We start from the raw sequence: 51,777 nt of genomic DNA on the forward strand, positions 1-51,777 counted from the left end.
TAGGTAACGTTCCTCTGTCTCATCTTGTCGTATTCCCGTCTTCGTCTGTCCTCGCTACTTTTAACCAAAATGAGGAAAGTAACTGATAACCAGCAAACTTTCCTCATTCTTCTCTCAAACACTTTTTATATGTACTTTCATTGTCTAAAACCCTGTGCGCAATCATGCGCACGGACTATTAACCAACAAATTTTAGAATTATGACAGAAAAAAGACTCACAGAGGCGAGAAGACTCGCAAAGGAAATTCTCCCTAAGGTTCAGAAGATGCAGCGTGATATGTATTTTAACAATCATGTAAACGTGTGCATTGAGTTTTACGCCTCCGGCTACAGCTTTAATGCAAATGTTTGCAGCACGAGCGACAAGAAGGGCGAGAGCAGGGATTTCCGCGTCGCGTCTTTCAGATTTTACGATTTTTACGAGGCGGAGGAGAACGACGAAACGTTCGAGCGTCTTGCGGAGTACGTAAAGAAGGAGTCCGCAGCCTAAAAATCCCCACGATTGTGGGGTCTATTAACCAACCAAATCACAGAATTATGAACACAGAGAAAAATTTTGTAGTGCTTGAGTTTTACCCGAGTTTCACACCGAAAGTCGTGCGAGAGTTTGCAACCCGTGAGGACGCAGTGAAGTTTGCCGAGCTTATGAAGAAAAGCGAGACAGGCAGACATACCTACGCTGTATTTTCACGCATCGAGCCGTAGAGCCTAAAATCGGGCGGTACGATAATTCGTGCCGTCTGCCATTAACCAAACAGAATTATTATGAGTAGAAAAAACAAGACCATGTGCATACTTGCCATGTTGCACAACGAGGTGTATACAGGAGAGCAAATTTTGAACGACAGCGTATTTACGATACAATGCGGAGAAATCAAGAAAAAGGAATTGTACCTCGTTTCATTCAAGAAATTGTCGCAATGCTTTATCAACCATACGCTAAAGCAATTTGCGGAGGATAAGGGATTTTCCTTGGAGCCTGACGTGACTGCGAAAAATCCCTACGGCGACGATGTTTTTCTGTATGAATTGTAGCCTAAACAAGCGGAGTTATTTCTCCGCTGCCATTAACCAATTAAATCATTGAATTATGCTAAGAGACAGAAATTGCGACAAGAATTTTGAACGTTCGTTGATGTATCAGATAAACAAGGCAAAGATTGCAGCTCGCAAGATGCACAACGCACGTATGACCGACTACAATGATCCGAAATCTGAGAATGATTTTCACGACGCTATGGTTGAGATTGTAGCCATTGCTTATCACGATTGAGCCTAAACAACCCGTTACGTTTTGTCACGGGTTCATTTTATCAACCATTTAAAATTTTAGGATTATGAAAAAGAACCCACGAGATTACGAAGTGAACGGCAAAATGTACGCTTACATCCTTGACTCCATCTCTTCCGACGAAGTAGACGTAGAGTCCATGTCAGACAAGGAGCGCATTGAGTTCGCTCTTGACACGTTCTACACAGAGAAATTTAAAGATGACAGACGCAGAATGTCCGCTCTTGATTTGCTGACAGAATGGATTGGCGGTCTTTGCTCTACCGTGAACGTAGCCTTTACGAACTACGACATTGCCAAGGTTGGCACGGAGTGGGGTTATTGCAGAACAGACGCAAGAACCTCGCAGTTTGTACGTACATGGTTTGAGCGCATCGCCAATGGTATTCTGCGCCTTACAAAGATTTACGGCGTGGATATGAGCCGTTTCCGTCGCTAATGCCTTAAAATCCTGCGTGACGATTGCACGCAGGAACAATTACAAACCAACAAAAATAAGATTATGAAGAAAAGAACTTACAAGACGCTCGCCGGCTTACTTAGAGCTGCCGATGCAGGACAATTCACGATGAACGACTTTTTAAGCGGACAAATCTACGACAACAAGCATTATAAGCGGCGTCCGTTCGAGCTTACCGACAGCGCTCTGCGTGAGCTGTCTGACGGCTTCTGTCAAGCACTGGGCTGTCAGAAAAGAAAGTACGACGAGGTATTCCACAACATGAAGTACGGCAGAATACAGAACTGCGGAATACTCAGTCGTCTGTGGGTTGAGCTGCGTGGCAACAAGCCGAGCTTTACCTATTGCGTAGGACAGGACGGAGGTTACGAATATCCGCTTGTCAAGAGAATCCTGTATCGTGGTTATTGAGCCTCAACAAATCTGTGCAGCCTATCTGCACAGAACAACGTTTAACCAAATTAATTTCTGAATTATGGCAACAGCAAAAAGAGCATCCGAAAGGAGAAGCAGAACGCTTGCGCAGCAGGCTAAGTCCTACGAGGTGGCAGGCGAGTACGAAATGATGCAGATAATGCACGAGTCGTGGATAAACGGCAATTTCTCCGACTTCAAGCATTATTACAGAGTCTTGAGAATGGAGGACAGACGCAAGTTTGTACACTATCTCTACAACAGCACCGACGAGTACACATTCTACAGAATGATTGACTCGCTCATGTTCGGTTAGCCTAAATCAATCCTCACTATCACGGGTGGGGATTTCTATTAACCAACATTTAGAATTATGACGAGAGAAGAATTTATCGAAAAGTGCAACCATATTGTTCGCAACTACAGGAATGTAGAGGAGTTCAACAAGTGTATCAACCAAATACTTGACTCTGGCAGCATTGACTTGGATAAAGTTCCGCAGGATTACACTCCAGCCTTTTGGGTTGTAGGTGCGTTGTTTCAGCGGTCAGCCGACCAGTGCGTCAACGGAAGCGTTTTCGAAGAAAAGCGCAGAAAAGACCGCAGGGAATCGAAAAATATTGCGAAGTTCATTCCGTGGTGGTTTTTATAAGCCTAAAAACTCTCCCTCGCGGAGAGTGCAAGTATAACCTAAAAACAAAGAATTATGGAAAAGAATATTGTAGAAGTTGTTATGAACAACAAAGGCGAGGTTGTCGAGAAGGTAGCCGACTACATCGGTGTCGAGAATTTTGCCAAAGCGATAGAGGCTCTTTATCGTGAGTGTTTGGAAGACTACGAGAACTCTGAGGACATAGAGGAATACCTTGTCGATTTCGAGGGTTTCAATATTCAATCTCTCGCTTGGGATTTTACTATGAAAGCGAACAGAGAGATGAAGGAATATCTCCACATGCAAAATCATCGCATGGACGGCAATTTCGCCAACATCGAGGAAGACTATCCCGCTCACATCACGGGCACATATTGGAGTTCGGAGTATGCCGGCGACGACTACTTCCGTCTGTTCCCTCAAATGGTTGCACGTTTGGATGCAGCGGAAGACAGCAAGCAGGCTGACGAGGACAGGGCGTGTCTCATGGATTGGTATTTTGACGCCTTCGGAACGTTCGGCATCAAGTACGATTTCCAGGGCTTTCTTTCGGATATTGCCTATAGGCTCGAAGGGCAGCGCGTTACCGCCTAAACCGCCTCCCTTCGGGGAGGTGCAACTAACTAACAGATTACAGAATTATGGGAAAGTCAATCAGAACAAAATTGGAGATGTGGACTTCATGGGGTTATTGTATGACTCCGCAGATATTCAGTTCGAGAAGCGAGGCGTTGCAGTACGCACGTGAAATGCGTGACAACGGCTATATTTTCGGTTTCAGAGCGTCTCCTGTCTAAAAAGTCCGCAGAAATGCGGATGCAATTAACCAACAAACAGAAGAATTATGGCATTACAATGGAAATGGACTGACAAGATGGGCAAGGCAATCATCCGTCAGGACGAGAGAAAGTACGAGATTGGCATCTACGGCGGCAACGCTCTTGCGATATTCATCAGTGAGGACAAGGACTCATACCGGCTCTACAATTTCATTACGGACGAAAGACACCTCGGCATTATTAAAGAGAATGAGTTTAAGATGTTCTACGATGAGGTGGTGAGCATCGAGCTGAACGTATGCAACAAGAACGCGCTGAAGATACTCCCTCTCCTCGCAAAGGAGGCGGGCGAAGTGCGCTGCTACTACAAGGAGTCAGAGTAACATGGCTTATCCGTTGGGGAAAGAAACCACAATCGGAGCGACACCGGCAACGGAACAATATTAACCCTATAAAAGAATTGAATATGAGTGAAGACATTATCAAAACAGAAGAAATTGGTGATTACAGAATCAATATTCGTCGCGACAAATATCCTCCGTGTCCGTGCAAGGACTGGGATATGTTAGGCGTACATCTTTTCGATTACAGCGACAGGAATAGATTGTCGGAAGCCTCAAACTACGAGGAGCTGTTCTACTCAAACGACTATTCGCTTGCCGACGCAGTATGCGAGCTTGCTTGCAAGTATGTACCGCAGAAGAAATTCATCAAGTACATCAACGAGTACCTTAGCGACTCTCTACGCTTTCGTTACGACCGTTCGGACCACATGTGGTATCTTGAGCATTATTTCGGATACGGAAACGAGGAAAGACAATGGCATGAGATGCAGAGCTTTACACCCGACGAGGTGCAGGACGGCATCCGTAGCTGGCTCTCCGAAGCTCTTGACGAGAAGGATTTTATCTATCTTCTCTCAAATTGTCAGACAGAGATTGCGGTACACGAATGGTCGTCACGCGGCTACTGCCAGGGCGATTACGTTGAAGGCTTCTCCTATTGCACAAAGGAGCGTTTCATTAAACGTTACGGCGGCACAACGAAGGACTGGCAGAAACGTGCGGTTTCCGCTATGGAAAGCGAAGCAGCGTGTATCGGCAAATGGATGTGGGGCGACGTGATAGGCTTTGTTCTTGAGAAGAAGGTGCGTTACACGAAGGTCTACGAGGACAGCGAGAGAGCGGACGAGGACGATTACGACTGGGAGGAGGTTGACTCCTGCTGGGGATATTATTGTGACGAGGACGAGCTGATAAAGGAGGTAATCGAAGAACACCAATTACAGCCGAGCGTTGCAGCCTAAAATCGAGGGAGGCATATCTCCCTCACAAAAACCAAATTATTGTGATTATGAAGGACAACAAGTATTTCTGCTACACCATCGACAATAGCGGTGAGCGTGGCTTTCAGAGAATTGACAAGGAGTATGCAATCCAGCTGAACAATATGGGTCGGTGGTTTTACAAACTTCCCTTTAAGGTTGTGAACTCCCTCACGAAAGCGTTGAGATGGAAACATCATCTTCGGGATTAGCCTAAACGGACAGCTTGCGAGCTGTCACAATAACCAAAACCAAACGATTATGAGAAAGAATTGCAAATGTTACCTGTTTTATGTAAACTTCGGCGCCACAACGTTCTATCACGAGCTAACTCCCGAAGAAGCACGCCAAAAGATGCACGAGTATGCAAGGGAATACCGTCAGGTGTCCGTTCATGTTTTAAAGAATCCATCCGCACGTCTTGTTGGAGTCGAAGCAGAAGATAGGGTGTCGCTCGACATCATTTAGCCTAAACGCCTGCGTCATGCAGGCTCTACGAACCAAAATACAAACAATTATGAAGAAAATAGATTTAGGAACACGCACAGCTAATTTGCGTGCAGCTTACAGCGACTTGAAAGATGGATATACAATCATTGTTGGCGAGCTAAAGATGTGGATATACACTTGCGAGAGATGGGGCAGTCCTTCATACGGCAAGGATTATATCTGCTACTGTAGTTACGGACGCAGTGCATCAACAGTCAATTTTAAGAGTTTTGCAGACGCTATGCGTAGAGCCGGCGATGGCAAGCTCGCCTATAGCAGAGAGTGGTAGTCTGAAAACGGAGGGAGCAATCCCTCTGACATTATTAACCAAATTTCAAGAATTATGAAGAGATATTATGTATCAGTCACAGAGATTTTAAACAAGGTAGTGAGTGTTGATGCTGAGAGTGAGGAAGAGGCTGTACAGAAGGTGCAGGATGCCTATAATAATAGTGAAATCATTCTCGATAGTGACAATTTCTGCGGAGAAATAGTAGAGGCAGAAGATAATCAGGGATTCTATGTCAATGAAGAGAAAAACTATGGAGCTTATCAACACATCGAATAGCCAAACGGGGAGAGCAATCTCCCTACCAATAACCAAAACATTATAGATATGAAGATTTTAAGAGACAATGACTACAACAGGCGTCCGATTAAGAATATGACAGCCTCCCGATTAAAGAATAGAGCAAATAGGGAATATGTGCTTCATTTTCGCTGCAAGGAGCTTGGTACATCGTACACTATTGGGATAAACGCAGACCTACTTGTGTGGGCGTACCAATACAGAAATGGCATTCTTATTCGTTCTTTCAAGGAAGAGAACATTCCAACTTTTGAAGAAGCGTATCAATTCTTTGTTAATTCTTGCAACCACTGTCTGTTAGAGCAGAGACTTGTAGAAATGGCGAAAACTTTTTAGCCCAAAAAGCGCAGCTAAGAACTGCGCACATTAACCAAAACATAAGAATTATGAACAACGTAAGATTTATTCCAGGACAATATGAATGGCATCTCGTTGATGAGAAAGACAACGTGCTTCTCAACATTCCTGATGATTTCATTTACGATTGCGAGACAAAGGCTGATTTGGATTTCGTTATAGGAGACATTCCAAGACAGGCATTGCAAGCAGTCGAAGAAGGAGAAGAACTCTATGGATGTGACGTAAACAAATACGTCAGCGACATAGATGATGAATGCGTAACCAAGCTAATGATAGATACCCTATCAGAATACCTCGGGTTTACAGCCTAAAAGCCGTCTGAAGACGGCACTATAAACCAAAACTTTTAGAATTATGTATGTATCAGAACTATCGAGAGAACAACTTGTAGAGTTAAAGTCCACCATGCTCGAAGCCATACTCGGCTACGAGCCGTCATACGGAGAGCTTGCCATTGCTGACGAGCTTGTGTCTGACGAGCAGGTGGAAGAGGAGTACGGAGGCGTGTGTTTCACGCCCGACGACTTCTTTTGCTCCATGAGCTAACCTACGGCAGCGCAGCCTAAAAAGGCGTGCCGGAAGACCATATTTATTTCAACAGTAGTGACAGATCACAAGTCTCCCACTGACGCGAGTGGACTCGTGATCTCCACGACTGTTTCAAATCAGCATCGTACAGATATGCGCCAAGGTCTTCGGCACGCCACACATTTATTAACCAAAATCATTAAGAGTATGACATGCAACGAGATTATCAATGAAGTTGAGAATGGTGCGAAGTTCACTATCAACTTCCAAAACAGAACATGTAGAGTGAACGGAGAGGTTGTTGTTAGCGAGGAAATCGCAGCAAGAGACTGGAAACAACATGGTAGTTTGCCTTTGTCTGTTGCGTTGAACGGAATAGAAAAGGCATACAGGAATTATAAGCACTCCGTTCCTTCTGAGCGTTCCGAGTCACACAGACGTTGCTACTTTAAGGCTTTGTCTGAGAAAGAGCTCTCAGACGAAGATATGATGTATGGTGAGCAACGTGAGGTGGCGAGATGCAAGTTAGAACTCAGATTGCTTACATACATCATCCAAGGCCACATTACTTGGCAGAAGGAGTGGGGCAGCTGGTTCTACCAATCTCCCAACGACAAGGACTTGATTATCCTGCGCTCATGGGTTGAACCAAGCAAATCGTAGCATTTGATAGCAGATGATAGCATTTGCTATAAACCGCCTAAATCAGAGTGGGATGCAAATCTCACTCACATTTTTAACCATTTTATTAACAATTTAAAAACAAAAGAATTATGAAAAGAAATGTAATGATTTCAGGTGAGTTCACTATCAACGAGGTAGCAAACGCTAACGGCGCAGGTCAGCAGAAACCCAGCAAGAAGTCGGCACAGGCACGTATCGAAGCTCTCAAGGCTGCGGGCGTGGATGTTTCCAACTACTTCCCTATGGGCGAAGAGATGATTGTCCGTGTCAAGGACGGCGTTCCGACACAGGTGCTTGACGACGACCCTGTTTTCTCTCGCATCATGGAAGGATGCTACATCGCACACGGCAAGCTCTATCGCCGTTGGGTTATGGCGCAGATGTTCCACATGCTCCGAGAGATGAACGAGGGCAAGTGGGATTCTCCCAACTTCACGGAGGTCTTGCAGAACCGCGGATACGAGTATTCGTGGAAGATGGTCGAGCAGGAGTTGCTCGCGCAGTATAAGATGTTCAAGCACGGCGACACAGAGTCGTTTGGCGAGCGCAACCGCTGGTTCGACAAGGACGTTGCGACTGAAATGGCAGAGGACTACCTCGACCACCTCCGCAAGGTTGTTGGGGAAATCAAGGAGCGTAAATGCCGCGGTCGCCTCTACAAGCGCATCTTCGGCAAGAACGTGTTCTCTGACGAGATTGAGAACGTTGTGTTCGCTCCGATTGCATGGGCTATCAGAGCAATCGGCGACTCCAAGTCTGCATATCAGCTCTACAAGGCTGTCGCAGCGTTCAACCGTGACCGTCACAATCTCCGTTGGCAGACCAAGCAGTCAAAGGCGTTCACCGACGCCTACAAGGGTTCTGGTGCGTATTTCACGATGAAGAACCTCATCCTGTTCCACGGCGCACGCTTCAACGGCTGCACCACGGAAAAGCAGTCGCTCGCACGCATGGAGAATCTCGCCTCGAACCTCGAAGGTTGGGAACTCCTCGGTGCCATGAAGCAGCTTATCAAGGACTCTGGCATCTCTGTCGAAAAGAAGATTGCCGAGTGGAAGAAACAGCCTGCATCTAAGAAGTAGTACGCAGCCAAGAAGGAATTGCCGTTCCGTCTGCGGTGGCTCGGCATCATTTATGAAAGCTTCGCAGAAGAAGGTGCCTTACCCGCCTATCGGTCAGGCAAGGAACCTTCCTTGCAAGCTTTGAAATCACACGCTTACAGACAGGCACCCGTCCGTGAGCCGCAGACAAGCCTAAACCACAAGTGGTTACACATCGTAACCGCTTGACTTATTTACAAACCATTAAATAACAATAGAATTATGAAAGAAGATAAGATTTTAGAGATGTTTTTCGCCCCCGAACGCTGGCAGTACGCAATCGCCAAAGGTGTTGTCAAGGACATATCCAAAGGCGTGCTCTACAAGCTCACCAAACCCGAGGCGCGCGCACTCATGTATCAGCGTATCCGTGACGGCAAGTACAAGATAATGCCGCCACATACAGCGCAGATACCGAAGGACAACGGCGAGTTCCGTACCGTGTATGTGAACGAGCCTGCCGACCGAGTGTTGCTCTCCATAGCTAACGACCTTCTCTTCGAGCTTATGCCCGAGATGGTTCATCCGAGCTGTCGCTCGTATCAGAAAGGTATCGGCTGCGGTAAGGTGGTACAGGAGGTTTCACGCTGTATGTGTGCGTTGCAGACCTCCGATGTGCTCGGCTTCAAGTCCGATCTGTCGAAGTATTTTGACAGTGTTCCGTTGGAGTTCGTTGATGCAGCCTTCAACAAGGTGGAGGAAAAGTACGGACACTCGGCTCTGATAGATGTCCTTCGCGACTACTATCATTCCGACCTGTACTTCACTCCCGAAGGTGAGCTGCACGAGAAGTACCAGTCGTTGAAGCAGGGTTGCTCCGTAGCCTCGTGGCTCGCAGACGTAATCCTGTATCATATCGACGAGAAACTATCGCAGCTCGAAGGCTATTACGCCCGCTACTCCGACGATATGCTTTATGTCGGTAGTGACTACGTTAAGGCGATGCACATTCTTACGGAGGAGCTTGGCAATATGCAGATGAAGCTCAACCCGAAGAAGGTGGAGTATCTTGACGCAAACCATTGGTTCAAGTTTCTCGGCTATTCAATCAAGGGCGGCAGCATATCGCTTTCCTCTACACGCATCAAGACGTTTCAGAAGGAGATAGAGTCGCGTTCGTGCTGTAGACGGGGTGCAACGCTCACGACATCGGTAAACATGATTAACCGATACCTCTACAAGGGTTATGACGGTCACTCATGGGCAACGCAGGTTCTCCCGATAATCAACGTAAAGGAGGACATCGACACGCTGTCTACGTTCATTCTTGACGCTCTGCGGGCTACCGCAACCGGCAAGCGACGCATCGGAGGTCTTGGCTTTGCCAAGGAGCAGAAGGTGGGATGTATCTCACGAGGGCGAGGAAAGAATGTCACAACGAACAGAGCTAAGACACCCGAGCGTATTGACGGCTTCATGTCACTCGGTCTCATGCGCAACGCATTACTGACCTCGCGAGCTGCATACGACACGCTTGTAGCCAATCTCTGACAAACGCCTGAAAACGGATGCAGTCCAAACGCTGCGTCCACAACCAAACCAATATGAATTTCCGAGAACACGGAACTGCGCAGAGCAGGACGCCACATTTATATACCCGCCTCAAAGATACGGGATTTCCTCTGGACAATCCAGAGTGTATCCCGTATCCTAAGGCTGGTACAATCAAAACCTTACAGAAATGTTCCACGGCGTAATGCCTGTGCAAGGCGGCGCACACCGCCCTCGGCTTGAAGAATGGCATCCGTTTAGCGCTCAGGTTGCTAACGATGACGACGTCGATACGAACCTATCGACGTCGTCATCGAGAAACCTGACCTACATCACTCGTTTATATCCATGTGCCACAGCCATCGTTCAAGCCCACTCACGTCAGCGCAGACGTTCGTCTTCCCCGAAGGAGTACATTTGCTACACCAAGCTTACACGCGGCGCTTGGATGTTCATACATCCCGCTCGCCGCGTGCTTCGCTTGAGTTCGACCAAACCCTTACAGCCATGCGCCACACTCCTTGTGGAAGACAAGCCATTGCAAGCCTAAATCGGGCACGATGGGGAGACAACGTTTATATCCCAGTACATAAGGGCTGGGTTAGTGCCGGTTGCAACAACCGGCGCACCCAGCCCCACTACTGGGTTAAATCAAACACCTACAGCAATGCACCCGTCTCCAATCGTGCCCACAATACAACCAACGGAATTTTGCGGTTCCTTATGACGTGCCGTGCAGCCGACTTTAGTGATACCGGCTTCGTATCATAAGCCGTCCACCAGGTTGACACCTGGCTCCCTGCCGATTTCTCAGCCGGTACATATCAAATCCTTACAGTCACGCAACACGGCTACAGGCACGTCATTACTTTAAAAAGTGCTGCATTTGTTCGTGAAATAGCGATAAAATCACTACCTTTGCATTATAAACCAATCGCAAACCAATCGCAAACCAATCAGCAATGTTTGCCTTAACGACCTCGTATTGTAGAGGTCGCTATTAACCAATAAAATAGATTAAATTATGGCAGTAACAAAATTTGTAAGAGCGCAGGACATTCTCAAGGAGAAAGGGTTCAAAGCGCCACCGTTCGATACGGCGGGATTTCAGAACGCAGTCGTGGAGTTCTTTCGGAGCAATGATGTCAGTGCGAAACTAACTCTTTTTTCCGTAAGATTTGTCGATTATGAAGAAACTCCTGCGTGTGGATTTTCCGATTGCACCCATTTAACTCCATACCCGTCGATTTGGCCCGAAGGATTAACACTTTACCATTACGAACTTCCGAGTTATGTAAATTGTCGCATAGGACATCATGCTACAGATGCGTTTGCTTTTCCGTTCTTTGTCGTAGACGAGCCGTACCTGACCAATGCGGTAGCTTTACTTAAAATGGCAGGATTTATTGTAGGTAGAAAACACGCATGGAAAGGCACTTCATACTATGAAGTCACTCTCGTCTAACCCTAAACAGGTCTCTTTGGAGGCTACAACCAAGCCCTACGCATCACGGTCAAGCGATACAAAATGCCTAACAACAAAAAACAGGAGGATGTGGATGGCATCCGTAAGGACTTCGCAAAGCGGGTCTACGACCTCTATATCAATGCCGCCAACGGAAAGATTGATACCTACGACAAGTTTCTGACTCGTTTGGAGTGGCTCGAAATAGACTACTCCGACGCATTGTCCCCGTACGGAATATACGAAGACCTGTGTCCTGACGACTTCGATCTGGTGAAAATGGCGATAGAGGAGGGCACACCCCTCAAGGACTTCGCCTATCAATGGTTGAACATATACAATATCATTGAGTTCGCCAAAGTAGACACGAGTTTGCTCATACCTCCAACATCCGACGATTAATCAAAACGGCAGGGTTGAACCTGCCACCAAGTAAACCATATTATAAACAAAAAAAACAGAATTATGAAAAAGAGATTTTCTATGCTTCCAGTCTTTGCGTTTGCAGCATCCATGTTTATGCTGTCCGCGTGTGGTGATGACGACGATAGCGGTAGTACCATTCCTCAAACCCCGTCTTATAAAATAAAAGATGGTAATATCGTAGGAGTGTGGAGAAATGGCAGTGATTGTTTCGTGTCATTCTCAGCAAATGGATATAACTCTGCACTATTGTCTAATACGTTTATTGATGATGGCGACTATACAATCAATGGCGACACAATCCTTGTACACAACACTTATTTCGCAAATACAACAAAATATGTTGTAAACGATATAACAAATGACGCTCTAACTGTTACCATTACATACAAAGACCGTTGGACGGAAGAGAAAACTGTTAAGGCTAAATTTAATAAGGCCATTGACACTCCGTGCGTCAAGACTCACGCTTTGGCAGGAAAATCCTATTTGGCGCAATATGCGTTTAAATATGGTGGTCAAATGTGGAGAAAAGACTTTTTTAGCTACAATACGGCATCTTGCACAAGACAGGATCTGGCTCAATCAACCCCATCTACCTTTTATTATGTTTATTTAGCCCCCAAAATCTATTTTTATGTTATCCAGTATAGTATGTTTTATTACGATACGGTAAGATATGGTACGGTTGTTCTTGACGCGAATAATCAAATAGAAAGTATGGGGTCTCTTTACGGAGAAGCGATGTATCCACAATCGTTATATTAACCTCGTAAAGGCACACCTTAACACAAAGGTGTGCCTTTATATCGCCTAAAACAGGCCCTCATTAAAGGGTCGCAATTTAACCATTTAATTCATTAATTATTGTAAAACCACTGCGCCCATACCGAAGTAATATTATAAATAATATTAACTTTGCGTTGCAGGCGCACTAAATTTCAAGAATTATGACACAGCTACTTAGCACAAGACGCTGGATGGACCTGCTCACTCCCGAGCAGCAGAAAACCTACTCCAGCGCAATCCGAAAAGGTTACTTTGCGACTTATGACGGCTATCGTTGGCGTCACGAGTTCTATGGAGCTTTCATCTGGAAACACCCTGGACGCGTGAAGATCATTGATAAATTCAAGCAGGTTATCGGTCGCGCACCATTGTGGGAGGACATCACGGACGACAACCTGCGAGACGTGAAGGAAGAGCTGGACGCTTCCTATGCGCCGAACTCCGTGCGCACAATATGCGCAGAGATTAACGCAATCATCCGTGAGAACGCAGAGTCGAAAGACATTCCTTCCATGTCCTATGCCCGTGTGCTGCGTGCAAAGAAGGTGGTGGTACAGTCCGTGTTTCTCACCGACGAGGAGATACGCAAGATACACGAGTATCGCCCTAAGACTGTGCGCAGACGGCATGCAAAGCGCATCTTCATGCTTGAATGCCTTTGCGGAGCACGTTTCTCCGACTGTCTGCGCCTCTCGCCCGTAAACCTCTCTTCTGATGGTCGCACCCTGACTTATGTATCAAAGAAGACCAACCATGAGGTGACGGTTCCCGTACACCCGTGGCTAAGGGAGTATCTCGTTCCGTCTTCACCTATCGAACCGCAGTCACTTGCAGTTCCTTCCTACAACGACGCGATACGTTTCTTCTGCCAATCATGCGGTATCGACCAGCAGGTCAAGGTATATCAGGCAGGTCGCGAGCAGACAGGCCCGAAGTGGAAGTTTGTATCAACACATACGGGTAGACGCTCGTTCGCAACCAACCTGTCGTTGAAGAACGTGCCGTTGGAGCAGATAGCGTTGATGATGGGTCACTTCACGGGCAACGCCCCGGATGTTTCCATGACGCAGCGATACATCGTGACGCGACTCCAGCTGTCGCCCGCAGCGTTCCAAGCGTTTATGATTCCTGGTGCCGAAAGAGCGGCGGCAGAGAACGAGGCTTACAACAACCCGACAAACGATTTTGACGACTTCGACGACTTCGATATTCCCGAGGACGAACAGCTCGTTATACCCGAGAGACCGCAGACCGAAGCATCGTAAACTATTAACACAACCTCAGCCCTACCGCAACACGGACAAGCGGAAAATTATGAAAAAATGTATTTTACGAGCAAGAAGAGTTTTCTTGTTGAACAGAACCCAGACGGAACGTTGCTCATTACCAAGACCTCAACAATGAAGCCTTTGGAAAACGCAGGCTCGTTCATCGTCTCGCAAGGAGGCATCGAAACAATCCTCTCGAAGTGCAAGGAAGTCACCGACGAGGAGTTTCTTGAAGACCGCAAGCAGCTCCTTATGCGCAACGAGCAGGCAAAACTGCGCTCCCAGGAACTCGCCCTTGCCAACCGCAAGCGTCACGAAGAGGACTACAAGGCTGTATTCAACGACAGCACAGTTGAGACGACAGCGGAGAATATACGCATACTTCTATGCTACCTCAACGACATCAACTGGGGAGTATGGCAGCTTCCGTCGATGACTATCGGCTACACATGCAATCAGTACGACTGCGACGGCAAGACCGCAACGACCATCACGCTCGACACTCCTATAGAATATCGTGGCGAGCAGGTATCGCAGTTCCAGCACGGAGCACCAAGCGGACACCTCCGACACTATCATAGACTCTAATAGTTAAACCGCAATGAGCAAGGAAAGATTTGTACTCCAGCCGTCCAAGGAGATGCAGGACGGCTGGGTAGCCACCGACACGGAGAACGGCATCGTGCTGCGCTTCGAGAACCACAAACTTGAACAAACACTGCGCTGCACGCCGCTCCTCACAGACGGACGCGAGCCGACCGCAATCGAGCTTGCAACCGCAATCAGAGAGCTGCTTGACTGGCTGCGAGAAGAACATAAGGATAAGGTATTCTGATACCATTTTATGCGGTCGCATAACACGCATTTTATATTGCCTGAATAAACATGAAATCCCGTTTGTACAGCGATGTGCAGGCGGGATTTTTTGTGCTCCAAAAACCACCGAAAATATGCCAAATTATGCGATCGCATAAGTCGCATAAAACATGGTATTTTATATATAATTTTTATCGTCGTAAACGCTTGGTTATCAATGTGTTCAACCAACTTTATGCGACCGCATGCAATCGCATCTATTATATATTATATATATAGTATATATTCATACTAACGTATTCATATATCCTATACACATAATATATAATTTTTCTCTTTCAAAGAGAGAGCGATTTTTCGTGTTGGAATTGGGTGTTGGAATTGGGTGTTGAGAGGCTACGCCTTGTCGCTGTTGACGTAATCAATAATCTTGCGAACGGCATCGTCAATTCGTTTCGTTCCGTAGGCGATGTAGTGGTCGGTCACGTCCGCCCAGGAGTGCCCCAAGCAGAGGGCAATAGTCTCACGAGGAATCTCAAGTTCTGCACCAATAGAAGCGAATGTGTAACGAGCGGTGTACACCGTCATGCCTTCCGCAATCGGATGCCAGACTACCTTGCGCAGCCTGCCCACCTTGTCGGGAACAATCTCCTTGCGCCCGATTTTCTTTAGCGCGTCGTTCCAGTGATGGCAGAAGTCGCGGTAGTTCGTATAAACGTCAAGAGGACACAGAAGCCAACCCTTGCCCTTGTAGCGTCTGATTATTTCCATCGCCTCGGGAGGTATTGGAATGTCGTACAAGTGTCCTGTCTTCGCCCTCTTGTACCTGATACGTCCGTTGTGTACGTTGGACGGCTTGAGCGTAAGCAGGTCTATTGGGTTGATGCCGCAAAGGTAGAACGTCAACATGAACAAGTCGCGGTATATGCGCTGCCAGTCCTCAACCTCGCAATCCCTTATCTCCCTCAGCTGCTCGACGCTGATGTTGTTGATAGCTACCTTCTCCTGCTTTATCTTGTACCGCCTGAATGGGTAGTTTGTGGTCAGCTCGTTGTCTATCGCCCAGTTGAACACCGTGCGTATGTTGCGGAGCATGATAGCCTTGTAGTTCACGCTCGCTTCGCCCATGTATCGCTCGAAGCCGTCGAGCCATGCCTTGTCTACGCTGCCGAACACCGCTCTGCCGTCATACTCGCGCACCTTCCGTGCCGACATTCGGTAGAGGTCTGCCGTGCCTTTGCGGCTCTTTGTGTCGGCGAACCTTTCGATGTAGTCCGCAAGAAACGTCGCTTTCTCCTCATGCGCCTCGCCCGATACCAGGGTTGTCAGCTCTCTCTTCATCTTCGCGGTGTCGGCGCCGGCATTATTCAGCAGACACGCCTCCACATCGTCGATGATGCTCGTCAATCTTCTGAGCTTCGCCCTGTAGTTCGTTTCTTTTGGCGACATCGAAAGACCCGAGAACGCAGTCAACACGTAGATACCTGTTGACACAACGAACTCCTTACCGTCATTGCGGAACAAAATCTTCACTGCAATTCGTCCGTCCTTACCCCTCTTGCTCTCTTTAGCTGCGATATAATACTTCATAGTTTTGGTATTTTTTTGTTTCGGTTTTTGCAAATATACCCATAAAACCCGAGAAAAACAACAAGATTTTCGGTTGAAATGGGCCTGTTTGTGGGACTCTATAATTCCCAAGTCTGTAAAGCACTAATCTCCAACGACTTGCGGTGCTGCAAGAAAGTTTCCCAAGCCAGAGGTCACGGGTTCGAACCCCGCTTGCCGCTCTTGACAGCATGTTTTTTTAAGAAAAGATTTCAACTTTAATACAAAAGCGACTCTAATTAGAGCCGCTTTTTCTTTTTTATGCTGTTTATTTTTGAAGTTTGTATTTATATAATTGTGGTTTCTTGATTATTATTCGTAATTTTGTACCGATTAAACTTTCGTAAGAAACAATTGCTTTTATTAAAAATATGAATGAATTTGAACTTATTGCCAAAACCTTCATGGGCTTAGAGCCGGTATTGGCAAAAGAGCTTACCCAATTGGGTGCAAACAATGTACAGATAGGTCGTCGTATGGTGTCATTTACCGGTGATAAGGAAATGATGTATCGTGCAAACTTCCAACTCCACACAGCAATTCGTATCTTGAAGCCTATTGCTAAATTCAAGGCGCGCTCGGCTGATGAGGTTTATGAAGAGGTTAAGAAGATCGATTGGAGCAAGTATATCGAAAAGGGAAAGACTTTCTCTGTTGATTCTGTTGTGTACTCAGAAGAATTCCGTAACTCACGTTTCGTAACATATAAGGTAAAGGATGCTATCGTTGACCAATTCCGCGAGAACACTGGTACTCGTCCTAATATTTCTGTCAGCAACCCTGACATCCGTCTGAACATCCACATCGCAGAGGCTGACGCTACGCTGTCGCTCGACTCAAGTGGTGAGTCGCTCCATCGTCGCGGCTATCGCCAGGAGTCGGTAGAGGCTCCGCTTAACGAGGTGCTTGCTGCAGGTATGATTCTTATGACAGGCTGGCGTGGCGAGACCGACTTTATAGATCCGATGTGTGGTTCGGGCACTTTGCTTGTAGAGGCTGCACTTATCGCCCATAATATGAGTCCTGGTATCTTCCGCAAGGAGTTCGCTTTCGAGAAGTGGCCTGACTTTGATGCAGAATTGTTTGACACAATCTACAACGATGATTCGCAGGAACGCGAGTTCACTCACCATATCTATGGTTACGATATCGATATGAAGGCTGTAAACACAGCACGTCTAAACGTGCGTGCAGCTGGTCTTTCTAAAGATATTACGATTGAAAACGCCGACTTCAAGGACTTCACTCAGCCAAAGGAGAAGAGTCTGCTTGTTGTTAACCCGCCTTATGGTGAGCGTATCTCTACTCCGAACTTGCTCAACACTTACAAGATGATTGGCGAGCGTCTGAAGCATGCTTTCATGGGTAACGAGGCTTGGGTGCTCAGCTACCGCGAGGAGTGCTTTGAGGCAATCGGCTTGAAGCCGTCTATAAAGATTCCGGTTTATAACGGATCTTTGGAGTGTGAATTCCGCAAGTACGCTATCTTTGATGGCACTATGAAGGACTTCCGTCAGGAGGGTGGCATCGTTAAGACTGAGGATGAGAAGCGACAGATGGCAGAGAAACATCGCTTCAAGAAGAACCGCGAGTTCAAGAAGCGTCTCGACGAGGAAGAGGAAAATGCAGAGTCGGACATCCGCTCTTTCAAGTTCCACTCTATAGAGCGTCGCAAGCAGAACGACGATCGCCGTGGTGGAAACGAAAGAAAGAGCCGCGACCGCTTCGATCGTGACGATAAAGATTTCAAAGGCAAGGGCTTTAAGGGTAAAGGCTTCGGCGACAAGGGCGGCAAGTCTTTCGGCAAAGGCTCACGTTATGGCAAGAGTGACAGAAAACGTTCTAACAGAGATTTTGACAATGAAGATTAAGTTTTTTACAGTTATGCTGGGGTTATTTACCTCGCTTAACATGAATGCTCAGGAGTTGAAGTCTTTCACGCTTGAAGACCTCAACTTCGGTGGCAAGAACTATCGCAACTTCGTTCCACAGAATCGCAACTGTGTGTGGTGGGGCGACCAGCTTGTGCGTGTTGAATCTGATGCTTGCTATCTTGTGAACAAGCAGAACGGCAAGGAGACACAGCTCTTCACGGTAAGTCAGGTTAACCAATGGGCAGGTCCGACAAAAGATATTAAGGTGCGCTCTTTGCGTGGCGCATCTTTCCCTTATGCCGACAAGCCGCTCGTTGTGATTAATAGCGGCGAGCGCATCTATACTATCGACTTCAAGAGTGGCTCATTGAAGAAATGCAACGAGTTCGTTGACGACGAGTATGTACTTGAGATGAACGCAAAGAGCGATGCTATCGCTTATCTTAAGGATAATAATCTTTATGTCACACGAGGCGACCAAAAGTGGCAGTTGTCTACAGACGGTTCACGTGAGATTGTATACGGACAGAGCGTTCATCGTGATGAGTTCGGAATCCGTAAGGGCACATTCTTCAGCAACAGCGGCGAGAAACTTGCTTTCTATCGCATGGACCAGAGCATGGTGACTGACTATCCACTTGTTAACATACCGGAAGTTAGCTTCCAGCCGGAGGATGGCAAGTCGCGCATAGCAACTCTTGCTCCTGAGAAGTACCCGATGGCTGGCGAGACAAGCCACAAGGTTACTGTCGGTGTGTTTGATACAAACACCGGCAAGACTGTATACCTTAAGGCTGGCGACCCAACAGACCGTTACTTTACAAACATCTCTTGGTCTCCCGACGACAAGACCATCTATATGTTCGAGCTTAATCGCGATCAGAACGATTGCCGTCTCATTAGTTATGACGCATCAACTGGCGAAAAGACTGGCGAACTCTACCGCGAGACAGACGCAAAGTATGTAGAGCCGCTTCATCCTATCGTTTTCTTGCCTTGGGACAACAGTTCATTCCTTATGCAGAGCAGAAAAGATGGCTACAACCATCTGTATCTTTGCTCAATCGGCAAGTCGGGAAGCCGCATGGCAGGCAATACCATGTCGCTCGATGTGAAGCAGATAACCAAAGGCAATTGGGAAGTTCTTGATTTCCTTGGCTTTAATGCAAAGCGTAAGGGCGTTATCATCTCTTCTAACGAGATTAGTCCGATTCAATGCAACATTTTCTTTGTTGACTTGAAAACAGGCAAGCGCACTCGTATGGACGAAGGTGGAAAGGGTTGGCACTCGGCATCTTTGAGCAAGAGCGGACGGTATATCTACGACAACTATTCGGAGCCAAATGTTCCGCGCAATATTGCTATTGTGAATGTTGCAAACGGCAAAAGTTTCTCTTACTTCAAGGCTGATGATCCTTGGAAGGGATATAAGGTTCCTGAATACACCTGTGGTACTGTGAAGGCTGCCGACGGCACAACCGACCTTTACTGGCGTATGGTGAAGCCGGTAGACTTCGATCCGAACAAGAAATATCCTACTGTAGTGTATGTTTACGGTGGTCCTCACGCACATAACGTTGACGCACGCTGGCACTATAGCAGCCGCAGCTGGGAGACATACATGGCTCAGAAGGGTTATGTTCTCTTCATTCTCGACAACCGAGGCTCTGAGCATCGTGGCAAGGAGTTTGAGCAGGTTACATTCCGCCAGCTTGGTCAGGAAGAAATGAAGGATCAGTTGAAGGGTGTTGAATACCTCAAGTCGCTTCCTTACGTAGATGCCGACCGCATCGGCGTTCATGGTTGGAGCTATGGTGGGTTCATGACCATTTCGCTTATGACAAACTATCCTGACGTGTTCAAGGTTGGTGTAGCTGGTGGCCCAGTTATCGACTGGAAGTGGTATGAGGTGATGTATGGCGAGCGCTATATGGACACACCGCAGCAGAACCCGGAGGGCTATGCAAAGGCATCTTTGCTCAATACTGCAAAAAACTTGAAGGGTAAGCTCCAGATTATCCAGGGTTATAACGACCCGACTTGCGTGCCGCAGCATTGCCTTACTTTCCTCAAGGCATGTATCGGCGCAGGCACACAGCCTGATTTCTTCTTGTATCCAGGCGAGCCTCATAATATGCGCGGTCATCAGAGTGTACATTTGCACGAGCGCATCACACAGTATTTCGAGGATTACTTGAAATAATATCTATATAAACAGGAGGGCGTAACGGCCGGTAAAAATCTTAAACTATTTGCCGTTACACCCTCCTGCAATTTCAACAAAACACGAATCATTAATCATTAAACATTATTATATAATGAAAGTTCTATTGTTAGGAAGCGGTGGCCGTGAGCACGCATTGGCCTGGAAAATCGCTCAAAGCGCAAAGGTGGAGAAACTCTTTATCGCTCCAGGTAACGCAGGCACACAGAATGTCGGTGAGAATGTAGATATTAAAGCCGATGACTTTGAGGCTTTGAAGAACTTCGTTGTGGAGAATGGTGTAGACATGGTAATTGTCGGACCGGAAGATCCATTGGTGAAGGGCGTTTATGATGACTTCAAGAACGACGAGCGCACAAAGAACGTTCCGGTTATCGGTCCGTCAAAGGCAGGTGCTGTTCTGGAAGGTAGCAAGGACTTTGCAAAGCAGTTCATGAAGCGCCACAACATTCCGACAGCAAAATACGAGACATTCGACGGCACAACAGTAGAGGAAGGCTTAAAGTTCCTTGAGACTCTTAAGGCTCCTTATGTACTTAAGGCCGATGGTCTGTGCGCAGGCAAGGGCGTTCTTATCCTCCCCACACTTGAAGAGGCAAAGAAGGAGTTTAAGGAGATGCTCGGTGGTATGTTCGGTAATGCTTCAGCCCGCGTAGTTATCGAGGAATTCCTTAGCGGCATCGAGTGCTCTGTGTTCGTTTTGACCGACGGCAAGAACTACAAGATTCTGCCCGAGGCAAAGGACTACAAGCGCATCGGAGAGCACGATACGGGTCTTAATACCGGCGGTATGGGTAGCGTTTCGCCAGTTCCGTTCGCTACAAAGGAATGGATGCAGAAGGTTGAAGACCGCATTATCCGTCCCACAGTAGAAGGACTTGCCGAGGAGAATATCGATTATAAGGGTTTTATCTTCTTCGGACTAATCAACGTAGAGGGCGAGCCTATGGTTATCGAGTACAACTGCCGTATGGGCGACCCTGAGACTGAGACTGTAATGCTGCGCCTTAAGAGCGACATTGTCGACTTGTTCGAAGGCGTTGCAGAAGGCAATCTCGACAAGCGTGCAATTGAGTTCGACGAACGTGCAGCTGTCTGCGTAATGCTCGTTAGCGGTGGTTATCCGCAGGCTTATGCAAAGGGCTACGAGATAACCGGTCTTGATAAGGTTGAAGATTCTGTTGTCTTCCATGCCGGCACAAAGATGCAGGACAGCAAGGTCGTTACCAGTGGCGGACGCGTCATTGCTGTCAGCTCTTATGGCAAGGACAAGTCAGAAGCTTTACAGAACTCGTTCACACAAGCACAGAAGATTGAGTTTACAGACAAGTATTTCCGTAGAGACATCGGTCAGGACTTATAATTATCAGTAGAATTGAACGTAAAAAGATTTCAGAATAAGGTTGCAGAGAGTCGCATTGCGCTCCCTGCAACCGCTGTTTATACACTAATCGTATGCGCATTGTCGGGAATGTTCGGCAACGGCATGTGGTTGCAGGTGGTCTTGCTCGCTTTTGCAGGCTACCTGATGTTCCAGTTGAACAACGTAAACGCCCTGATACGCATCTTCAGCCGAATGATTTCGTGCTCGTATCTTGTATTGATGACGATGGCGTTCTTCCTTTTCGACGATATCGCTAACAGCATCATTTCCGTACTTGCGATAGCCTTCTATATGTTCTTCTTCAGTATCTATCAAGACGGTACAGCCGTAGGCCGTATCTTCTATGCCTTTGCTGTACTGGGCATAATGAGCGTCGTTTTTGTGCAAAGTCTCTACTTTTTGCCGATAATATGGGTATTGCTGTTTACGAATATCATGGCTGGCAATGCGCGTATGATAATAGCTTCGCTCATGGGCTTGACCCTTCCTTATTGGTTCATCGGAGCCTACGGACTTATGTCGGGTGACGTTATGCTGCTGATGCCCCATTTCGAGAGTCTTGCAGAGTTTGCGCCTATTGCCGACTGGCAGAACGTTAGTTGGGCTGAGATAATAACCTTTGGCTTTGTGGCTTTGCTCTCAATAACCGGCATGATTCATTTCCGCTTGAACAACTATAAGGATAAGATTCGAACACGCATGATGTTCGAGATATTCTCGGTTATGAACCTTTGTCTGTTGCTGTTCATTGCACTTCAGCCGAATCATATTGACGCTCTGCTGACGTTGCTGATAGTGAATACGACACCGATGATAGCGCATTACATAGCACTTACGAACACAAAGATAACCAACTTATCGTTCTACATAATTCTGTTAATAACCCTTGGACTCACGATAGGCAACGTATGGACACTCTTTTAAGTTTTCTTGTTGATTGGGGCTATTGGGGTATGCTGTTCGCCTCGTTCCTGGCAGGCAGTTTCTTCCCGTTCAGCAGCGAAGCCGTAATGCTCGCCCTGCAAGCAGCAGGTCTTGAACCGCTTCCGCTCGTGATATATGCAACTATCGGCAATACGTTAGGATCTTACTTCAATTATGGAGTAGGCAGAATGGGCAAGCTCGAATGGATTGAGAAATATCTGCATGTTAGTCAGGAGAGTCTGCAGAAAGCCGAGCGCTTTATGGGAGGCAGAGGAGCGTTGATGGGCATCTTCGCATTCCTTCCGATATTGGGCAGCGCTATCACAATTCTTCTTGGACTGATGAAAGCGAACATACCTATCGCCTTTACGACAATAGCCGTCGGAAAACTCCTGCGATATGTTATTCTTGCCTTCGGCGGAACCTTCTTATTCTAAAATGTGGAGCTATGAATTCATAGCTCCACATTTCGGACATATACCTTTCTTATTCATTTTCGCTCCGCAATTTCCGCAAACATACTTGTAGAAGTTGTTGCGCACGTATGTTCTTATTGCGTAATACACGTACGCTATAAGGATAACATAACCTATATAATATAAGGTGGTGATGCTGAATATAATATAGTTGGCGGCGCATACTGCAGCCAGCCGGCATAAGTAGAGTGTGGCTGCGGTTGGCGACAGTTTATGATACACATCGTCGATTGTAGCAATGAGTATAATCATCATCATCCATACCGATATCAGGAAGATAGCAAGAATCGGCGGCAATGCAAACGGGTTGAGCGTCGGATGGAAGTAGAAGCAACGCCACGTGTCGGGTGCAAACAGCTGAATACTCGAATAGAACGTAGCTGCCGACGCCACAGTTATCGCCAGAAGCGTCGGATAGAACGAGTCGATGTCGTCGAAATGTACAACCTTAACCTTGCGACGTTGCAGACGATACACTACGTATCCACCTGCTATCAGACTGATTATGATGAGGAAGATAAGCAGATGCACATCGGAGAACATAAGGATGAATTGCGATATAGGGTCGTCGGGCACAACCGAATTGAGCAGTTGGCTCTCATGAATCCATCCGAACTCATACTTATCGCTCGCCACCTCAATCCATACGGAGTCTACCGGGTCATCCTTCAGTATCTTTATGTCAGCCACCACGATATGCGAGTTCTTCTTTACAGCGAACGAGTCGATAGCCATATTGCTCAGCATCTCCTCCGGTTGCTGTTTAAGCAAATGGATGGAGTCTTTCTTCACAACGAAGTTATAGTTCTGCGCATAGTGGTGAGTCTTGTAAAATTCGTAGTTGAAGTTCAGAATCTCGCTGGTACTGTCTACGTTATATCCAGTAACATCGCGAGTTCCCGCAGGGGTATGGACAGACGAAGGCTGAGCCTTACCATTCGGATTAGAATGGTAACACCCAACCATAGCCATGCTGACTATCAGTAATGATATGAATTTTACGAATCTGTGCATTTACTTACGATGTTTCAATTAAGATAGTTACTATTCAGCGTAAACTTCCATTTGGCATTTCGCGCAATTGAACGCCAAACGCACACGCATGCCGTTCTTTGCTTCAAGATAAAGCGGCTCATGCCATGTGGGGCGCTTGCCGCCGTTCTTCACACAATAGCCCAAAGCATAGCGCAGACAATAGCGGCAGGTCATAAGCGGCGGAACAGCAGATGCATCCGTAGCGCTGCCTGCCTTGTAGTTAGGGTTCAACTCGAACGCCTTTGGAGCGTTCTTTACGCCATGTGCTGCGTAGTATGCTTGCGCAATAGGGTTGGCAACGTTCGCTATATTGATTGCATCGGCATTTACTGTTGTTGTTCCTTTACTACTGCTTGCCGACTTGATGTTGCGGAGACTATCACCACCCTCTGTCGTAGGGATAGCTGTATTCTCCAAAGCCTCAATCATTTCTCTGCGCAGCGCTGCCAGTCTGCTTGACGGAATGAAGAACTCGTCGGCAGAGTTAAGAATTCTGACATCCTCTGCTTCCCAAGCCGTATTGCCGAGCTTTTCAAGCTGTTTTACGATATTGTCGTGTTGCGACTTCTGAGCCTTTTCTGGATTCTCGTTGAACACCACTTTTGTCTTGCGTCCGCATTCGTCCGTGGCTGTAAACGTCAGTTTGCTGTCTACAACGTCCACAACGAATCTCACCTGCAACTTGCGTGTAGATGTCTTGCCCTGCATGGCACGCTCAAACTCGATGTCGTTATTGCGATAGAGCGCCATGCCCGGCTCCAGATTCTTAGGCATAGTGAGAGGGAAGAGGCGGTTGTTCTCCACGCGGTTTACGCGGAAACCTTCCAGCTTCTTCTGTCTGTTGAAGAAGCACAGACCGTCGCCGTTGGCGAACATAGCCATGCCCGCCACGTTGAACGACCCACGACGAATCTCCTTTACATATCCCACATACTCGCCCATAGCCTTCGGCGTATTGAACGACGAGATATCTTTCTGTCGTCCGTTGAAGAAGTAGTGCGTGAATCCGCGGTTGAATGTCTTCTCAAGCGCCGGCGTGAACGTATAGCTACACTTTCCGAACGACGAACGGCAGAATTTGTCGCTATGCTTTGCGATGTAGGCATTGAGCGCCTCGCTATAAGTAGCCACCACGTTCTTCACGTAGTTAGCATCCTTCAGTCTGCCCTCAACCTTCAGCGAGCAGACACCCGCTTCGAGCAGATCGCCCAGTCGGTCGAGCTGGCACATATCCTTAAGCGAAAGCAGATAGCTGTCCTCGATGAGAGTCTCGCCGTCGCTATCCTTCAGGTCGAACGCCATGCGGCAGAACTGCGCGCACTCGCCTCTGTTGGCGCTACGGTTGAAGAAATACTGCGAAGCATAGCAAGCGCCCGAATAGCTCACGCACAATGCGCCATGCACGAACGCTTCAAGCTCCACATCGGGATGCGCCTTGTGTATGTTCGTTATCTCCTCCAGCGAGAGTTCGCGAGCCAATACCACGCGCTCGAATCCGTTCTCCTTTAGCCACTCCACCTTGTCGGCGCAGCGGTTGTCGGTCTGCGTAGAAGCGTGCAAAGCCGGCATGCGATAACCGCGCGCCACGTATTCAGCCTTCAACTTCTTGTAGATTTCGAGCACAGCCATGTCCTGCACCAATATGGCGTCAACGCTCATCTCTACGAGCTGTCGCAGCAGGTGCTCAAGCGCTTGGAGTTCCTTCTCGTAGACGATAGTGTTCACCGTGACGTACACCGCCGCACCGAACTGATGCGCATAGCGTGTCAGTTCGGCTATATCCTCCGTGCTGTTGCCGGCAGTCTGGCGAGCGCCGAATTGTGCTGCGCCTATATACACGGCGTCAGCGCCATGGTCGATGGCAGCGATGCCACATTCAAGGTTCTTGGCTGGCGCCAAGAGTTCTATCTTTCTTAATCCGTTATTCATAGCAAATAATAGTTTATCCAGTTGTTGAACAGCAGATTGGCGTGCGCACGCCAAGTCACGTTAGGCTTGTTCGCCGGATTGTCATTAATATAATAGTTCTGCGGCACATCCACGTCGTCGCGAATGTCCTTGTCGCGTCGATACTCTTTGTCGAGCGTGTACGGCTCATACTCCATGTGTCCAGTTATGAATATCTGTCTGCCATTATGTGCATATACAATGCTCGTTCCGCTCTCCGCCGACTCGGCTACGATGTCGAGATCAGAGTGAATGCGTATATCCTCCGGGCGCACCTCTGTATGGCGGCTGTGCGGCATGTTGAAAGTGTCGTCGAAACCGCGGAACAGAGGCAGAGTAGGGTTCATAACCTGCTGGCGGAAGATGCCGAACTTCTTTGTCGGCAACTGATGCTTCGGCACTCCGTAGTGATAGTAGAGTCCGGCTTGTGCAGCCCAGCAGATGTAGAGCGTGCTCTTTACGTTGGCGTCAGCCCAAGCGAATATCTCCGAAAGTTCCTTCCAGTAGCTCACGTCCTCAAACTCAAGATGTTCTATCGGCGCACCCGTCACAATGAATCCGTCGAACTTCTCGTCCTTCAGTTCGTCGAAATAGGTGTAGAAGCGCTCCATGTGCTCCGGCGAAGCGTGTTTCGGCGTGTGTGTTCTCAACTTCATGAGCGTCAGCTCTATGTCGAGCGGCGAGTAGGAGAGCACACGTGCGAAATCTTTCTCGGTGGTCTCCTTTATCGGCATGATGTTGAGAAGAGCTATCCTCAGTTTGCGTGTGCTCCTGTCCACAGTCTGAGCACCATTCTCTATAAATATGTTTTCTTCTTTCAGACTCTCTATAGCAGGAAGTCCTTCCGGCAATATTAATGACATATATACTGATTTGTTTATTCTATGCAAAATTACTGAAAATATTGTGCATTATAGCATCACAACCATGTTTTTTGCGCTATAAATGCTAAATACATGTCATCGTACAGCGTTCGCCGTCCGACCGGATCGCGTTCGGTGTCCGATCAGATTCCGTACGCCGCCCGATCAGATTGCGTTCGGTGTCCGATCGGGTTGCGTACGCAGAACGGTCGTAAACTCTATGGTGATGAACTGAAAAGCTTAGGAAGAACTACCCCAAACCTTAGGCAGAGCCATCAAAAACCTCGCGCTAATCTACAGAAAACTCCACGCTAAGAGCCGAGAATATCAATAATATTGTAAGATAATAGCCGCAGATGGAACATTTTTTTCAAACATTTAATTAAAATGCAATATACTTTGCTCGTAATATGCGCGATTTTACGTATCTTTGCAACTTAAAATAGAAAAATATAAAAACGGATATAAAATGTCGAACAAATTTGTTGAACACAAAGGTTTCAATCTCGTTGAAACAAACAAAGAGATTTTAGACAAGTGGATGAAGCTTGATGTCTTCCACAAGTCTATCGATGAACGCGAAGGCTGTCCACAATTCATCTTCTTCGAGGGTCCTCCTTCGGCGAACGGACACCCGGGCATCCACCACGTGCTTGCCCGTGCAATCAAGGACACCTTCAACCGCTATAAGACAATGAACGGTTTTCAGGTGCCGCGCAAGGCTGGCTGGGATACACATGGTCTCCCCGTTGAGCTTGGCGTAGAGAAAGAACTTGGTATTACAAAGAAGGATATTGACAACAAGGATTCGGAGAAGTATATCTCTACAGAGGAGTACAACCACAAGTGCCGCGAGAACGTAATGATGTTCACAGCCGAGTGGCGCAAGCTCACCGAGGAGATGGGCTACTTCGTCGACCTCGACAATCCTTACATCACATACGACAACAAGTATATCGAGACACTTTGGTGGCTTCTGAAGCAGCTCTACAACAAGGGTCTGCTCTTCAAAGGCTACACTATCCAGCCGTACTCTCCGGGTGCAGGTACCGGTCTTAGCTCTCACGAGCTCAATCAGCCGGGCTGCTACCGCGACGTTAAGGACCTGACCGTCACAGCTCAGTTCCTCATCAAGGACCCGAAGGCAGAGTGGACAAAGTGGGGCAAGCCTTACTTCGTAGCTTGGACTACAACTCCGTGGACATTGCCTTCAAACGTGGCTCTCTGCGTTGGTCCGAAGATCGACTACGTGGCTGTCGAGACATACAACCTCTACAGCGGCGAGCCTGCAACACTCGTTATGGCTGAGAACCTCGTTAAGTCGTACCTCAAGGCCGACCAGGAGTGCACAGAAGGCGAGTTACTGCCGTTCGACAAGGAGAAGAAACTCTGCCCGTGGCGCATCATCGACCGCATGAAGGGTACAGAGCTCGAGGGCTTGCACTACGCTCAGCTCATGCCGTGGGTTAAGCCGTGCGAGAAGGTTGACGACCAGGCTCCGGCTTTCGTTCTCGACTATGCTGCTGCACACGCCGAAAAGGTGTTCGCTTCAGAGGACGGTCGCGACAAGTTCGTCGAGATGGAGAGCGAGGCTTTCCGCGTAATCCTCGGCGACTATGTTACTACAGACGATGGTACGGGTATCGTGCATATCGCTCCGACATTCGGTGCCGACGACGCCAAGGTGGCTAAAGATGCAAACATCCCGGCGCTCTACCTTATTAATAAGAAGGGCGAGACACGCCCGATGGTAGACCTTCAGGGTAAGTTCTACGCTATCGAGGAACTCGACAACAATTTCCTGAACGCTTGCGTTAACAAGGATCTTTATGCTCATCATGCAGGCGACTATGTTAAGAACGCTTACGACCCGAAGTTCAACGCCGACGGCGTTTGGGACAAAGCAGCTTCCGACAAGGCTGAGGACCTCAACGTGGTACTCTGCATGGAGCTGAAGCAGGAGGGCAAGGCTTTCCGCACAGAGAAGCACGTACACAACTATCCGCATTGCTGGCGTACAGACAAGCCGATTCTCTACTATCCGCTCGACAGCTGGTTCATCAAGGACACAGCTTGCAAGGAGCGCATGGTTGAACTCAATAAGACTATCAATTGGCAGCCGGAATCAACCGGTTCGGGCCGCTTCGGCAACTGGCTCGAGAACCTCAACGACTGGAACCTTTCACGTTCACGCTTCTGGGGTACTCCGCTTCCTATCTGGCGCGACGACAAGCGTGGCGAGAAGTGCATCGGTTCGCTCGAAGAGCTTTATGCTGAAATAGAGAAGGCTGTGGCTGCCGGCGTTATGACGTCTAACCCGCTTAAGGACAAAGGCTTCGTACCGGGCGACTACTCTAAGGAGAACTACGACCGCGTAGACCTCCACCGTCCGTATGTAGACAATATCGTACTCGTTAACGACGAGGGTCAGCCTATGCACCGCGAGAGCGACCTCATCGACGTTTGGTTCGACTCTGGTTCTATGCCTTACGCACAGCTCCACTATCCGTTTGAGGGTGAGATGGCGCGCGGCACAGAGGAGGATCGCAAGGCTCTTGTTAACAGCAACTACGAAGGCGTGGCTATCCCGCCGAAGTTCTTCCCGGCTGACTTCATCAACGAGGGCGTTGACCAGACACGTGGCTGGTTCTTCACATTGCACGCTATAGCTACAATGGTGTTCGACTCAGTTGCGTTCAAGAACGTAATCTCGTCTGGTCTGGTGCTCGACGCAAAGGGCAACAAGATGTCTAAGCACTTGGGCAACGCTGTCAATCCGTTCGACCAGATTGAGGAGTACGGTGCTGACGCTGTTCGCTTCTACATGATGACCAACTCTGAGCCGTGGGACAACCTCAAGTACGACCCGAAGGGTGTTGACGAGGTGCGTCGCAAGTTCTTCGGCACATTATATAATACATACTCATTCTTCAGCGGCTATGCCAACGTAGACGAGTTCGACGCTAAGGCAGAGCTTGTTCCGGTGGCAGAGCGTCCGGAGATTGACCGTTGGGTGCTCTCTGTGCTCAACACTCTCGTGAAGAATGTAACAAAGGAGATGGAGGGCTACGACCCGACACGCGCCGGTCGTCTCATCATCGACTTCGTCAACAACGACCTCAGCAACTGGTACGTTCGTCTTAACCGCAAACGTTTCTGGGGCACAGACATGTCTAAGGACAAGCTGGCTGCTTATCAGACTCTCTATGCTTGTCTTAAGACTGTCGCTAAGTTGCTCGCTCCGTTCGCTCCGTTCTTTGCCGATCAGCTCTACTGCGATCTCGGCGTAAACGAGCTTGAGGGCACAGAGTCGGTTCACTTGGCTAAGTTCCCGGTAGCTGACGAGAGTCTTATCGACAGCGAACTCGAGAGCCGTATGGGTATGGCGCAGACCATCACTTCTATGATTCACGCTCTGCGCAAGAAGGTGAACATCGCTGTGCGCCAGCCGCTGCAGGCTATTATGGTTCCGGCAGCAAGCGAGGAGCAGCGCCGCCACATCGAGGCTGTGAAGGACTTGATTCTGAACGAGGTGAACGTTAAGGAGCTTCGCTTCGTAGAGGGCAACGGTGTTCTCGTGAAGAAGGTGAAGTGCAACTTCCGCACAATGGGTAAGAAGTTCGGCAAGCTTATGAAGGGCATCGCAGCAGCTGTTTCTGCTTTCGATCAGGATCAGATTGCACTCTTCGAGAGCAACGGCAGCATCGTTGTGAACGTTGAAGGTCAGGACGTAACCGTTGAGGTGGCTGACGTAGAAATCATCTCTGAGGATATCCCGGGCTGGCTCGTAAGCAACGAGGGCAACTTGACTGTAGCTCTTGAGATTGAGCTTACTGACGAACTCCGCAACGAGGGTATGGCTCGTGAGCTCATCTCACGCATTCAGAACATCCGTAAGGAGTCGGGTCTTGAGATTACAGACCGTATTCATGTAACGGTTTCGCCCAACGAGCGCATCGAAAAAGCTATCGCTGGCTATGCCGATTACATCAAGTCGCAGGTGCTCGCTCTCGACATCAATGTCGCTGAGAACGACGGAGTAGAGGTTGAAATCGACGACTTCAAGCTCAACGTGAAGATCGTTAAGAACTAATACATAACAAACACAAGAGGGCGTGTTCATCGCAACACGCCCTCTACTTAAATAACTCTAATATTCAATCTTACTAAACCCTATCAATCATGGCAGAAAAGACACGTTACTCGGACGAGGAGCTTGAGGAGTTCCGCGCGATAATAAATGAAAAGTTACGACTCGCCCGTCGCGATTTCAACTCGATGATGGACCAGTTGCGTAACACAGACGGCAATGGCATAGAAGATACGTCTCCAACATATAAGGCTCTTGAAGAGGGTAGCGCTTCGCAGTCGAAAGAAGAGATTGCGCAGATGGCAAACCGTCAGCAGAAGTTCATCCAAGGACTTGAGGCTGCTTTGGTGCGTGTGGAGAACAAGACTTATGGCATCGACCGCATTACTGGCGAACTCATTCCGAAGGAACGTCTTCGCGTCGTACCTCATGCTACACTTAGTGTCGAATCTAAAAATGCACGTAAAAAGTAGTAGATACTACAAATTGTGAGTGTATCAAGTCTGCATATATATATATATAATAATGTATGCACGAACTTGGTACACTCCCATATTTTTTAATAATCGATGATACGGAACAACAAAACATTTAAAGCTTGGATGGCAGTAGCTATTGTAGTGGCTATACTGCTTATCGACCAAATCATTAAAATTGAAGTGAAGACCAATATGACACTCGGCGAAGCTAAGCGAGTGACAGATTGGTTCTATATCGAATTTATTGAGAATAACGGAATGGCTTATGGTATGAAGTTCATTAATAAACTCGTACTCAGCCTCTTTCGTCTCTTTGCTATAGGCTTTATTGGCTATTATCTTGCTAAGATTATCAAGAAAAATGTGGCACCTTTAGGATATATCGTGTTAATCGCAATGGTGCTTGCTGGAGCTGCCGGTAACTTGATTGACTGCCTTTTCTATGGTCTTATATTCGACGCTTCAACACCATTCACCGTATCTCAATTTGTTCCGTTCGGCGAGGGATATTCTTCATTCCTTCACGGCAAGGTGGTAGATATGTTCTACTTTCCGATTATTCAGACAACATGGCCTGAGTGGGTTCCGTATTTCGGAGGCTCAGAATATGTGTTCTTCTCTCCAGTCTTCAACTTCGCTGACGCATGTATCAGCGTCGGAGTTGTGGCTTTGTTGCTGTTCTACAGAAAACAGTTGGAAGTTTTGTTCTCTAACAAATAACAATCATAATGCAAAGAGTTATATATTACGTCATAGTAATCGTGTCTGTGTTGGGCATCGTAAGCTGTAAGCCTGGTATACCGCGCAAATATCTGAAGTCGGACAAGATGGCGGACATCATGTACGACTATCATATTGCGGAGGGTATACAGAACGTGCAGGCTACTGGCGACACAGTTACCATGCGTGCTTACTTGGCATATATATTGAAGAAGCATAAGGTGAGTCAGGCAGATTTCGACTCATCGTTGGTATATTATACGCGTCATACAAAACTTCTTGAGGACGTATACGATAAGGTTGCGGAAAGACTTAACAACGAGTCGGCTATCTATGGCGGATCGCAGTTGAATTTCGGCGAGGATGTCAGCAATTCCGACACAACCAACGTTTGGCAGTTGTCACCTACTATGATTCTCTCGCCCTATTCTGCATTCAACCGTAAGACTTTTGAGGTAAAGGCCGACACTTCTTATCATGAAGGCGATAAGATTATGCTCGACTTCGACACAAAGTTTATCTATCAGGATGGTGTTAGGGATGGTTCTGCGGTACTTGCTGTGACCTACGGCAACGATTCAGTTGAGGAAGTCAGCAACTCGCTCATGTCGAGCACTCACTACCATCTGCAGATTAACAATACGGGTCGTCTGAAGATTAAGAACATAAAGGGTTTCTGGGTGCACAACAATACGCAGAACCAGGATCTGACTTCAAAAACGACATTGAAGATGTTGCTCATTACGAATATCAAGTTGATTCGTATGCACACAAAACCCTCGGAATCGTCGGACAACAACGAATCTGCTGAGGGCAATAAAACCGACTCGTTGAAGCGAAAAGGTAAGGATAGCTTGGTTATAAAGAAACCAGCTAAGCCGTTATTGCTAAAGCAAACAAAATAATTTGTTGCGGTTATGGGCAAACTTTATGCAGCCAACCGAGTAGTTAGTGCTGATAGCACAATTACGAATGGAGTGGTGGAGATAGAGAATGCGGTTGTTAAGCGGGTGTTCGAACTTGAAAAAGAGATTGCATTCACAACATGGCTTGGAGGAACCATTTATTTAAAGGAGACAGAATATGGACTGCAGGCTTTCAAAGACAATAATATACTAATATAATAACAAACTAAAATTAAAAGATTATGTTAAGCGTAAACGAATTAGAAGATCGACTTATCGATTTGGCATTTGCAGAAGACATAGGTGATGGCGACCACACAACCTTGTGTTGTATTCCTGAGGACGCTATGGGCAAATCGCACCTTCTCATTAAGGAGGATGGAATCCTTGCTGGTGTAGAGGTAGCAAAGCGCGTGTTCGCAAAGTTCGATCCTACTATGCAGGTAGAGGTGCTTATCAACGATGGCACACCTGTGAAGAAGGGCGACATTGCAATGGTTGTTACTGCTAAGGTTCGTTCTCTGCTCCAGACAGAGCGCCTCATGCTCAACATTATGCAGCGTATGAGCGGCATCGCTACAATGACAAACAAATATGTTGAGCGTCTGAAGGGCACAAAGACTCACGTGCTTGATACACGCAAGACAACTCCTGGTCTGCGTATGCTCGAGAAGCAGGCTGTGAAGATTGGCGGTGGCATGAACCATCGTATCGGTCTATTCGATATGATTCTTCTGAAAGACAATCATATTGACTTCTGTGGTGGCATCACAAACGCTATCACACGTTGCCATGAGTATCTCAAGGAGAAGGGTCTCGACCTTAAGATTGAAATTGAGGTGCGCAACTTCGACGAGCTTGCAGAGGCGATGAATTGCGGTGGCATCAACCGTATCATGCTCGACAACTTCTCTGTAGCTGACACAAAGAAGGCTGTTGATATCGTTGGCGGAAAGTTTGAGACGGAGTCGAGTGGTGGTATCACTTTCGATACAATCCGCGACTATGCAGAGTGTGGTGTTGACTTCATCTCAGTTGGTGCTCTTACTCACTCGGTAAAGGGTCTTGACATGAGCTTCAAGGCTTGCGATTAAATATAGCGAAGCCTATGAAATCATTAATTCTTTCAGCAGCAATGCTCCTTGCTTCAAGCGGAGCATTCGCTTGCTCTAATCTCATTGTAGGTAAGAAGGCGAGTGTTGACGGTTCGGTCATGGTGTCTTACAATGCTGACGATTACGGTATGTTCGGTCATCTTTGCCATTATCCGGCAGGCACTCACCCAAAGGGCTCAATGCGCCAGATTTACGATTGGGATTCTGGCGTGTATCATGGAGAGATTGAGGAAGCGCCAGTTACTTATAACGTTATAGGTAATATCAACGAGTTTCAGCTTTCAATCGGCGAGACCACGTATGGCGGTCGTGAGGAGATGGTCGATTCAACTGGAATTCTTGATTACGGATCGCTTATTTACGTAACTTTGCAACGCGCAAAGACTGCACGTGAGGCAATCAGCGTAATGACTTCTCTTGTAGAGAAGTATGGTTATAACTCGGAAGGCGAAACTTTCTCTATCTGCGACCCAAACGAAGCTTGGATTATGGAGATGCAGGGTACGGGTGCAGGTTCAAAAGGCGTTGTTTGGGTAGCAATGCGCATACCTGATGATGCTATTTGTGCACATGCAAACCAAAGCCGTATCGGCAAGTTCAACATGAAGGACAAGAAGAACGTGCTTTACTCAAAGAATGTAATCTCTTACGCTCGTAAGATGGGATGGTTCAATGGTAAGGATTCTGACTTCTCGTGGAAGAATACATACGCATTCCCAGACTTCTCTGGTCGTCGTTTCTGCGACGCACGTGTTTGGAGCTTCTTCAATCACTATGCTGACGACTTCGACCGCTACTTGCCTTGGGCTTTAGGTAAGGATAAGGATGCAGAGGACATGCCTTTGTGGATTGTTCCTAACCGTAAGCTTTCTGTGGCTGATGTAGAGAACGGCATGCGCGACCATTATGAAGGTACAGCTCTTGCACTCGACACAACAAGCATTGGTGGCGGTATCTATGAGATGCCTTATCGCCCGACTCCTTTGACTTTCACCGTTGATGGCAAGCAGTATTTCAACGAGCGTCCTATCTCTACGCAGCAGACTGCTTTCACATTTGTGTCGCAGTTGCGTTCATGGTTGCCACGCGAAATCGGTGGAGTATTGTGGTTCGGCAATGACGATGCAAACATGGTAGCGTATACACCGGTATATTGCGGCAATACTGTTCAGCCAGCATGCTACAACACGAAGGGTGCTGATGCTGTTACATTCAGTTCTGACAACGCTTTCTGGCTTTGCAACATGGTGAGCAATATGGTCTATCCACGCTATTCGCAGTTGTTCCCGGAACTTAAGGCAGTTCGCGATTCGCTCGAAACAAGCTACTTCGCAAATCAAACTTCAATAGAGAAGCAGGCTGCCGACTTGTATCAGACAGATAAGGCTGCAGCTTTGAAACTCCTGAACAACTACAGCAATACAAAGGCTGATGAGATGCTTGCCAGCTGGAAGCATCTTGCTACACGTATCATTGTCAAGTACAACGACATGGCTGTAAAGAAGGAGAAAGACGGCAAGTTGCTCCAGTCTGTAACACGTCCTGGTTATCCGGCAAGCTTCGGACGCAAGCTTGTAAAGGAAACCGGCGATTGGTATGCAGTTCCGGTTGAAAAGAAATAATCGATAATGGCATAATAAATAAGGATAATTATGATTGCTGTAATATTTAAACAGCTTTCATAATTATCCTTTTTTTTATTGTAAAAGCACGGAGTGCGTGCTTTAAAACTTATAAAGTATTATTCTAAATGTCCTTGCTTACAAGCATTAGCACTACTTGTACAAGTAGCGCTTGATGCTCTTCTTAGGTGTCTTCTCAAACTCCTCTTTCACAATCTCAATAGCAGCAAGACGGCAGTAGGGTGGTTGTGAAGCATTGAGCTCCTGGCGGTTCTCCTCCATGATGTTCTCAAGGTCGGAGTCGTTGAGCTGCATTGTAGCAGCCTCGTCGAAGTCAGGGTAAACAAGACCAACAAGTTTCTCGCCACGTTGAACGACAATGCACTCGTTAACCATATTCAGCGAGTTGAGCTTATCCTCAATCTCCTCCGGATAGATGTTCTGACCAGAAGCACCGAGAAGCATATTCTTTGAGCGTCCCTTAATAAATACATTGCCGTCTGCGTCCATAAGACCGAGGTCGCCGGTATGATACCAGCCATCTGCATCGAGTGTCTGTGCTGTAGCCTCTTCGTTCTTGAAGTATCCGAGCATTACGTTAAGACCACGAGCAAGAATCTCGCCAGGTACATTCTGCGGATCCGGGCTGTCAATCTTAACCTCCATGTGTACAACAGGCTTGCCGCACGAACCTGCAACAAAGTCGTGACAATCTGCATAGCATATAATAGGAGCACACTCGGTAGCGCCGTAACCAACAGTATACGGGAATTCAATACGCTGCAAGAACTGCTCTACTTCCTGGTTGAAAGCAGCACCGCCAACGATAATCTCATAGAACTTGCCACCGAACGCATTTACAACCTGCTCGCGAATCTTCTCGAAAACCTTCTTGTTTACAAACGGCATGTTGAGCAACAGACGCATGCGATTGGTCTGAAGCTTAGGCAGCACCTTTTTGCGGATAATCTTCTCGATAACCAAAGGTACAGCAATGATGATTGCTGGCTTTACTTCTGCAAAGGCTGCAGCGATGATAGCCGGAGAAGGAACGCGTGTAAGGTAGAACACGTGACATCCGAAGAGGAATTCGAAGAGGAATTCGAACGCCATGCCATACATGTGCGCCATAGGGAGAATACTGATGACATTATCGCCCTTCTTAATGTGCTTGGCCACGGCAGTCATAGCAAAGTCGTAGTTGCTCCACATTGCGCGGTACGGAATCATAACACCCTTAGAGAAACCGGTAGTGCCAGAAGTGTAATTGATAAGCGCCAACTCCTCTGGGCTTTGCTCTCTGTAATAGTGTACGTGCTCCTTACGGAAGAACTTAGGATATTTCTCACCGAACATGGCGTTAAGATGTTCGCGAGCATAAGTAAGCTTATCAGTACGAGACACAACGAGCGAATAGTCGGGGATGTAGATAATGCCTTCAAGATCGGGCATCTTTGTTTGGTCGATGATTGTAGCAACATAGTCACCAACGAAGAGCAACTTTGCTTCGCTATGATTTACAATGTTGTGAATCTGATCGGCTGTGAACTCATGAAGAATAGGAACAGCTACAGCGCCGTAGGTAAGTGTTGCGAGGAAAGCTACAGCCCAATTGGAGCTATTACGTCCGCAGAGCGCAATTTTGTCACCACGCTGCACACCACTACTTTCAAACATAATGTGGAGCTTTTCAATCTTGCGAGCTACATCATGATACTGTAAAGTTGCGCCTTTAAAATCGGTAAGAGCATCCTTATCCCAATTGTTGACGATGCTCTTTTCTATAAGTTCGTTAAAACTTGGTATTTCAATCATTTGCACAATAATAAAAAGTTTGTGCAAAGATACACACTTATTTGCACAACACCAAAAGTTGTGTGCAATATTTTAGGTATTTGTGCAAATAAGTAGTGTTTTTATAATGACTGCTTTAAAAGCAGAGGTTTATTAATAGTCGTCGTCAGCAACATCCTCTGCTTCGAGGTTGAGGTCTTCCTCTGTTTCGAATGTTGTACGATAGCTTTCTTCTGTGAGCTTGTCCTCGTCGAAGTCGTCCTCATCATCGTCGTCGTATGAGTTGTCGTCGATTTCATCATCGAAATCGTCGTCCTCGTCACCATCGTACTTGTTGCTCTTTGGAGCGATGTCGTCATCCAAAACCGGCTGTTTCTCAACCTTCGGCTTAGCCTTTGCGAAGATAGCCTCAACCCAAAGACCCTTAGGGATCTCGAGCACGTCGTAGCCGTCGTTCACCTTTTTCTCGTACATGCCACCCGGCTTGTGCAGACGATCCTTAGGCAGGGTAGTGGTGCTGATATCGAAACCAGCCTCGATGATGTCCTGCACGCTCTGTGAAAGCGAGTCCCAGCCACCGCCGAAATTACGGTCGAGCACCTCCATGAGCTTTGCAGCAGAGATGTGGTGAATATTCTCGTATGTGAGGTCTGTAATGCGGTTGATGGCGCGCTTCTTGATGCCCCACTTCTTGTTTTCGTTGTCGTCGAAGTGGATGTTGCCCACCTTGAAGTCGCGTGCCTCATATTTCTTTATGACCTCAGGCTTGTCTATCTTGATTTCTTCTATTTCAAAGGCACTACGTATAACGTCGATATAGTGGTTGCGATTGTCTCTGAAATCCGACTCCTTTTCAGCGGTTTCCCACATTCTGAAAATGTCGTTTTCTTCAACTTCCCATACGTTACTCTTTGTTAGTGTCTTGAGTGTCAGAGCTTTTTGTTGTTTCATATATTATTAAAGTCTTATTATTTGTTACTTGATTTGTCAGTTACTATTGGCGTTTGTGTTTATCCTGTCGCCATTTTCGCTGCAAAAGTATATACTTTACTTATATCCTACAAGTTTTTACAATAATTTTTATGCGATTTACATGAAATTATTGCCTACATGTGGGTGTCATAATTGCACACTACCATCGGGGTGTGCTTATACGAGCAATCCGATAGTTACCAGAATCCCGTATATGAGCATGTTGCGGGCTGTCATGCCGAGCACTTTATTCAGTTCTACACCCTTGTCTATGCGGTGCATCTCGATGGATGTTGCCGCATGGAACGGTATATATAACAAAGGTAGGAGCATAGCCGAATAGCCCATTGTATAAGTGGCAGCAATATTCAGCAGCACAGCCGCAATACCTATTATATAATAGAGCCATCTGCCTCCACGCGCTCCGATTCGTACTATCAGCGTGCGCTTACCAGCATGTCTGTCGTTATCGATGTCTCTATAATTGTTCACGATAAGCAGAGTGTCGATGATGAGTCCACAGGCTATAGACTGTACTATTACAGAAAGCGGGATAGACATGAGTGGAGTAGGCGGAGCCACGAGCCAATAAGTCATGCAGACCGGTACCAAACCGAAGAACACGAGCACAAGCACGTCTCCAAGTCCGAGATATGAGAACGAGATGGTGTAGAGAAAGCAGAATACTACGCAGGCAAAACCTACAAGTATCATCTCCCATCCTCCATAGTAGACAAGCGGCAGACCGATAACACACGCCAAAAGAGTGGTATAAAGCAATCCGCGGCGCATGGCCGCAGCAGTAATCCAACCCTGAGCGCAGGCACGCTTCGGGCCAAGACGCTTTTCGTCATCCGAACCCTTCATAAAGTCGAAATAATCGTTCACGAAGTTGGCGTCTATCTGCATCACAAGAGCAAACAGCATGCAGAGCACAGCAGCGCCAACCCTCACAGCATCGCCATATTGAGCTATCGCAGCCGCAATCCCAATCATCACGGGCACGGCAGCGCCAGTTAGAGTCTTCGGACGAGCCGCAAGGAACCATGCCTTCAAAGAATTTGTCGTTACATTCGATTCGTTCATCTTATTTATCAATATTAGTTGTGTATGTTCTTGCAAAATTAACCATAATAGATTAATTTTGCAATTAAAATTAAATTTTTCGAAAGATGAATGGAAGAAACGTGAGTCTCGATCTGATGGAGTTTGTCGAGCAAAACATATTACCCCGCTACAATTCCTTTGACAAAGCGCACCGTTTGTCGCACGTCAACCATGTTATAAAGCAGTCGCTTGAACTTGCCTTAAAATGTGGCGCAGACATCAATATGGCGTATGCCATAGCTGCCTATCACGACCTCGGGCTGGAGGGTCCGCGTGCCGTGCATCACATACAAAGCGGCAAAATATTGATGGCAGACCGCCGCTTGCAACGCTGGTTCTCAGCCGAGCAGCTACGCATTATGAAAGAAGCCGTAGAAGACCATCGTGCTTCGGCGTCGCATGCTCCTCGTAGCATCTACGGCAAGATTGTAGCCGAAGCTGACAGAGACCTTGAGCCGATGCATATCTTCCGTCGCACGGTGCAGTATGGCTTGAGCCATTACCCCGAATACAGCAAGGAGGAACAGCGCAAACGCTTTTTTGAGCACCTCGACCACAAGTATTCTGCACACGGATACATACGCTTATGGCTTCCCAACTCGCCGAACACAGAGAATTTGAAGGTTATAAGAGACATGATAAACGATAGAAGTGCGTTGGAAGATATCTTCGACACGTTGTTCGAAGAGGAAAAGAATGCATCCGAAGACTAATAAAAATCATCCGCAACGACCGACACGCATGTACGTATCATTCGTTGCGGATGTTCGTATCGGTCGGCTCAGATGTGCGTGCCGACCGGCGCGTATCATTAACATACGCTTAATATATTCTTAATATACTCTAAGTTTGTCGCCCACCTTAATCTGATAATCGGGACTGAGGTGGTTTTTCTTGTAAAGGCTTGACAAACGGATACCGTATTTCTGTGAAATCAAGTACATGCTCTCGCCGTTCTGCACTATATGCGGACGGTTCTTGTATTCCTTTGTCGCCTTCTTGCGCTTCTTTTTTAGATAGATAACGTCGCCGGCAGCAAGCTCCTCTTTGTACGACCGTTCGTTGTATTTGGCGAGTTTTCGCTTGCCTATACACAGTTCCTTTGAAAGCGACTGGAACGAGTCGCCTTTTCGTGCAATCACATAATAGTTCTTGTTGTAAGCCTTTATTACGTGGAAGTTGCCGTCGGGCGCAACACCATCTTCCGTAGAATGCTTCACCATGAATTGGTCGAACTTCTTAGCCTTATCATACTGGTTAAGATTGTAAAGCTCAATAATCTGAATGAGCTTCGAAGCATACTGCGGATTTGTAGCGTAACCACATTGCTTCAGTCCGCGTGCCCAACTCTTGTAGTCGGTGCGCGAGTAGTTGAACAGTCGAGCGTAGCGCGATTGTGTTGCAAGAAAACGGCTGTGGTCCTCGAAACTCTGACGTGGATTGTCGTATGCTCTGAAGCACTCTCCGCGTTCGTCGTCGTCATGAAACACACGACGACCGGTCCAGCCGTGGCATTTTATACCGAAATGGTTGTTAGACGACTTTGTAAGCCAACTTCTGCCTGCGCCACTTTCCAATAAACCTTGCGAGAGAGTGATACTTGCCGGAATGTTGTATTTCAGCATCTGTTCGATAGCAAGGTCCTTGTATTGGTCTATGTATGCCTGATAAGCCGAATTCCATTTGATTTGGGCAGACACATGAGTCACCGATAGTATCAGCGCAACAAGTGTCAATAGCGCATATTTCATTCTTGAAATGTTCATATATTATAATGTAGAGTGTTAAATATTGATTTTTGAGGGTATATAGGCTCAATGATGGGGGCATATCAAAGGCTTACAACTGCAAAGTTAGTGTTTTTTAGCAACAATTAATCAAATATCTATAGCGATTGTCACATTTTTTGTATCTTTGCATAAAATAACGCAAACCTTAACTATCAAGCTTGCTTGAAACGATGGGGCGCAATGTTATAAATGAAAAGAATAATTAATATTTTAATAATATAAAATAGAAGAAATGAAAGCATTTGTATTTCCTGGTCAAGGATCACAGTTTGTAGGTATGGGCAAGGACCTGTACGACAATAACGAAAAAGCAAAGGAACTTTTCGAGAAGGCTAACGAGATTCTCGGTTTCCGCATCACAGATATCATGTTCGAGGGCACCGACGAAGAGCTTACTCAGACAAAGGTTACACAGCCTGCTGTATTCCTTCATAGTGTTATCTCTGCACTTTGCCTTGGCGAGGATTTTGCTCCTGCAATGGTAGCTGGTCACTCCCTCGGCGAACTTTCTGCGCTTGTTGCAGCCGGTGCGTTGAGCTTTGAGGACGGCGTAAAGCTTGTTTCTGCACGTGCTATCGCTATGCAGAAGGCTTGCGAGGCGGCTCCTGGCACAATGGCTGCCGTTATCGGTCTGCCCGATGAGAAGATAGAGGAAATCTGCACAGAGGTTAGCACAGACGGCAACATCGTTGTTGCTGCCAACTACAACTGCCCAGGTCAGCTCGTTATAAGCGGCAACGTGGACGCTATCAACGCTGCATGCGAGAAGCTGAAGGCTGCCGGCGCTAAGCGCGCTCTGCCTCTGAAGGTGGGTGGCGCTTTCCACTCTCCGCTTATGCAGCCTGCAAAGGAGGAACTCGAGAAGGCTATCAAGGCTACTACATTCTCTGAGCCTAAGTGCCCAGTTTACCAGAACGTAGACGCACAGCCGCATACCGATCCTGCTGAAATCCAGGCTAACCTCATCGCACAGCTCACAAGCAGCGTACGTTGGACTGCAAGTGTGCAGAACATGATTAAGGCTGGTGCTGACGACTTCACAGAGTGTGGTCCTGGCAAGGCTCTCCAGGGAATGATTGGTCGTATCGACAAGACTGTGTCTGCCCACGGCATCATTTAATTGGTATGGCTCAGCAGAAAATCATAATATATCAGATATTCACACGATTGTTCGGCAATCGTACCAATGTGTGCAAGCAGAACGGTACGATTGCTGAGAACGGTTGTGGAAAGATGAACTTCTTCTCCGACGAGGTGCTTCAGCAGATTCGCGCTAAGGGCATCACCCACGTATGGTATACGGGTGTAATCCGCCACGCGTCTATGACCGATTACTCCTCGTTCGGCATTCCACGCCAGCATCCGGCTGTAGTGAAGGGTAGAGCAGGTTCGCCGTACGCCATCACCGACTATTATGATGTTGACCCCGACTTAGCAGAAAATGTGAATGAGCGTAGTGCGGAGTTCGACGCACTCGTCGAGCGCACTCACAAAGCAAACATGAAGGTCGTCATCGACTTTGTTCCTAACCACGTTGCACGCCAGTACCACTCGGTCGTAAAGCCCGAGGGCGTTGAAGATCTCGGCGCAACAGATAACAAGTCGATGGGATTCAGCCCTAACAACAACTTCTATTATAATGTAGACCAGCAGTTCGCTCCGAGCATCGACCTCTATGCAGGCGAAGCTGAACCTTATACGGAGTTCCCGGCAAAGGCAACGGGCAACGATCATTTCGATGCGTTCCCAGGCAAGAACGATTGGTACGAAACCATAAAGCTAAATTATGGTGTAGACTATTGTGATGCTGGCGGACGCTCTGAACACTTCACACCCGTGCCAAGCACATGGCACAAGATGCTCGATATATTGTTGTATTGGGCAGCAAGAGGTGTAGATGGATTCCGCTGCGATATGGCAGAAATGGTGCCTACAGCGTTCTGGAGTTGGGCTATAGCAAAGGTAAAGGCTGCCTATCCCGAGATTCTGTTCGTAGCAGAAGTGTACAACCCGATGGATTACCGCCATTATGTTGCTTCTGGCTTCGACTATCTTTATGATAAGGTGGGCATGTACGACACTATGCGCAGCATCATCTGCGAGGGTTATCCTACATCAAAGATTACTACAGCTTGGCAGTGGGTTGACGATATTAACGATCACATGCTCTACTTCCTTGAGAATCACGATGAGCAGCGCATAGCAAGCGACTATTTCGCTGGCGATGCATTCCGTGCTTATCCTGCGCTTGTGACGAATGTACTTATGCGCAAGAATCCGTTCATGGTGTATGCAGGACAAGAGTATGGTGAGCGTGGTATGGACGAAGAAGGCTTCAGCGGTTGCGATGGCAGAACAACGATATTCGACTATTGGACCGTTCCTTCTCTGTATCGTGCATTCGTTTCTGGCGAATCGACCAAGGAAGAAAGCGAGCTTTCGCGTCTCTATTCCCAGGTTCTCAATATTGCAAATTCAGAAAAGGCTGTAAGCGAGGGTGACTTCTTCGATTTGATGTACGTAAACGAGCATATAGCTAATCGCCAGTATGCTTTCTTGCGCAAATCGAATGACGAACTATTGCTCGTCGTTGCCAACTTCGACAACCAGAAGGCGTCGGTATCGGTGAACATACCCGACCATGCGTTCAACTTCCTCAACATTCCGCGCAAGGATGTCAAGGCTGTCGACTTGCTTTCGGGCAACAACGTTGAGGTGCGTTTCGGCTCTACCACTTCAGTAGACGTGGATGTAGATGCTTATAAATGTGTAATACTTAAAACGAAATTGAGTATGGATACAGAAGAGATATTCAATGCACACAACAAAGAGGAGTTTCCTCCAGCTCACACGGCAGAACACTTGCTCAACCAGACAATGGTTAGAATGTTCGGATGCGAACGCTCGCGCAATGCTCACATCGAACGTAAGAAAAGCAAGATAAGCTTCATTCTCGACCATAAACCTACACGCAAGGAAGAGAAGGAGATTGAGACGCGCATGAACGAACTCATCGAGGAAGACCTCCCCGTGAAGTATGAGATTGTTGATCGCAACAATATTCCTGAAGGCATCAGTATAGACCGTCTGCCGGAAGACGCATCCGAAAACTTGCGCATTGTGCGCATCGGCGACTACGACGCGTGTCCGTGCATAGGCAAGCATGTACGTTCTACCTCACAGATAGGCAAGTTCGTGATGCTCGGTACGAATTGGGACGAAATGAAACATTCATTCAGAATCAGATTCAAAATAATCTAATTACAATTTACTTAATAACATTATGACAGAAAACAGACAAACATTGAACCGTAACTTGGCTCAGATGCTCAAGGGCGGTGTGATCATGGACGTTACTACTCCAGAGCAGGCTCGTATCGCAGAGGCTGCAGGTGCATGTGCAGTTATGGCGCTCGAGCGCATTCCGGCTGACATCCGTGCTGCAGGCGGCGTTTCTCGTATGAGCGACCCGAAGATGATCAAGGGCATTCAGGAAGCAGTTTCGATCCCTGTTATGGCAAAGTGTCGTATCGGTCACTTCGCAGAGGCACAGATTCTCCAGGCTATCGAGATTGACTATATTGATGAGAGTGAGGTGCTCTCACCGGCTGACGATGTATATCACATCGACAAGACAAAGTTCACCGTTCCTTTCGTTTGCGGTGCAAGAAACCTCGGCGAGGCATTGCGTCGTATCGCAGAGGGTGCTACAATGATCCGTACAAAGGGTGAGCCGGGTACTGGCGATGTTGTACAGGCTGTACGCCACATGCGCATGATGCAAAGCGAGATGCGTCGTCTCAAGTCTATGGCTGAGGACGAACTCTTCGAGGCTGCTAAGGAGCTTCAGGTTCCTTACGAGCTTGTTAAGTACGTACACGAGAACGGCAAGTTGCCGGTAGTTAACTTCGCTGCTGGTGGTGTTGCAACACCTGCTGACGCTGCTCTCATGATGCAGCTCGGTGCTGAGGGCGTATTCGTAGGCTCTGGCATCTTCAAGAGTGGCAACCCGGAGAAGCGTGCTGCTGCTATCGTACAGGCTGTTACAAACTACAATGACGCTAAGAAGCTTGCTGAGCTTTCAGAGGACCTCGGCGAGGCTATGGTAGGTATCAACGAGCATGAGATAGAAGTGCTCATGGCTGAGCGCGGCAAGTAATGAGAATTGCTGTATTGGCACTCCAGGGCGCATTCGCAGAACACGAACAGATGCTCCAGCGCCTTGGAGTTGAAACATTCCAGATCAGACAGCTTGCCGATTGGGAACAACCGAAGGATGGCCTTGTCATCCCTGGTGGAGAGAGCACCGTGCAGGCCAAGTTGCTTAGCGACCTGCACCTACTTGAACCTATCCGCAAAGCTATCAGCGAAGGTTTGCCCGTGTTCGGCACTTGTGCCGGTCTTATTCTTCTTTCTAAGAAGATAGAGGGGGAGCCAGCAACTCGTATATCGACAATGGATACCGAGGTGCTCCGCAATGCTTACGGTCGCCAGCTCGGCAGTTTCTATACCGTTGCGCCGATGAAGGGTGTAGGCGAAGATATTCCTATGACTTTCATTCGCGCGCCGTATATCAGCAAGGTGTCAGGCGACGCAGAAGTGTTAGCTGAGGTTGGCGGACACATTGTGGCTGCACGCCAGGGCAAGCAGCTCGTCACTTCGTTCCATCCTGAACTCAACGAAGACACACGCGTTCATGCGTACTTCCTGAGCATGATTTAATTCATCTTAAATAAAAGAAAGACCTTATCAAGTTTTTGGTAAGGTCTTTTTTTTGTTTTCTCTGCATCATTATTATTCCTGTTGATTTGTAAGAAGACTCCGCCATATCTGTAACATTATTCCAACGGTGATGGAACAACGTTCTATCGCCGTCGGAATAATGCGATATGCTCACCGCAAAATTTGCCCATACCAAAAATAATGTGTAACTTTGCACTCCAAAACTATTAAAGAAGAAAAGGTAATATGATAACAGTTAGCAATCTCGCTATTCAATTTGGCAAGAGGGTTCTCTACAAGGATGTAAATCTCAAGTTCACAGCAGGTAATATTTATGGCGTTATCGGCGCAAATGGTGCCGGTAAGTCAACATTGCTCCGCGCTATTAGCGGCGATCTCGAACCGAACAAGGGCTCAGTTGAGCTTGGTCCGGGTGAGCGTCTCTCTGTGCTTGAGCAGGACCACTTTAAGTTCGACGCTTACCGCGTGCTTGACACCGTGCTCATGGGTCACGAACCGCTTTGGAAGAACATGAAGGAGCGTGAAGAACTCTACAGCAAGCCGGAGATGACAGAGGAAGATGGTGTACGTGCCGCCGACCTCGAGTTGAAGTTTGCTGAGATGGACGGTTGGGAAGCTGAAAGCAATGCTGCACAGATGCTCTCAAACCTCGGTATACCTGAGGCCCTCCATGAGAAGCAGATGAGCGAACTGTCAAACAACGAGAAGGTGCGTGTAATGCTTGCTAAGGCTCTCTTCGGTAATCCAGACAACCTCCTTCTCGACGAGCCGACCAACGACTTGGACCTCGATACCGTACAGTGGCTTGAGGAGTATCTGAGCAACGTTGAACAAACTGTACTCGTTGTGAGCCACGACCGTCACTTCCTCGACGCTGTCAGCACACAGACCGTGGATATCGACTTCGGAAAGGTTACGGTGTTCGCCGGCAATTACTCGTTCTGGTACGAGTCGTCACAGCTCGCTCTGCGTCAGGCTCAGAACCAGCGCCAGAAGGCTGAAGAGAAACGTAAGGAGCTCGAGGAGTTCATCCGTCGATTCTCTGCTAACGTTGCAAAGAGCAAGCAGACTACTTCACGCAAGAAAATGCTTGAGAAGCTTAACGTTGAGGAGATTCGTCCGTCAAGCCGCAAGTATCCGGGAATCATCTTCCAGATGGAGCGCGAGCCGGGCAACCAGATTCTTGAGGTTGAGGGCTTGAAGGCTGTTGACGATGATGGTACAGTACTCTTCGACAACGTAAACTTCAACATCGAAAAGGGCGAGAAAGTAGTGTTCCTTAGCCATAATCCGAAGGCGATGACAGCTCTCTTCGAGATTATCAACGGCAACCGCGAGGCTTCAGCAGGTACATTCAAGTGGGGCGTGACTATCACAACCGCTTATCTGCCGCTCGACAATACGGAGTTCTTCCAGAGCGACAAAAACCTTGTCGACTGGCTCTCACAGTACGGTCCGGGCAATGAGGTTGTAATGAAGGGATTCCTCGGACGTATGCTTTTCTCTGGTGAGGATGTACTGAAGAAAGTGAACGTACTCTCTGGTGGCGAGCGCATGCGTTGTATGATTGCGCGTATGCAGCTTAAGAACGCCAACTGTCTGATTCTCGATACCCCGACCAACCACCTTGACCTCGAGAGTATTCAGGCATTCAACAACAACCTCGTTGGCTTCAAGGGCAATATACTCTTCTCGAGCCACGACCACGAGTTTATCCAGACCGTAGCCAACCGAATCATTGAGCTCACACCGAAGGGAACTATCGACAAGCTCATGGATTACGACGACTACATCTACAACGAGGAGATCAAGGAACTCAAGGCGAAGATGTACGCCAAAGACTAATTTGACACGACAATATACGTCGTAGATTACACGACAATAGAGATAACATATACATTTTTTGTCTATGTTGTCTCTATTTTTCGTGAAACGCAGTTTTGGCAAGGTATTTGCCTAATAACATATAAATACTAAAGCTTAATATAAAAATGGGAAATAAAGAAGACATAGAGAAAAACATCGAAATCAACGACGAAAACGTTGACAAGAATGTCGTTTCTGAAGAAAATACAGAAAACGCATCTGCAAAGGCTGACAATTCGGCAGACAAAATGACAGCCGAGCCTACCATTGAGGAGCAACTCGAGGCTGCCAAGAAAGAGGTTGAGCAATACAAGGACAAGTATCTGCGTGCTGTTGCAGAATTTGACAACTATCGCAAGCGCACCCTTAAGGAGAAAGCAGAGCTTTTGCTCAACGGTAGTGAGAAGGCTGTTTGCGCTTTCCTGCCCATCCTCGACGATTTCGAGCGTGCTATCGCCGACAAGACAGAGGACGTTAACGCCATTAAAGAAGGAATGCAGATTATCTTCAACAAGTTCAACAAGACTCTCGAATCGCTCGGCGTGAAGAAAATCGAAACAGAAGGGAAAGACTTCGACGTCGACTTTCACGAAGCAGTTGCAATGGTTCCGGGTATGGGCGACTATAAGAAAGGTAAGGTTATCGACTGCGTTCAGACAGGCTATCAGCTCAATGACAAGGTTATTCGTCACGCGAAAGTGGCAGTAGGACAGTAATTAAAACCACTTATTCATTAATATATAATGGCAAAGAGAGACTATTATGAAGTGCTTGGCGTCAGCAAGACCGCCACAGACGACGAAATAAAGAAGGCGTATCGAAAGATAGCTATCAAATATCACCCCGACCGTAACCCTGGCAATAAAGAGGCTGAGGAGAAATTCAAGGAAGCAGCAGAGGCTTACGATGTGCTTCACGACCCTCAGAAACGCCAGCAATATGACCAGTTTGGCTTTGATGCTCCTGGCGGCGGATTCGGCGGTAGCGGATTCGGTGGCGCCGGTGGTTTCTCTATGGACGATATCTTCTCTATGTTCGGTGACGTGTTCGGCGGACATAGCGGAGGCTTCGGTGGCTTCGGAGGCTTTGGCGGTGGAGGTCAGCGTCAGAAACCGCAGTACCGCGGTGCCGATTTGCGCATAAAGGTAACGCTTTCGCTTCAGGAGATTGCAACCGGAACCACAAAGAAGTTCAAGGTGAAGAAGGACGTTACATGTACTCATTGTAACGGTTCGGGCGCAGAGAAGGGTAGCGCCAGCGAGACTTGTCCTACATGTCATGGTAGCGGTGTTGTTACTCGCACAGTTCGCACTATGCTTGGCATGATGCAGACACAGTCGGAGTGTCCTACATGTCACGGCGAAGGTACTGTTATCAAGAATAAGTGTAAGGAATGTGGAGGCACCGGCGTCGTTAAAGGCGAAGAGGTAGTCGAGATCAAGATTCCGGCTGGCGTAGCCGAAGGAATGGTTGTAAACGTTCCGGGCAAGGGTAGTGCAGGACAACATAATGGCATTAATGGAGATATTCAGGTGTACATCTCAGAAGAGCCTAACGATACTTTCGTGCGCGATGGCAACGATGTGATTTACAATCTCTTGCTCGATTTCCCTACAGCTGTACTTGGAGGAAGCGTAGAGATACCTACAATAGACGGCTCAAAGGTTAAGATAAAGATTGAACCGGGTACACAGCCCGGCAAGACACTCCGTTTGCGCGGCAAAGGTCTACCATCCGTTCAAGGCTACGGCACTGGTACTGGCGACCTCGTTGTGAATATCAGCGTCTACATCCCGAAGACTCTATCTAAGGATGAGAAGAAGGCTGTTGAGTCGTTCGCTGGAAGCGACAACTTCAAGGGCGACAAGGAGACCAAAAAATCAATCTTCGAGCGCTTCAAGAATTATTTCAACTAATAGCAGACGAGTTGATCTTACAAAAATGAATTATCAGGAAACGATAGAATATCTGTTCAATTCGACCCCCGTCTTTGAAAAGGTGGGGGCTTCTGCTTATAAGGAGGGCTTGTTCAATACGGAGGAGCTTGACCGCCATTTCGGCCATCCTCATCGTAAGTTCAAGACTATTCATGTAGCAGGCACCAACGGAAAAGGTTCGTGCTCGCATACCTTGGCAGCAATTCTTCAGTCGGCAGGTTACAAGGTCGGACTTTATACTTCTCCGCACCTTGTAGATTTTCGTGAGCGCATCCGCATCAATGGCGAGTGCATAGACGAGCAGTACGTTATCAACTTTGTTGAGCAAGAGCGCAACTTTTTTGAGCCTTTACATCCCTCGTTCTTTGAACTCACAACGGCTCTTGCCTTCAAATATTTTGCCGAAAAGAAGGTGGACATTGCGGTTATTGAGGTCGGTTTGGGAGGCAGACTCGATTGTACAAACATTATCACGCCGTTGCTCTCTGTTATCACTAACATAAGTTACGACCATACACAGTTCCTTGGCGACACCTTGGCAAAGATAGCTGCTGAGAAAGCTGGCATCATAAAACCGGGTGTGCCAGTTGTAATAGGAGAGTGTTGTGACGAGACGCGTGAGGTGTTTGAAACTAAGGCAAAAACAGCAAACGCTCCCATCGTTTTCGCAGAAGACAACACGGAAGTGCTTGGATGTTCGCTTGAAGAAAATAACGTTATGCATTATGAAACAAAGACATACGGCGTTATTGAAGGTGAGCTTTGTGGCGATTATCAGCAAAAGAATACCAATACAGTACTCAACGCTGTCAACCAGTTGCGTGAGCTTGGACTCATTAATGATGTCGATTGCGTTACTGCTGGTTTTGCTAATGTGTGTGAAGCAACAGGACTTCTTGGTCGCTGGCAGACATTGTGCAAAACTCCGCTCACCATTTGTGATACGGGACATAACGTAGCTGGTTGGGAATACCTCAGCCAACAGATTGCAAGACAAAATTGTAAGACAAAGCGTATTGTTTTCGGAATGGTAGACGACAAAGACGTACGCCATGTTATGGCGATGTTGCCAAAAGATGCAGTCTACTATTTCTGTAAAGCAACTACTCATCGAGCCATAACTGAAGATAAAATACAGAAGATAGGAGAGGAGTGTGGTCTTCACGGCACATGCTATAGTAGTGTTGAAGCAGCGTATAAAGACGCTTGCAAGGACGCTACGATTGAAGATTTTATTTTCATAGGAGGCAGTAGTTATGTAGTTGCAGACCTTCTTACCTATTTAGAAAATAACAATTAATTGTTTTTAACGGAAAGCACCAAGTAATTTTGGTGCTTTCTTTTGTCGGTTACATTTTTTTTTCGCTACTTTGCATAAA

Annotated in this window: 57 protein-coding genes; 49 read left to right on the plus strand and 8 right to left on the minus strand. The window is 47.4% G+C overall.

Features of this window, described 5'->3' with window-relative positions; all coding sequences use genetic code 11:
- Positions 1-200 precede the first annotated feature (200 nt).
- The 28 genes from KTQ90_RS04220 (at position 201) to KTQ90_RS04355 (ending at position 14,942) form a co-directional block, all read left to right on the plus strand.
- Positions 201-491 (plus strand): hypothetical protein, encoded by a 291-nt coding sequence (locus KTQ90_RS04220; RefSeq protein ID WP_217317298.1) that lies wholly within the window; start codon positions 201-203, stop codon positions 489-491.
- A gap of 47 nt (positions 492-538) precedes the next feature.
- The gene (locus KTQ90_RS04225; RefSeq protein ID WP_217317299.1) at positions 539-706 is read left to right on the plus strand and encodes a hypothetical protein; all 168 of its coding nucleotides are present in this window, start codon (positions 539-541) and stop codon (positions 704-706) included.
- Positions 707-766: 60 nt separating this feature from the next.
- Entirely contained in the window at positions 767-1,036 is a 270-nt protein-coding gene (locus KTQ90_RS04230) for a hypothetical protein (RefSeq protein ID WP_217317300.1), read from the plus strand.
- Between the two features lie 55 nt (positions 1,037-1,091).
- A complete protein-coding gene (locus KTQ90_RS04235; RefSeq protein ID WP_217317301.1) occupies positions 1,092-1,274 on the plus strand; it encodes a hypothetical protein in 183 nt (60 codons plus the stop codon).
- Between the two features lie 64 nt (positions 1,275-1,338).
- A complete protein-coding gene (locus KTQ90_RS04240; protein WP_217317302.1) occupies positions 1,339-1,731 on the plus strand; it encodes a hypothetical protein in 393 nt (130 codons plus the stop codon).
- 63 nt (positions 1,732-1,794) lie between these two features.
- Positions 1,795-2,163 (plus strand): hypothetical protein, encoded by a 369-nt coding sequence (locus tag KTQ90_RS04245; protein WP_217317303.1) that lies wholly within the window; start codon positions 1,795-1,797, stop codon positions 2,161-2,163.
- Positions 2,164-2,227: 64 nt separating this feature from the next.
- On the plus strand, positions 2,228-2,482 hold the full coding sequence (locus KTQ90_RS04250) for a hypothetical protein (protein WP_217317304.1): 255 nt from the start codon (positions 2,228-2,230) through the stop codon (positions 2,480-2,482).
- 57 nt (positions 2,483-2,539) lie between these two features.
- Positions 2,540-2,818: a hypothetical protein gene (locus KTQ90_RS04255; RefSeq protein ID WP_217317305.1), complete on the plus strand. Its 279-nt coding sequence runs from the start codon at positions 2,540-2,542 to the stop codon at positions 2,816-2,818.
- 54 nt (positions 2,819-2,872) lie between these two features.
- Positions 2,873-3,412 carry a hypothetical protein gene (locus KTQ90_RS04260; RefSeq protein ID WP_217317306.1) on the plus strand — a complete coding sequence of 180 codons (540 nt, stop codon included), beginning with the start codon at positions 2,873-2,875 and terminating at the stop codon, positions 3,410-3,412.
- A 47-nt stretch (positions 3,413-3,459) separates the two neighbouring features.
- Complete coding sequence (locus KTQ90_RS04265; RefSeq protein WP_217317307.1) at positions 3,460-3,615, plus strand: hypothetical protein; 156 nt, start codon at positions 3,460-3,462, stop codon at positions 3,613-3,615.
- 47 nt (positions 3,616-3,662) lie between these two features.
- On the plus strand, positions 3,663-3,980 hold the full coding sequence (locus KTQ90_RS04270; RefSeq protein ID WP_217317308.1) for a hypothetical protein: 318 nt from the start codon (positions 3,663-3,665) through the stop codon (positions 3,978-3,980).
- A gap of 83 nt (positions 3,981-4,063) precedes the next feature.
- Entirely contained in the window at positions 4,064-4,903 is an 840-nt protein-coding gene (locus KTQ90_RS04275) for a hypothetical protein (RefSeq protein ID WP_217317309.1), read from the plus strand.
- Between the two features lie 279 nt (positions 4,904-5,182).
- The gene (locus KTQ90_RS04280; RefSeq protein ID WP_217317310.1) at positions 5,183-5,389 is read left to right on the plus strand and encodes a hypothetical protein; all 207 of its coding nucleotides are present in this window, start codon (positions 5,183-5,185) and stop codon (positions 5,387-5,389) included.
- Positions 5,390-5,438: 49 nt separating this feature from the next.
- A complete protein-coding gene (locus KTQ90_RS04285; RefSeq protein WP_217317311.1) occupies positions 5,439-5,699 on the plus strand; it encodes a hypothetical protein in 261 nt (86 codons plus the stop codon).
- A gap of 54 nt (positions 5,700-5,753) precedes the next feature.
- Positions 5,754-5,978: a DpnD/PcfM family protein gene (locus KTQ90_RS04290; protein WP_217317312.1), complete on the plus strand. Its 225-nt coding sequence runs from the start codon at positions 5,754-5,756 to the stop codon at positions 5,976-5,978.
- A gap of 48 nt (positions 5,979-6,026) precedes the next feature.
- Positions 6,027-6,335: a hypothetical protein gene (locus KTQ90_RS04295; RefSeq protein ID WP_217317313.1), complete on the plus strand. Its 309-nt coding sequence runs from the start codon at positions 6,027-6,029 to the stop codon at positions 6,333-6,335.
- A 50-nt stretch (positions 6,336-6,385) separates the two neighbouring features.
- Complete coding sequence (locus KTQ90_RS04300) at positions 6,386-6,670, plus strand: hypothetical protein (protein ID WP_217317314.1); 285 nt, start codon at positions 6,386-6,388, stop codon at positions 6,668-6,670.
- 43 nt (positions 6,671-6,713) lie between these two features.
- A complete protein-coding gene (locus KTQ90_RS04305; RefSeq protein ID WP_217317315.1) occupies positions 6,714-6,905 on the plus strand; it encodes a hypothetical protein in 192 nt (63 codons plus the stop codon).
- A 189-nt stretch (positions 6,906-7,094) separates the two neighbouring features.
- Positions 7,095-7,550 carry a hypothetical protein gene (locus tag KTQ90_RS04310; protein ID WP_217317316.1) on the plus strand — a complete coding sequence of 152 codons (456 nt, stop codon included), beginning with the start codon at positions 7,095-7,097 and terminating at the stop codon, positions 7,548-7,550.
- 110 nt (positions 7,551-7,660) lie between these two features.
- Positions 7,661-8,653 carry a ubiquitin carboxyl-hydrolase gene (locus KTQ90_RS04315; protein ID WP_217317317.1) on the plus strand — a complete coding sequence of 331 codons (993 nt, stop codon included), beginning with the start codon at positions 7,661-7,663 and terminating at the stop codon, positions 8,651-8,653.
- 240 nt (positions 8,654-8,893) lie between these two features.
- Positions 8,894-10,162: an RNA-directed DNA polymerase gene (locus KTQ90_RS04320; RefSeq protein ID WP_217317318.1), complete on the plus strand. Its 1,269-nt coding sequence runs from the start codon at positions 8,894-8,896 to the stop codon at positions 10,160-10,162.
- Positions 10,163-10,352: 190 nt separating this feature from the next.
- Positions 10,353-10,712, plus strand: a complete 360-nt coding sequence (locus tag KTQ90_RS04325; RefSeq protein ID WP_217317319.1) for a hypothetical protein — start codon at positions 10,353-10,355, stop codon at positions 10,710-10,712.
- A 474-nt stretch (positions 10,713-11,186) separates the two neighbouring features.
- Positions 11,187-11,627, plus strand: a complete 441-nt coding sequence (locus tag KTQ90_RS04330) for a hypothetical protein (protein WP_217317320.1) — start codon at positions 11,187-11,189, stop codon at positions 11,625-11,627.
- Positions 11,628-11,690: 63 nt separating this feature from the next.
- Positions 11,691-12,029, plus strand: coding sequence for a hypothetical protein (locus KTQ90_RS04335; RefSeq protein WP_217317321.1), 339 nt, complete (start codon positions 11,691-11,693; stop codon positions 12,027-12,029).
- 63 nt (positions 12,030-12,092) lie between these two features.
- A complete protein-coding gene (locus tag KTQ90_RS04340) occupies positions 12,093-12,818 on the plus strand; it encodes a hypothetical protein (protein WP_217317322.1) in 726 nt (241 codons plus the stop codon).
- 182 nt (positions 12,819-13,000) lie between these two features.
- Complete coding sequence (locus KTQ90_RS04345) at positions 13,001-14,104, plus strand: tyrosine-type recombinase/integrase (protein WP_217317323.1); 1,104 nt, start codon at positions 13,001-13,003, stop codon at positions 14,102-14,104.
- Positions 14,105-14,161: 57 nt separating this feature from the next.
- Positions 14,162-14,695 (plus strand): hypothetical protein, encoded by a 534-nt coding sequence (locus KTQ90_RS04350; RefSeq protein WP_217317324.1) that lies wholly within the window; start codon positions 14,162-14,164, stop codon positions 14,693-14,695.
- Positions 14,696-14,708: 13 nt separating this feature from the next.
- Positions 14,709-14,942: a hypothetical protein gene (locus tag KTQ90_RS04355; protein ID WP_217317325.1), complete on the plus strand. Its 234-nt coding sequence runs from the start codon at positions 14,709-14,711 to the stop codon at positions 14,940-14,942.
- A 377-nt stretch (positions 14,943-15,319) separates the two neighbouring features.
- Here KTQ90_RS04355 and KTQ90_RS04360 read toward each other — a convergent pair whose 3' ends face one another.
- Positions 15,320-16,513: a tyrosine-type recombinase/integrase gene (locus KTQ90_RS04360; protein ID WP_217317326.1), complete on the minus strand. Its 1,194-nt coding sequence runs from the start codon at positions 16,511-16,513 to the stop codon at positions 15,320-15,322.
- A gap of 389 nt (positions 16,514-16,902) precedes the next feature.
- On the opposite strand from KTQ90_RS04360, the gene KTQ90_RS04365 reads away from it, so the two are divergent.
- The 5 genes from KTQ90_RS04365 to KTQ90_RS04385 all read left to right on the plus strand — a co-directional run bounded on the left by KTQ90_RS04365 (position 16,903) and on the right by KTQ90_RS04385 (position 23,374).
- Positions 16,903-18,402 carry a THUMP domain-containing class I SAM-dependent RNA methyltransferase gene (locus tag KTQ90_RS04365; RefSeq protein ID WP_217317327.1) on the plus strand — a complete coding sequence of 500 codons (1,500 nt, stop codon included), beginning with the start codon at positions 16,903-16,905 and terminating at the stop codon, positions 18,400-18,402.
- The gene (locus tag KTQ90_RS04370) at positions 18,392-20,608 is read left to right on the plus strand and encodes a S9 family peptidase (RefSeq protein ID WP_217317328.1); all 2,217 of its coding nucleotides are present in this window, start codon (positions 18,392-18,394) and stop codon (positions 20,606-20,608) included. The genes KTQ90_RS04365 and KTQ90_RS04370 overlap by 11 nt, the downstream gene beginning before the upstream one ends.
- A gap of 115 nt (positions 20,609-20,723) precedes the next feature.
- Positions 20,724-21,992, plus strand: a complete 1,269-nt coding sequence (gene purD / locus KTQ90_RS04375) for a phosphoribosylamine--glycine ligase (protein ID WP_217317329.1) — start codon at positions 20,724-20,726, stop codon at positions 21,990-21,992.
- 12 nt (positions 21,993-22,004) lie between these two features.
- Entirely contained in the window at positions 22,005-22,937 is a 933-nt protein-coding gene (locus KTQ90_RS04380) for a hypothetical protein (RefSeq protein WP_254359325.1), read from the plus strand.
- Positions 22,922-23,374 carry a YqaA family protein gene (locus KTQ90_RS04385; RefSeq protein WP_022158998.1) on the plus strand — a complete coding sequence of 151 codons (453 nt, stop codon included), beginning with the start codon at positions 22,922-22,924 and terminating at the stop codon, positions 23,372-23,374. The genes KTQ90_RS04380 and KTQ90_RS04385 overlap by 16 nt, the downstream gene beginning before the upstream one ends.
- Before the next feature lie 9 nt (positions 23,375-23,383).
- Here KTQ90_RS04385 and KTQ90_RS04390 read toward each other — a convergent pair whose 3' ends face one another.
- From KTQ90_RS04390 to KTQ90_RS04400, 3 genes are read right to left on the minus strand one after another with little or no spacing between them, the layout of a single operon-like run.
- Positions 23,384-24,427, minus strand: coding sequence for a zinc ribbon domain-containing protein (locus KTQ90_RS04390; protein WP_217317330.1), 1,044 nt, complete (start codon positions 24,425-24,427; stop codon positions 23,384-23,386).
- 30 nt (positions 24,428-24,457) lie between these two features.
- On the minus strand, positions 24,458-26,377 hold the full coding sequence (locus KTQ90_RS04395) for a peptidase U32 family protein (RefSeq protein ID WP_217317331.1): 1,920 nt from the start codon (positions 26,375-26,377) through the stop codon (positions 24,458-24,460).
- On the minus strand, positions 26,374-27,258 hold the full coding sequence (locus KTQ90_RS04400; RefSeq protein WP_217317332.1) for a homoserine O-succinyltransferase: 885 nt from the start codon (positions 27,256-27,258) through the stop codon (positions 26,374-26,376). The genes KTQ90_RS04395 and KTQ90_RS04400 overlap by 4 nt, the downstream gene beginning before the upstream one ends.
- A 469-nt stretch (positions 27,259-27,727) precedes the next feature.
- Between KTQ90_RS04400 and ileS the strand changes: the two genes are divergently transcribed.
- The 7 genes from ileS (at position 27,728) to KTQ90_RS04435 (ending at position 36,189) form a co-directional block, all read left to right on the plus strand.
- Positions 27,728-31,351, plus strand: a complete 3,624-nt coding sequence (ileS, locus tag KTQ90_RS04405; RefSeq protein ID WP_217317333.1) for an isoleucine--tRNA ligase — start codon at positions 27,728-27,730, stop codon at positions 31,349-31,351.
- Between the two features lie 89 nt (positions 31,352-31,440).
- Positions 31,441-31,821, plus strand: coding sequence for a TraR/DksA family transcriptional regulator (locus KTQ90_RS04410; protein ID WP_022159003.1), 381 nt, complete (start codon positions 31,441-31,443; stop codon positions 31,819-31,821).
- A 96-nt stretch (positions 31,822-31,917) separates the two neighbouring features.
- The gene (locus KTQ90_RS04415; protein ID WP_217317334.1) at positions 31,918-32,547 is read left to right on the plus strand and encodes a lipoprotein signal peptidase; all 630 of its coding nucleotides are present in this window, start codon (positions 31,918-31,920) and stop codon (positions 32,545-32,547) included.
- Positions 32,548-32,555: 8 nt separating this feature from the next.
- The gene (locus KTQ90_RS04420) at positions 32,556-33,452 is read left to right on the plus strand and encodes a DUF4296 domain-containing protein (protein ID WP_217317335.1); all 897 of its coding nucleotides are present in this window, start codon (positions 32,556-32,558) and stop codon (positions 33,450-33,452) included.
- A 12-nt stretch (positions 33,453-33,464) separates the two neighbouring features.
- A complete protein-coding gene (locus KTQ90_RS04425; protein WP_217317336.1) occupies positions 33,465-33,671 on the plus strand; it encodes a hypothetical protein in 207 nt (68 codons plus the stop codon).
- Between the two features lie 23 nt (positions 33,672-33,694).
- The gene (gene nadC / locus KTQ90_RS04430; RefSeq protein WP_022159007.1) at positions 33,695-34,546 is read left to right on the plus strand and encodes a carboxylating nicotinate-nucleotide diphosphorylase; all 852 of its coding nucleotides are present in this window, start codon (positions 33,695-33,697) and stop codon (positions 34,544-34,546) included.
- A 14-nt stretch (positions 34,547-34,560) separates the two neighbouring features.
- Positions 34,561-36,189 carry a dipeptidase gene (locus KTQ90_RS04435; protein WP_217317337.1) on the plus strand — a complete coding sequence of 543 codons (1,629 nt, stop codon included), beginning with the start codon at positions 34,561-34,563 and terminating at the stop codon, positions 36,187-36,189.
- A 153-nt stretch (positions 36,190-36,342) separates the two neighbouring features.
- On the opposite strand, the gene KTQ90_RS04440 is transcribed toward KTQ90_RS04435, so the two are convergent.
- The 3 genes from KTQ90_RS04440 to menA form a co-directional block, all read right to left on the minus strand.
- Positions 36,343-38,004 carry an AMP-binding protein gene (locus tag KTQ90_RS04440; protein WP_217317338.1) on the minus strand — a complete coding sequence of 554 codons (1,662 nt, stop codon included), beginning with the start codon at positions 38,002-38,004 and terminating at the stop codon, positions 36,343-36,345.
- A 132-nt stretch (positions 38,005-38,136) separates the two neighbouring features.
- The gene (locus KTQ90_RS04445) at positions 38,137-38,934 is read right to left on the minus strand and encodes a hypothetical protein (RefSeq protein ID WP_022159010.1); all 798 of its coding nucleotides are present in this window, start codon (positions 38,932-38,934) and stop codon (positions 38,137-38,139) included.
- Positions 38,935-39,132: 198 nt separating this feature from the next.
- Positions 39,133-40,041, minus strand: coding sequence for a 1,4-dihydroxy-2-naphthoate octaprenyltransferase (menA, locus tag KTQ90_RS04450; RefSeq protein WP_217317339.1), 909 nt, complete (start codon positions 40,039-40,041; stop codon positions 39,133-39,135).
- A gap of 86 nt (positions 40,042-40,127) precedes the next feature.
- On the opposite strand from menA, the gene KTQ90_RS04455 reads away from it, so the two are divergent.
- On the plus strand, positions 40,128-40,775 hold the full coding sequence (locus KTQ90_RS04455; RefSeq protein WP_022159012.1) for an HD domain-containing protein: 648 nt from the start codon (positions 40,128-40,130) through the stop codon (positions 40,773-40,775).
- Between the two features lie 120 nt (positions 40,776-40,895).
- On the opposite strand, the gene KTQ90_RS04460 is transcribed toward KTQ90_RS04455, so the two are convergent.
- Entirely contained in the window at positions 40,896-41,828 is a 933-nt protein-coding gene (locus KTQ90_RS04460) for a glucosaminidase domain-containing protein (protein ID WP_217317340.1), read from the minus strand.
- 256 nt (positions 41,829-42,084) lie between these two features.
- Between KTQ90_RS04460 and fabD the strand changes: the two genes are divergently transcribed.
- The 8 genes from fabD to KTQ90_RS04500 all read left to right on the plus strand — a co-directional run bounded on the left by fabD (position 42,085) and on the right by KTQ90_RS04500 (position 51,698).
- Positions 42,085-42,972, plus strand: a complete 888-nt coding sequence (gene fabD / locus KTQ90_RS04465; RefSeq protein WP_217317341.1) for an ACP S-malonyltransferase — start codon at positions 42,085-42,087, stop codon at positions 42,970-42,972.
- Positions 42,973-42,977: 5 nt separating this feature from the next.
- Positions 42,978-45,113: an alpha-amylase family glycosyl hydrolase gene (locus tag KTQ90_RS04470; protein ID WP_217317342.1), complete on the plus strand. Its 2,136-nt coding sequence runs from the start codon at positions 42,978-42,980 to the stop codon at positions 45,111-45,113.
- 22 nt (positions 45,114-45,135) lie between these two features.
- Positions 45,136-46,011: a pyridoxal 5'-phosphate synthase lyase subunit PdxS gene (pdxS, locus tag KTQ90_RS04475; protein WP_022159016.1), complete on the plus strand. Its 876-nt coding sequence runs from the start codon at positions 45,136-45,138 to the stop codon at positions 46,009-46,011.
- Positions 46,011-46,574, plus strand: coding sequence for a pyridoxal 5'-phosphate synthase glutaminase subunit PdxT (gene pdxT, locus KTQ90_RS04480; protein ID WP_022159017.1), 564 nt, complete (start codon positions 46,011-46,013; stop codon positions 46,572-46,574). The genes pdxS and pdxT overlap by 1 nt, the downstream gene beginning before the upstream one ends.
- Before the next feature lie 246 nt (positions 46,575-46,820).
- Positions 46,821-48,440 (plus strand): ABC-F family ATP-binding cassette domain-containing protein, encoded by a 1,620-nt coding sequence (locus KTQ90_RS04485; protein WP_217317343.1) that lies wholly within the window; start codon positions 46,821-46,823, stop codon positions 48,438-48,440.
- A 146-nt stretch (positions 48,441-48,586) separates the two neighbouring features.
- A complete protein-coding gene (locus tag KTQ90_RS04490) occupies positions 48,587-49,177 on the plus strand; it encodes a nucleotide exchange factor GrpE (RefSeq protein ID WP_217317344.1) in 591 nt (196 codons plus the stop codon).
- Positions 49,178-49,204: 27 nt separating this feature from the next.
- Positions 49,205-50,377, plus strand: coding sequence for a molecular chaperone DnaJ (gene dnaJ / locus KTQ90_RS04495; RefSeq protein WP_217317345.1), 1,173 nt, complete (start codon positions 49,205-49,207; stop codon positions 50,375-50,377).
- A gap of 25 nt (positions 50,378-50,402) precedes the next feature.
- On the plus strand, positions 50,403-51,698 hold the full coding sequence (locus tag KTQ90_RS04500; RefSeq protein WP_217317346.1) for a bifunctional folylpolyglutamate synthase/dihydrofolate synthase: 1,296 nt from the start codon (positions 50,403-50,405) through the stop codon (positions 51,696-51,698).
- Positions 51,699-51,777: the final 79 nt, after the last annotated feature.

The organism is Leyella stercorea (assembly GCF_019052365.1).
GTDB lineage: Bacteria > Bacteroidota > Bacteroidia > Bacteroidales > Bacteroidaceae > Prevotella.

Bases quoted from the DNA above. Each gene is read 5' to 3' on its own strand.
- KTQ90_RS04220 (WP_217317298.1), top strand. From the start codon at position 201: ATGACAGAAAAAAGACTCACAGAGGCGAGAAGACTCGCAAAGGAAATT.
- KTQ90_RS04225 (WP_217317299.1), top strand. From the start codon at position 539: ATGAACACAGAGAAAAATTTTGTAGTGCTTGAGTTTTACCCGAGTTTC.
- KTQ90_RS04230 (WP_217317300.1), top strand. From the start codon at position 767: ATGAGTAGAAAAAACAAGACCATGTGCATACTTGCCATGTTGCACAAC.
- KTQ90_RS04235 (WP_217317301.1), top strand. From the start codon at position 1,092: ATGCTAAGAGACAGAAATTGCGACAAGAATTTTGAACGTTCGTTGATG.
- KTQ90_RS04240 (WP_217317302.1), top strand. From the start codon at position 1,339: ATGAAAAAGAACCCACGAGATTACGAAGTGAACGGCAAAATGTACGCT.
- KTQ90_RS04245 (WP_217317303.1), top strand. From the start codon at position 1,795: ATGAAGAAAAGAACTTACAAGACGCTCGCCGGCTTACTTAGAGCTGCC.
- KTQ90_RS04250 (WP_217317304.1), top strand. From the start codon at position 2,228: ATGGCAACAGCAAAAAGAGCATCCGAAAGGAGAAGCAGAACGCTTGCG.
- KTQ90_RS04255 (WP_217317305.1), top strand. From the start codon at position 2,540: ATGACGAGAGAAGAATTTATCGAAAAGTGCAACCATATTGTTCGCAAC.
- KTQ90_RS04260 (WP_217317306.1), top strand. From the start codon at position 2,873: ATGGAAAAGAATATTGTAGAAGTTGTTATGAACAACAAAGGCGAGGTT.
- KTQ90_RS04265 (WP_217317307.1), top strand. From the start codon at position 3,460: ATGGGAAAGTCAATCAGAACAAAATTGGAGATGTGGACTTCATGGGGT.
- KTQ90_RS04270 (WP_217317308.1), top strand. From the start codon at position 3,663: ATGGCATTACAATGGAAATGGACTGACAAGATGGGCAAGGCAATCATC.
- KTQ90_RS04275 (WP_217317309.1), top strand. From the start codon at position 4,064: ATGAGTGAAGACATTATCAAAACAGAAGAAATTGGTGATTACAGAATC.
- KTQ90_RS04280 (WP_217317310.1), top strand. From the start codon at position 5,183: ATGAGAAAGAATTGCAAATGTTACCTGTTTTATGTAAACTTCGGCGCC.
- KTQ90_RS04285 (WP_217317311.1), top strand. From the start codon at position 5,439: ATGAAGAAAATAGATTTAGGAACACGCACAGCTAATTTGCGTGCAGCT.
- KTQ90_RS04290 (WP_217317312.1), top strand. From the start codon at position 5,754: ATGAAGAGATATTATGTATCAGTCACAGAGATTTTAAACAAGGTAGTG.
- KTQ90_RS04295 (WP_217317313.1), top strand. From the start codon at position 6,027: ATGAAGATTTTAAGAGACAATGACTACAACAGGCGTCCGATTAAGAAT.
- KTQ90_RS04300 (WP_217317314.1), top strand. From the start codon at position 6,386: ATGAACAACGTAAGATTTATTCCAGGACAATATGAATGGCATCTCGTT.
- KTQ90_RS04305 (WP_217317315.1), top strand. From the start codon at position 6,714: ATGTATGTATCAGAACTATCGAGAGAACAACTTGTAGAGTTAAAGTCC.
- KTQ90_RS04310 (WP_217317316.1), top strand. From the start codon at position 7,095: ATGACATGCAACGAGATTATCAATGAAGTTGAGAATGGTGCGAAGTTC.
- KTQ90_RS04315 (WP_217317317.1), top strand. From the start codon at position 7,661: ATGAAAAGAAATGTAATGATTTCAGGTGAGTTCACTATCAACGAGGTA.
- KTQ90_RS04320 (WP_217317318.1), top strand. From the start codon at position 8,894: ATGAAAGAAGATAAGATTTTAGAGATGTTTTTCGCCCCCGAACGCTGG.
- KTQ90_RS04325 (WP_217317319.1), top strand. From the start codon at position 10,353: ATGTTCCACGGCGTAATGCCTGTGCAAGGCGGCGCACACCGCCCTCGG.
- KTQ90_RS04330 (WP_217317320.1), top strand. From the start codon at position 11,187: ATGGCAGTAACAAAATTTGTAAGAGCGCAGGACATTCTCAAGGAGAAA.
- KTQ90_RS04335 (WP_217317321.1), top strand. From the start codon at position 11,691: ATGCCTAACAACAAAAAACAGGAGGATGTGGATGGCATCCGTAAGGAC.
- KTQ90_RS04340 (WP_217317322.1), top strand. From the start codon at position 12,093: ATGAAAAAGAGATTTTCTATGCTTCCAGTCTTTGCGTTTGCAGCATCC.
- KTQ90_RS04345 (WP_217317323.1), top strand. From the start codon at position 13,001: ATGACACAGCTACTTAGCACAAGACGCTGGATGGACCTGCTCACTCCC.
- KTQ90_RS04350 (WP_217317324.1), top strand. From the start codon at position 14,162: ATGTATTTTACGAGCAAGAAGAGTTTTCTTGTTGAACAGAACCCAGAC.
- KTQ90_RS04355 (WP_217317325.1), top strand. From the start codon at position 14,709: ATGAGCAAGGAAAGATTTGTACTCCAGCCGTCCAAGGAGATGCAGGAC.
- KTQ90_RS04360 (WP_217317326.1), bottom strand. From the start codon at position 16,513: ATGAAGTATTATATCGCAGCTAAAGAGAGCAAGAGGGGTAAGGACGGA.
- KTQ90_RS04365 (WP_217317327.1), top strand. From the start codon at position 16,903: ATGAATGAATTTGAACTTATTGCCAAAACCTTCATGGGCTTAGAGCCG.
- KTQ90_RS04370 (WP_217317328.1), top strand. From the start codon at position 18,392: ATGAAGATTAAGTTTTTTACAGTTATGCTGGGGTTATTTACCTCGCTT.
- purD (WP_217317329.1), top strand. From the start codon at position 20,724: ATGAAAGTTCTATTGTTAGGAAGCGGTGGCCGTGAGCACGCATTGGCC.
- KTQ90_RS04385 (WP_022158998.1), top strand. From the start codon at position 22,922: ATGGACACTCTTTTAAGTTTTCTTGTTGATTGGGGCTATTGGGGTATG.
- KTQ90_RS04390 (WP_217317330.1), bottom strand. From the start codon at position 24,427: ATGCACAGATTCGTAAAATTCATATCATTACTGATAGTCAGCATGGCT.
- KTQ90_RS04395 (WP_217317331.1), bottom strand. From the start codon at position 26,377: ATGAATAACGGATTAAGAAAGATAGAACTCTTGGCGCCAGCCAAGAAC.
- KTQ90_RS04400 (WP_217317332.1), bottom strand. From the start codon at position 27,258: ATGTCATTAATATTGCCGGAAGGACTTCCTGCTATAGAGAGTCTGAAA.
- ileS (WP_217317333.1), top strand. From the start codon at position 27,728: ATGTCGAACAAATTTGTTGAACACAAAGGTTTCAATCTCGTTGAAACA.
- KTQ90_RS04410 (WP_022159003.1), top strand. From the start codon at position 31,441: ATGGCAGAAAAGACACGTTACTCGGACGAGGAGCTTGAGGAGTTCCGC.
- KTQ90_RS04415 (WP_217317334.1), top strand. From the start codon at position 31,918: ATGATACGGAACAACAAAACATTTAAAGCTTGGATGGCAGTAGCTATT.
- KTQ90_RS04420 (WP_217317335.1), top strand. From the start codon at position 32,556: ATGCAAAGAGTTATATATTACGTCATAGTAATCGTGTCTGTGTTGGGC.
- KTQ90_RS04425 (WP_217317336.1), top strand. From the start codon at position 33,465: ATGGGCAAACTTTATGCAGCCAACCGAGTAGTTAGTGCTGATAGCACA.
- nadC (WP_022159007.1), top strand. From the start codon at position 33,695: ATGTTAAGCGTAAACGAATTAGAAGATCGACTTATCGATTTGGCATTT.
- KTQ90_RS04435 (WP_217317337.1), top strand. From the start codon at position 34,561: ATGAAATCATTAATTCTTTCAGCAGCAATGCTCCTTGCTTCAAGCGGA.
- KTQ90_RS04440 (WP_217317338.1), bottom strand. From the start codon at position 38,004: ATGATTGAAATACCAAGTTTTAACGAACTTATAGAAAAGAGCATCGTC.
- KTQ90_RS04445 (WP_022159010.1), bottom strand. From the start codon at position 38,934: ATGAAACAACAAAAAGCTCTGACACTCAAGACACTAACAAAGAGTAAC.
- menA (WP_217317339.1), bottom strand. From the start codon at position 40,041: ATGAACGAATCGAATGTAACGACAAATTCTTTGAAGGCATGGTTCCTT.
- KTQ90_RS04455 (WP_022159012.1), top strand. From the start codon at position 40,128: ATGAATGGAAGAAACGTGAGTCTCGATCTGATGGAGTTTGTCGAGCAA.
- KTQ90_RS04460 (WP_217317340.1), bottom strand. From the start codon at position 41,828: ATGAACATTTCAAGAATGAAATATGCGCTATTGACACTTGTTGCGCTG.
- fabD (WP_217317341.1), top strand. From the start codon at position 42,085: ATGAAAGCATTTGTATTTCCTGGTCAAGGATCACAGTTTGTAGGTATG.
- KTQ90_RS04470 (WP_217317342.1), top strand. From the start codon at position 42,978: ATGGCTCAGCAGAAAATCATAATATATCAGATATTCACACGATTGTTC.
- pdxS (WP_022159016.1), top strand. From the start codon at position 45,136: ATGACAGAAAACAGACAAACATTGAACCGTAACTTGGCTCAGATGCTC.
- pdxT (WP_022159017.1), top strand. From the start codon at position 46,011: ATGAGAATTGCTGTATTGGCACTCCAGGGCGCATTCGCAGAACACGAA.
- KTQ90_RS04485 (WP_217317343.1), top strand. From the start codon at position 46,821: ATGATAACAGTTAGCAATCTCGCTATTCAATTTGGCAAGAGGGTTCTC.
- KTQ90_RS04490 (WP_217317344.1), top strand. From the start codon at position 48,587: ATGGGAAATAAAGAAGACATAGAGAAAAACATCGAAATCAACGACGAA.
- dnaJ (WP_217317345.1), top strand. From the start codon at position 49,205: ATGGCAAAGAGAGACTATTATGAAGTGCTTGGCGTCAGCAAGACCGCC.
- KTQ90_RS04500 (WP_217317346.1), top strand. From the start codon at position 50,403: ATGAATTATCAGGAAACGATAGAATATCTGTTCAATTCGACCCCCGTC.